At 71.8% G+C, this 40,765-nt stretch carries 38 protein-coding genes; 17 read left to right on the top strand and 21 right to left on the bottom strand.

The features are described from left to right. Positions 1 to 774: 774 nt before the first annotated feature. Positions 775 to 2,373 carry a PASTA domain-containing protein gene (locus RMN98_RS01050; protein ID WP_309646948.1) on the bottom strand — a complete coding sequence of 533 codons (1,599 nt, stop codon included), beginning with the start codon at positions 2,371 to 2,373 and terminating at the stop codon, positions 775 to 777. Then, on the bottom strand, positions 2,363 to 2,854 hold the full coding sequence (locus tag RMN98_RS01045) for a sigma-70 family RNA polymerase sigma factor (protein ID WP_309646947.1): 492 nt from the start codon (positions 2,852 to 2,854) through the stop codon (positions 2,363 to 2,365). The genes RMN98_RS01050 and RMN98_RS01045 overlap by 11 nt, the downstream gene beginning before the upstream one ends. Before the next feature lie 313 nt (positions 2,855 to 3,167). On the opposite strand from RMN98_RS01045, the gene RMN98_RS01040 reads away from it, so the two are divergent. The 3 genes from RMN98_RS01040 to RMN98_RS01030 all read left to right on the top strand — a co-directional run bounded on the left by RMN98_RS01040 (position 3,168) and on the right by RMN98_RS01030 (position 4,582). Then, positions 3,168 to 3,293, top strand: coding sequence for a hypothetical protein (locus RMN98_RS01040; RefSeq protein WP_309646946.1), 126 nt, complete (start codon positions 3,168 to 3,170; stop codon positions 3,291 to 3,293). Between the two features lie 124 nt (positions 3,294 to 3,417). Beyond that, entirely contained in the window at positions 3,418 to 3,879 is a 462-nt protein-coding gene (locus RMN98_RS01035; RefSeq protein ID WP_309646945.1) for a helix-turn-helix domain-containing protein, read from the top strand. A 19-nt stretch (positions 3,880 to 3,898) separates the two neighbouring features. Continuing rightward, a complete protein-coding gene (locus RMN98_RS01030) occupies positions 3,899 to 4,582 on the top strand; it encodes a nucleotidyl transferase AbiEii/AbiGii toxin family protein (RefSeq protein WP_309646944.1) in 684 nt (227 codons plus the stop codon). A 135-nt stretch (positions 4,583 to 4,717) separates the two neighbouring features. On the opposite strand, the gene RMN98_RS01025 is transcribed toward RMN98_RS01030, so the two are convergent. The 4 genes from RMN98_RS01025 to RMN98_RS01010 form a co-directional block, all read right to left on the bottom strand. Next, a complete protein-coding gene (locus RMN98_RS01025; protein WP_309646943.1) occupies positions 4,718 to 7,153 on the bottom strand; it encodes a TIM-barrel domain-containing protein in 2,436 nt (811 codons plus the stop codon). A 5-nt stretch (positions 7,154 to 7,158) separates the two neighbouring features. Then, entirely contained in the window at positions 7,159 to 8,625 is a 1,467-nt protein-coding gene (locus RMN98_RS01020; RefSeq protein WP_309646942.1) for a GDSL-type esterase/lipase family protein, read from the bottom strand. 172 nt (positions 8,626 to 8,797) lie between these two features. Continuing rightward, on the bottom strand, positions 8,798 to 9,979 hold the full coding sequence (locus RMN98_RS01015) for a hypothetical protein (protein WP_309646941.1): 1,182 nt from the start codon (positions 9,977 to 9,979) through the stop codon (positions 8,798 to 8,800). Beyond that, entirely contained in the window at positions 9,976 to 10,455 is a 480-nt protein-coding gene (locus tag RMN98_RS01010; protein ID WP_309646940.1) for a SigE family RNA polymerase sigma factor, read from the bottom strand. Before RMN98_RS01010 ends, RMN98_RS01015 begins: the two co-directional genes overlap by 4 nt. 177 nt (positions 10,456 to 10,632) lie before the next feature. On the opposite strand from RMN98_RS01010, the gene RMN98_RS01005 reads away from it, so the two are divergent. The 4 genes from RMN98_RS01005 (at position 10,633) to RMN98_RS00990 (ending at position 15,599) form a co-directional block, all read left to right on the top strand. Continuing rightward, complete coding sequence (locus RMN98_RS01005) at positions 10,633 to 13,074, top strand: excinuclease ABC subunit UvrA (RefSeq protein ID WP_309646939.1); 2,442 nt, start codon at positions 10,633 to 10,635, stop codon at positions 13,072 to 13,074. A gap of 64 nt (positions 13,075 to 13,138) precedes the next feature. Beyond that, positions 13,139 to 14,317 carry a thiolase family protein gene (locus RMN98_RS01000; protein ID WP_309646938.1) on the top strand — a complete coding sequence of 393 codons (1,179 nt, stop codon included), beginning with the start codon at positions 13,139 to 13,141 and terminating at the stop codon, positions 14,315 to 14,317. Further along, complete coding sequence (locus tag RMN98_RS00995; RefSeq protein WP_309646937.1) at positions 14,314 to 14,970, top strand: 3-oxoacid CoA-transferase subunit A; 657 nt, start codon at positions 14,314 to 14,316, stop codon at positions 14,968 to 14,970. Before RMN98_RS01000 ends, RMN98_RS00995 begins: the two co-directional genes overlap by 4 nt. After that, the gene (locus tag RMN98_RS00990) at positions 14,967 to 15,599 is read left to right on the top strand and encodes a 3-oxoacid CoA-transferase subunit B (RefSeq protein ID WP_309646936.1); all 633 of its coding nucleotides are present in this window, start codon (positions 14,967 to 14,969) and stop codon (positions 15,597 to 15,599) included. The genes RMN98_RS00995 and RMN98_RS00990 overlap by 4 nt, the downstream gene beginning before the upstream one ends. A gap of 19 nt (positions 15,600 to 15,618) precedes the next feature. On the opposite strand, the gene RMN98_RS00985 is transcribed toward RMN98_RS00990, so the two are convergent. The 5 genes from RMN98_RS00985 to RMN98_RS00965 form a co-directional block, all read right to left on the bottom strand. Then, positions 15,619 to 19,035 carry a SpoIIE family protein phosphatase gene (locus RMN98_RS00985; RefSeq protein WP_309646935.1) on the bottom strand — a complete coding sequence of 1,139 codons (3,417 nt, stop codon included), beginning with the start codon at positions 19,033 to 19,035 and terminating at the stop codon, positions 15,619 to 15,621. 45 nt (positions 19,036 to 19,080) lie between these two features. Further along, positions 19,081 to 19,236, bottom strand: a complete 156-nt coding sequence (locus RMN98_RS00980) for a hypothetical protein (RefSeq protein ID WP_309646934.1) — start codon at positions 19,234 to 19,236, stop codon at positions 19,081 to 19,083. An 89-nt stretch (positions 19,237 to 19,325) separates the two neighbouring features. After that, entirely contained in the window at positions 19,326 to 20,039 is a 714-nt protein-coding gene (locus RMN98_RS00975; RefSeq protein ID WP_309646933.1) for a fumarylacetoacetate hydrolase family protein, read from the bottom strand. Positions 20,040 to 20,092: 53 nt separating this feature from the next. Continuing rightward, positions 20,093 to 20,743 (bottom strand): serine esterase, encoded by a 651-nt coding sequence (locus tag RMN98_RS00970; RefSeq protein ID WP_309646932.1) that lies wholly within the window; start codon positions 20,741 to 20,743, stop codon positions 20,093 to 20,095. Beyond that, on the bottom strand, positions 20,740 to 21,249 hold the full coding sequence (locus RMN98_RS00965; protein ID WP_309646931.1) for a VOC family protein: 510 nt from the start codon (positions 21,247 to 21,249) through the stop codon (positions 20,740 to 20,742). The genes RMN98_RS00970 and RMN98_RS00965 overlap by 4 nt, the downstream gene beginning before the upstream one ends. 89 nt (positions 21,250 to 21,338) lie before the next feature. Between RMN98_RS00965 and RMN98_RS00960 the strand changes: the two genes are divergently transcribed. After that, a complete protein-coding gene (locus RMN98_RS00960) occupies positions 21,339 to 21,845 on the top strand; it encodes a MarR family transcriptional regulator (protein ID WP_309646930.1) in 507 nt (168 codons plus the stop codon). A gap of 21 nt (positions 21,846 to 21,866) precedes the next feature. Continuing rightward, positions 21,867 to 22,985: an alpha/beta fold hydrolase gene (locus RMN98_RS00955; protein WP_309646929.1), complete on the top strand. Its 1,119-nt coding sequence runs from the start codon at positions 21,867 to 21,869 to the stop codon at positions 22,983 to 22,985. Positions 22,986 to 23,020: 35 nt separating this feature from the next. Here RMN98_RS00955 and RMN98_RS00950 read toward each other — a convergent pair whose 3' ends face one another. Beyond that, complete coding sequence (locus RMN98_RS00950; RefSeq protein WP_309646928.1) at positions 23,021 to 23,704, bottom strand: PaaI family thioesterase; 684 nt, start codon at positions 23,702 to 23,704, stop codon at positions 23,021 to 23,023. A gap of 69 nt (positions 23,705 to 23,773) precedes the next feature. Between RMN98_RS00950 and RMN98_RS00945 the strand changes: the two genes are divergently transcribed. Further along, positions 23,774 to 25,270 carry an FAD-dependent oxidoreductase gene (locus RMN98_RS00945; RefSeq protein WP_309646927.1) on the top strand — a complete coding sequence of 499 codons (1,497 nt, stop codon included), beginning with the start codon at positions 23,774 to 23,776 and terminating at the stop codon, positions 25,268 to 25,270. 10 nt (positions 25,271 to 25,280) lie between these two features. On the opposite strand, the gene RMN98_RS00940 is transcribed toward RMN98_RS00945, so the two are convergent. Then, positions 25,281 to 25,898, bottom strand: coding sequence for a response regulator transcription factor (locus RMN98_RS00940; protein ID WP_309646926.1), 618 nt, complete (start codon positions 25,896 to 25,898; stop codon positions 25,281 to 25,283). 148 nt (positions 25,899 to 26,046) lie between these two features. Between RMN98_RS00940 and RMN98_RS00935 the strand changes: the two genes are divergently transcribed. Further along, positions 26,047 to 26,337 (top strand): hypothetical protein, encoded by a 291-nt coding sequence (locus tag RMN98_RS00935; RefSeq protein ID WP_309646925.1) that lies wholly within the window; start codon positions 26,047 to 26,049, stop codon positions 26,335 to 26,337. A gap of 7 nt (positions 26,338 to 26,344) precedes the next feature. On the opposite strand, the gene RMN98_RS00930 is transcribed toward RMN98_RS00935, so the two are convergent. Then, a complete protein-coding gene (locus tag RMN98_RS00930; RefSeq protein WP_309646924.1) occupies positions 26,345 to 27,415 on the bottom strand; it encodes an NADH:flavin oxidoreductase in 1,071 nt (356 codons plus the stop codon). A 103-nt stretch (positions 27,416 to 27,518) separates the two neighbouring features. On the opposite strand from RMN98_RS00930, the gene RMN98_RS00925 reads away from it, so the two are divergent. Together RMN98_RS00925 and RMN98_RS00920 are read left to right on the top strand one after the other, a co-directional pair. Continuing rightward, a complete protein-coding gene (locus tag RMN98_RS00925) occupies positions 27,519 to 28,622 on the top strand; it encodes an SPFH domain-containing protein (RefSeq protein WP_309646923.1) in 1,104 nt (367 codons plus the stop codon). Continuing rightward, positions 28,619 to 29,797 carry a hypothetical protein gene (locus tag RMN98_RS00920; protein ID WP_309646922.1) on the top strand — a complete coding sequence of 393 codons (1,179 nt, stop codon included), beginning with the start codon at positions 28,619 to 28,621 and terminating at the stop codon, positions 29,795 to 29,797. Before RMN98_RS00925 ends, RMN98_RS00920 begins: the two co-directional genes overlap by 4 nt. Before the next feature lie 128 nt (positions 29,798 to 29,925). On the opposite strand, the gene RMN98_RS00915 is transcribed toward RMN98_RS00920, so the two are convergent. After that, positions 29,926 to 31,272, bottom strand: coding sequence for a cytochrome P450 (locus RMN98_RS00915; RefSeq protein ID WP_309646921.1), 1,347 nt, complete (start codon positions 31,270 to 31,272; stop codon positions 29,926 to 29,928). 61 nt (positions 31,273 to 31,333) lie between these two features. Between RMN98_RS00915 and RMN98_RS00910 the strand changes: the two genes are divergently transcribed. From RMN98_RS00910 to RMN98_RS00900, 3 genes are read left to right on the top strand one after another with little or no spacing between them, the layout of a single operon-like run. Continuing rightward, positions 31,334 to 32,014, top strand: coding sequence for a helix-turn-helix domain-containing protein (locus RMN98_RS00910; protein WP_309646920.1), 681 nt, complete (start codon positions 31,334 to 31,336; stop codon positions 32,012 to 32,014). Between the two features lie 31 nt (positions 32,015 to 32,045). Continuing rightward, on the top strand, positions 32,046 to 33,509 hold the full coding sequence (locus RMN98_RS00905; protein WP_309646919.1) for a hypothetical protein: 1,464 nt from the start codon (positions 32,046 to 32,048) through the stop codon (positions 33,507 to 33,509). 40 nt (positions 33,510 to 33,549) lie between these two features. Further along, positions 33,550 to 34,923 carry a methyltransferase domain-containing protein gene (locus tag RMN98_RS00900; RefSeq protein WP_309646918.1) on the top strand — a complete coding sequence of 458 codons (1,374 nt, stop codon included), beginning with the start codon at positions 33,550 to 33,552 and terminating at the stop codon, positions 34,921 to 34,923. Between the two features lie 10 nt (positions 34,924 to 34,933). On the opposite strand, the gene RMN98_RS00895 is transcribed toward RMN98_RS00900, so the two are convergent. Both RMN98_RS00895 and RMN98_RS00890 read right to left on the bottom strand, forming a co-directional pair. Further along, the gene (locus RMN98_RS00895; protein WP_309646917.1) at positions 34,934 to 35,143 is read right to left on the bottom strand and encodes a CDGSH iron-sulfur domain-containing protein; all 210 of its coding nucleotides are present in this window, start codon (positions 35,141 to 35,143) and stop codon (positions 34,934 to 34,936) included. Continuing rightward, positions 35,140 to 36,087, bottom strand: a complete 948-nt coding sequence (locus tag RMN98_RS00890; protein WP_309646916.1) for an iron-containing redox enzyme family protein — start codon at positions 36,085 to 36,087, stop codon at positions 35,140 to 35,142. Before RMN98_RS00890 ends, RMN98_RS00895 begins: the two co-directional genes overlap by 4 nt. Before the next feature lie 105 nt (positions 36,088 to 36,192). Between RMN98_RS00890 and RMN98_RS00885 the strand changes: the two genes are divergently transcribed. Continuing rightward, the gene (locus RMN98_RS00885) at positions 36,193 to 36,693 is read left to right on the top strand and encodes a hemerythrin domain-containing protein (RefSeq protein WP_309646915.1); all 501 of its coding nucleotides are present in this window, start codon (positions 36,193 to 36,195) and stop codon (positions 36,691 to 36,693) included. A gap of 15 nt (positions 36,694 to 36,708) precedes the next feature. On the opposite strand, the gene RMN98_RS00880 is transcribed toward RMN98_RS00885, so the two are convergent. From RMN98_RS00880 to RMN98_RS00865, 4 genes are read right to left on the bottom strand one after another with little or no spacing between them, the layout of a single operon-like run. After that, a complete protein-coding gene (locus tag RMN98_RS00880; RefSeq protein ID WP_309646914.1) occupies positions 36,709 to 36,876 on the bottom strand; it encodes a hypothetical protein in 168 nt (55 codons plus the stop codon). A 53-nt stretch (positions 36,877 to 36,929) separates the two neighbouring features. Next, positions 36,930 to 38,522 (bottom strand): NAD(P)/FAD-dependent oxidoreductase, encoded by a 1,593-nt coding sequence (locus RMN98_RS00875; RefSeq protein WP_309646913.1) that lies wholly within the window; start codon positions 38,520 to 38,522, stop codon positions 36,930 to 36,932. After that, positions 38,519 to 38,956 carry an SRPBCC family protein gene (locus RMN98_RS00870; RefSeq protein WP_309646912.1) on the bottom strand — a complete coding sequence of 146 codons (438 nt, stop codon included), beginning with the start codon at positions 38,954 to 38,956 and terminating at the stop codon, positions 38,519 to 38,521. The genes RMN98_RS00875 and RMN98_RS00870 overlap by 4 nt, the downstream gene beginning before the upstream one ends. A 46-nt stretch (positions 38,957 to 39,002) precedes the next feature. Then, the gene (locus RMN98_RS00865) at positions 39,003 to 40,643 is read right to left on the bottom strand and encodes an ABC-F family ATP-binding cassette domain-containing protein (protein ID WP_309646911.1); all 1,641 of its coding nucleotides are present in this window, start codon (positions 40,641 to 40,643) and stop codon (positions 39,003 to 39,005) included. Positions 40,644 to 40,765 lie beyond the last annotated feature (122 nt).

Genomic DNA, 40,765 nt, shown 5'->3' with positions numbered 1-40,765 from the left:
AGGAGCTTGCTGACCCAGCCCGGGCTCACTCCGTACTTGCGGGCGGCTTGGGCCTGGGTGAGGCCTTCGATCTCGACGGCGGTGATGACCAGCCTGGCTTTCGACACGACCGAGCATCAGGCCACCTCCAGGAGCAGACGGTGTTTCCTATGTCCTGAGACATGTGTTGCCTATGTCCTGAGCCAGCACATGACAGGCGGCTCACCAGTTGGCCCCTGACCTGCAGCGATGCAGGGCGGGGGCCTTCGTCATGGGGTCGGGAAGGGCCGAAGTCAACAGAGGGCCAACAGAAACTCCCTGGGCTGCGGACGCCGGTGATTGTCTTAAGGTCGCTCCCGCGAACCTGGCACAGGCGAGATGTTCGAGACGGAGCCTCTCCGTGTGCCGCTCATGCTTTGTCCCGATTGCTCGAACGACGTCTCAACGTCGGCCCTGGCTTGCCCTCACTGTGGCCGCCCGGGTGCGCCGCTCGCACGCTCGCGGCAGCAACTGAGCGCTCGGCAGCAGCTGAGCTCTCGGCAGACGGTCATGGTCTGCCTCGTGGGCGCACTGATCGTCATCGCCCTTTCCGCTGCCGTCGGGGGAGGACTCGGCTTCCTGATGGCGATGGCAGCTGCAGCGCTGATGCGCCGACGGTAACCGCAACTTCCGATCACCGCGTGCCGATGGTCAGGTGGGACGGCGTAGATGCATGAGCATGGCTCAGGGAGCCGCCTGCCCTTTTCGACCTGCCGGACACCAACGCGTTCATGGGCGCGCCGCGTGTTGTCAGGCTCAACGTTCTGGCACGAGCAGGTTGACGGTGGTGATTCGTCCCTCGTCATCGATCCATAACCAGACCGACCAGTCGTCGTCGCAGGACGTCAGCTCGACTGGGTAGAGCACGATCTGCTTCTCGACAGGGAGGCCGTTGGGGAGTCCGCCGAGATCGATGAGTTCGCACGTGTCGCCCTGGGGGAAGCGGGTCACATCGCTGAACTCACCGGTCTCGACTTCACCATCGCGTCCGGCGACGACCAAAGGCGACACCTCACAGTCCTGCGGCGTGACTCCGGAACAGAGCGACCACGAGGCCGGGTCGTTGGCGGCGGCCGCGGTGACCGTGGCCCACGGCGCGTAGCCGAGCAACTGCTGGACCTCGGGTGCCCAGGTCGGAGGCGGTCCGCCGCGGGCGAAACGCAGGAAAGCGCTCGCAGCCGCATCGAGACCGGCGCAATCGCGTGTCGTGTGTGGGACCTCCACAACGAGCGTGACCGGCCCACGCCAGCCTGGGTCGTCCTCGCGGTCCTCCTCAAGGTCCTGCTGGATCGGCGCCTGCTCCACCACTCCGCGGCGCGGGTGACAAGCTTCCTGTTTCTCGATCCGGGCGGGGTAGCCGGCAGCCGTGACTCGGTCCCGCGCCTCAGTCAGAGAGAGGCCGACTACGTCGGGGATCGGTTCCAGCTCGCTTCCGCGGGCACTCTCGGACCAGGCGACCACGGCGTCGATCGCTCCGGCAGTCTCATACAGCGCAACCTTGGCGGGGCAGCGCGGCTGTGCGGTGACGTCCGCGAAGTCGATGGTGAGAGTGAGCGCCTCACGATCTGCAACGTCTCGCGGCCGCCCGATTCCACACCATGTGTCGGGCGGAGTACCCGCGGTGACCTGAAGCTGCGGCATCAGGTAGGAGTCGCCGACGCGTAGCACCTGCTCGCTGCCTCGGCCGAGGATGCTCAGCGCCGAGTTTGCTCCCCAATCACCGCGAGCCGCGTCGGCTCCGGACAGCGTCCCGGTTCGCACACCGTCCACAAACAGCCCCACTTCGTCGGCGAAACGGGGGGATGGGCCGCGGCCGGTAGCGAAGTCGAGGAACCGCCAGGGCTCCCGAAGATCAGCAAAGCAGTCAGTGGTCGCGCCCTGGTACGACAACAGCACCGTGACGGTCTCGCCAGGCGACAACGGGGTCCCCGCGACCGGCTCGGTCCCCACCGGCCGACCCGCGGGGTCACAGTTGATCTCCTTGCCGTAGCGGACGTCGAGCCCGAGCTCCCGGAGCAGGCCGCTGGCCGACTCCCGGGTGTGCCCGAAGACAGACGGCACGGTGCCGTCCGGCGTCCCGGCTAGGACGACGGGAGCGGGCTTGTCGGCCTCGGGTTCGCCACCAGGGAGGATGCCGGTCAGGGCGGTCCCCGCCACGACCAAACCGGCTACGGCCGCAGCGGCCGCCAGGGGCGCCAGGTATCGCCGACGGCGTGATCCGCCCACGCGCGAGGTCCTGGCACGACTCATACCGCCCGTCCGCGCGATGGCGGCTGCCAGGTGCGCATCGGTGTTGACCTCGATGCCGTTCGCGATCCTGTGCAACTCGGCGCGAACTCGGTCCTCACTCAGCATGGTCGACCTCCTCATCCGCCAGCAGTTCGATGAGCCGCGCGCGGGCTCGCAACAAATGGGTGCGCACAGTCGATGCTGAGCAGCCCAGAAGTGCGCCGATCTCCGCGGCCGACTGGTCCTCGTAGTAGTGCAGCGCCACTGCCGCGCGCTGCTGCGCCGGGAGGGCGCGCAGCGCGGCCGCGAGGTCCAGATCGCGCTCCGGTGGTAAGGAGTGCGGCGACTGACCACGGGTCAGTGCGCGGCGGGATCCCTCCCGGCGGGCTACTCGGACCGCCATCCGGATCGAGATGCGTCGCAACCACGCCTGTGGACTGTCGTAGTTCCGGACCTTCGCCCAGTTCCGGTAAAGCTGGCCGAAGGCGTCCTGCGCCACGTCCTCGGCCAACTGCTGGTCATGCAGAATCAAGTACGCCGTCCGCACCGTCCGCCCGAATTCGCAGCGAAAGAAGTCGGAGAACTCTTGGTCATCCGGCTCGGTCATCGACGCACCTCGCCGCGGGCGGAATGAACTTCATGGCTCTATACAGACCCAACAAGGCGACCACGTCCACTGCGACTCGCAGATATTTCCGGGCTCGCGTCCCAGAAGGACTCGTGCCCCTCGGCGGATCGATGACGATGCCCGGGACGGACCCGGTGGGATCGGCCGCCTTCGCGCAGACGAGCGGCGCGCTCTCCGTCGGGGCCTCGTCGGTGGCGACGAAGCGGGTGCCCATGTTGACCGCGACGGCACCCAGCGCCAGGGCGGCCACGGGGCCTCGTTGGTGGCGATGCCGCCGGAGGCGACGACGGGGATGTCGAGGGCCTTGACGGCGGCCCTCGCCCAGGCGACCGTGCAGTGCACCCTCGACGGCTACATCGACAACATCCTCAAGAGCGACGACCAGTTCGACCAGTGCGTCGACGACCGCATCGGTTGATGACAGCAGTCAGCCGTCAATCCTCCACTGAGATCACCGCGAGTCGTGGGTGCGAACCCGACGCTGACACGCAGACCTGTCTCTCATTATTGACGTTTGATGCCAAATGACTAAAATGAGATACATGCCAGCTGCTAGTCCGTATACGAGTCCTCAACAACAGGAAGACCTTGAACGCCTCGGGGCCCGCCTGCGCGAGCGCCGCAAGGCCCTCGGTGTCACGGTAGTCGCCTGCGCTGAAGCTGCTGGCGTCTCGCGCGTGACCATGCACCGGATCGAGGCAGGCAACCCCTCGGTCACGATCGGCGCCTACAGCAATGTCGCGGCCGCACTCGGGCTCCACCTCGTTGTCCCGATCCTCGACACGCCGGCAGCAGAGCCGGTGATGATCGCGGTCGGCGACTATCCCGGCCTGCGCACGCTGGCCTGGCAGACCGACGCCGGCACGACGATCACCGAGACTGAGGCACTCAACCTCTACGAACGCGGCTGGCGACACCTCAACCAGGAGGCGCTCACCGATAACGAGAAGGCGTTCATCCAGCACCTCGCGGACACCTACAGCAACGGGAGGCTCCTTGTTTAGGCGGTTGCACCACCAACGGGTGGCCGAGGTGCTGTCGATGCTCGACGCACCGCTCCTGGCCGAGCACAACTGCTGGTTCGGCGGCGGCACCGCGATCGTCCTCGCCAACGGTGAGTTCCGTGAATCGGTCGATGTCGACTTCCTGGTCTCTGACCAGCAGTCCTACCGAAAGCTGCGCCAGATCGTGAGGGACCATGGGCTCGAAGCTCTGGCCACACGCGAGCTGGACCTCGGTCGGACACCCTCCGTCGACGGTTACGGGATCAGGGCCTCGGTGCTCGTTGCGGGGGTCGCGATCAAGTTCGAGATCATTCACGAAGGCCGCGTCGACCTCGATACTCCCTCCCCGGCGGATGAGATCTGCGGCGTACGGGTCCTGACGCGAACCGACCAGGTCGCAAGCAAGCTGCTTGCCAACGACGACCGCTGGGCAGACACCTCGACCTTCGGCCGCGACCTCATCGACCTGGCCATGATGGATCCCGACACCGCCGCCTTGACGGCCGGCGCGCAGAAGGCAGTCGACGCCTACGGCAAGACGGTCGGAGAGAGCCTCAACAACGCAGTCGCCCACCTCCACGAACGCCCGCACCGTCTTGACGCATACATCCGCGCACTCAAGATGGACGCGCCCCGAGCAGTTGTCTGGCAGAGCATCCGCCACCTGTCCGCGAGATGCGCGAAGGTCGAAGGTCTCGGGTAACCAAGCGGTAGTGCACGTCAAGACAAACAGTCACCTGATCGTGGAGCAGACCCGATCGCAGCGGCGCGGGCGATGCGTTGGGCTATGCGGTAGCCGTCGACTGGGTCGACTGGTTGGCCTGGGCGGCGCCGAGGTTCACCTGAGCCGCACCGTCGCACCGAGGCTGCTGGGCACCCGCTCGAGCAGCACGCGGACCGAGTGGGCCTTGGCGTCGTAGGTCCAGGTGCGGACCTTGCGTCCGTCTACCCGCACACTCGCGGGCCGGTCGACGGCGAGCACGCGGAGCTCCCAGGTGCGCACCCGCAAGGCTCCCGTGAAGCTGCCGCGGGCGCGTCCGATCCGCACGGTCACCGTGCCGTTCTTCCGCTGCTGGTGGAACGAGGTGCGGGTGAAGGCTCCCCGCTCGTAGGCGAAGCCGGCGCCGGCATCGTCGTAGAGCTGACCGCGACCGCGTGGTCCCGGGTAGGCGGTGAGCACCATCCGCCTCGTGGGGGCCAGGCCCGCGCGCGTTCCGACGCGGTGGCTTGGCAGCACCGATCCGGCCCGCACCAGGACCGGGATGCGGTTCAACCCGACCTTGACGGTCGTGACCGCGGGCCCACGCAGGCGCCGGCCCGTCGTGCGCTCGACCCACTGCCCCGGCGGCACCCACAGCCGCACCGAGGCGCGAGTGCCCGGTGTCGTCACGGGCGCGACCACGAGGTCGCGGCCGAAGGTGAACTGGGTGGGGTGCTGGTAGGCGCGCTTCTGGCGGGGCCAGCTCAGGTACAGCGGCCCGGCCATCGGCAGACCGGTGTCCACTGCTCGACGGGCCGCGGTGTAGGTGTAGGGAACGAGCTCGCCGCGCAGCCGCAGGGCCGTCGTCGCGGCCCTGCGGGTCTGGCCGTCGTACTCCCAGGGGAGACGCTTGCCGTGGTTGGAGTGCAGCCGGTCGAGAGGTTGGAAGGTGCCGAGCTGCAGCCAACGGACGTAGAGGTCGTCGGAGAGCGGCGCCCCCGCCTGTGCGGCAGCGACAGCGTTGCACTGTCCCGCCTGGGGCTCGCCGTTGAAGCTGCCGATGTCGTGGGTCACGTAGGGCATGCCGATCGCGGCCTCGGCCGCCGTGTGCTCGGCCTGGAAGGCCAACATCTCCCAGGTGGCGCAGGTGTCACCGGTGAAGTGGATGGCGCTGCGGTGCTCTGCCAGGGCGCCCGTGCCCCCGGCGCCGACGCTGCGGTCGCCGTAGGAGCCGTCGTTGAGGTACTCCCCGCCGATCCGCGAGGGCGCCGGCCACCGGCTGCCCAGCCCCCGGTTGTAGTCGGCGTACTGCGAGTTGATCCAGGTGTCCGGGCTGAGCCCTGGGGCCTCCGCGGCGCCCTCGGCCTCACAGCACCAGTCGAGCCAGAACGCATCGATCCCGGTGGCAGCGAGCTTGTCGTGGAGGTCGAAGTAGGCCTTGAGCTGCCGGGCGTCGGTCCAGTCGAACACGTGGCACTCGCCGGTGGTGTCGGCCTGGATGGGCCGGCAGTCCTGGCTCGACGCGAGTCCGCCCGCGGCCTCGTTCGTGGCCTCGAACTGTGGGTCGTTGCTGCTGATCGAGGGGTGGATGTTGGCGATCAGGGCGATGTCGCGACGCTGCGTCCAGTCGACGAAGGTGTCCGGGTCGGAGAACAGGTCCCTGTTCCAGTCCCACCCGTTCCAGGCGAACGCCCGGCCGGGCTGACCCACCGCGAGGGTGGCCACGGCCGAGCCGACCGGGTCGTTCTGGCGCTTGAAGTCGGTGTCGAGCGAGAGGGTGTCCAGCGGCACCCGCTCCCGCTCGAAGCGCTTCACGAGGGCGCGGAACTCGGCCTCGGTGTAGGCGAAGTACTTCGAGAACCACACGCCGAACGCGTTGCGAGGCAGCAGCGGAGCGGCACCCGTCAGCGTGCGCAGGTCGGCGAGGGCTCGACGGAAGTCGTGTCCGTAGGCGAAGGCGTACCAGTCCCGATAGGTGCCGTCGCGCTGCGGCCGGACCCGGAAGCCGGGCTCCTGGTCGACCAGGAGCACGGTGTCGCTGTCGTCGACGACGTGCCAACCCTCTCGCGTGAGGATGCCGTTGTTGAGCGGCTCCCGCCCGGTGGAGAGGTCCAGTCCGCGTGTCCATCCGCCGAGGTAGGAGTGCTCGGCGCCCGGACGGGGGCGCACGGTCCGCGACCGGTTGCCGTCGCGGAAGGTGAGGACGAGGTTGCCGGCGCTGAAGTCGCGACCCCGCCGCCAGCGAAGCTCGACCTGACGGGTCCGGATCACCCGCCAGGCGCCCTCCACTGCGGTGGTGAACTGCGGCGCCGCGCCCAGGCCGTCGCTCGAGCGGTCCGGCACGGTCATGGTCGGGGTGTTCTCGAAGCGGCCGTTGGCGGCGTACTCCATCCGGATCAGGGTGGGCGTGATGACCTGGAAGCGAGCGCGCCCGTCGGTCACGGCGCGGCCCTGGGACGGCGCTGGGGACTGGGACTGCGCTTGAGACCGGGACTGGGCCTCTGGCATCGCCTCGGCCGACGGGCCGGCGATGAGCAGGGTCGCGGCGAGGGCCAGGGCCATCAGGATGCGCACGGCGTTCACTGTAGGTCCGCCACGGCGTCGCGGGGGCGATCTCGCTGGACGGGACCTCGCCGAGCCTGGGCCGGCTGCGGAGAGCGCGACGTGCTGCCCTCGCCGCAGGTGGCGCGGGTCAGCCTGGACAACGTGACGGCGCTCGCCAGGGCCCGGTTGCCTGCCGGGGAGAAGTGCAGTCGATCGCCACCGTCGTACCGGGGCCTGATCCTGCTGCTGTCGTGAGGATCCCGCACTGCCGCATCGAAGTCGATGACGCCGTCGGAGAGGTTCTGGAAACGGATCCACCGGTTCACCTCGCGCCGCAGGTCGTCGGCCGACTCGTTGCCGTACGTCGGAACGATCATGCCGCCGGAAGGAGCGATGGTGCCCAAGGAGATGCGGACTCCTGCTCGGTGGCTTCGACGGATCAACCAGCGATATCCGTCGATCAGCTGCTCGGCGGTGACACCGCCCTCCAGGCTGTAGGTCACGGGGAGGTCGTTCATCCCGGCGTGTCCTTGGCCGATGTCGTTGATGCCCTCGACCACCACCACCTCGGTCACGCCCGCCTGGGAGAGGGCATCGATGGCGTAGCGTTTCAGGGCACTGGGACCGCCCTGTGACTGCAGGCCGTCGGCGAGGATGCGGTTGCCTCCGATGCCCGCGTTGAGCACGGAGAGCGTGATCCCCCGTCGGTCGAGCCGGCGCTGCAGGAAGTCTGGGTACCGCACGTTCCTGTCCACGGTCGCCAGGTCTTCACTGACGACGTCGGAGTTGCCTTGGAAGCCGTCGGTGATCGAATCGCCGAACGTCACGATGGACCCCGTGCTTCGGGGCGCCCGCACGTCGATGCCGGCCAGGAAGTACCACCCCGTGGAGGCGCCGTTGACCCCCGATGTCTCGGTGAAGGCCCCTCCGTCGGAGTCGGCGGCGTGGTCTCCAGATCCGACCGGCGACAGGTAGCTCGTCTGGCGGGTGATGTAGTGCTCGGTCGGAGAGGTGATGACGTCCGGAACGACCACGGTGACGGCCGTGGGCGAGAAGGACCGGAGTCGGGCCGAGACGGTGTCGCTGAAGACGTCCTCGCCGGCCGGGATCGTGACGGTGGGTCGGCCGTCGAAGGTCACCGGACGCAGTGAGCCTGCCACGACCGACGGGCCGTCCTTCTGCCTGGCGATGGTCACGGGTCCCAGCGTGATGGGGGTCTTGCCGAACCGGTTGGTCAGACGGATCCGAAGGCGGCTGCCCGACAGGTGCGGCGTCACGATCATGCGCAGGCTCTGCTCGGCGAGTGCCGGCCGACTGACGCCGCCGTCGCTCGGTGCTGCTGCCCAGGAGCCGACCCAGTGTCTGCCCGCACAGCCAGCATTCGCGGAGTCCGGGGTCGAGGTCGCCGCGGCCGGCTGCCAGGTGACCGACGCCGCACCCGGAGCCACCAGCGCCACTGCCATGAGCAGCGCCAACGCCGTCGCGCGAGCCCGTCTGGCCATGGCGTGCCCCCTCGGCCGCGACGATGGTGGTCGAGAGCGCGTCAGCCGGTGGGGTCGCATGTGTCATGCAACGGTGCATGTTACTCGGAGTTACGGCTAGTCTGGGCATTGCTCGTGGACGGACTCGCCCGCTCCCCACACGTTCGCTGCGGCGATCCAGACGGGGTGTCCGTCACGGGAAGGCGTTGGGTGCCAGCGCGTAGCGGCGGTCCGGGGAGGCTGCGTCGATCGGGCTGGGCTCGGTCGCGAGCTGGATCGTGCCGTCGAGAGCGACTCGCACGATGGCCTGGGTGTCGCCCTGGGTGGTGTCCAGGAGAAGGTGTTGGTCGTCCTCCCACACGGCAGTCCAGAAGGCGAAGCCCGCGGGGGTCGTGAACTCGTGGAGCTGGCTGCCGGAGGCGGCGTCGAAGACGCCCCACGTCACGGGTGCGTTGGGGGCCCTGTAGCGCACCCCGACGACCGACGACCCGCCCGGGCTGAAGTCGCGCAGCTGCCAGCCCTGCTTCGTCCAGGCCACGGACCCGGTGGTCGGGTCGAGGACCGCGCCGGTGGGCGGTGCGTCCTGGCTGCCGGCGAGGAGCCCGCTGACGAGACCGAGGCGTGCGTTGACGCCCGTGACCCTGGCGAGAGGGTCGAGGGTGGTCGTGGTGCCGTCGAGGGCGAGCAGCACGGGCTGCCCCTCGTTGTAGGGGCTGGCGACGACCGCGTCGCCGAGGATCCCGACCACGGCGGCGTCCCGGAGCGGCATCGGCCGGGTCCGGTCGGCGGCCGAGGAGGGCCCGGTCGGTCCCAGGTGGAGGGTGATCTCGCCACCGCCACGCGTGCAGTCGGCGGTCGCTGGGCTGACCGCGAAGGCGGTGGAGGCCCCGTCCGGGCTGAGGGCCAGGCTGCCGTGACCGCACCACTGCGCCTCGTCCTCGTGGTCGAGCCAGATGACGTGACCGTCTCCGCGGCGCACCACCAGGAGCGAGTCGCGGTAGGGCACGACGCGGACGACGTCGTCGAAGGGCAGCCTGGTCCTGGTGCCGTCAGCGGCGACGTAGTCGCGACCGTCGATCCAGGCGATGGCGGGGGGAGCTCCGAGGGCCACATCAGCCAGCGTCACCGGCGCCGTCGACTCCTGCGAGGGGCCGACCGGCCCGCTGCCGGTGTCGCTGGACCGTGAGGCGTTGACGACGAACGGTGCCGCGAGCACCAGGGCGGCGGCTGCGGTCGCGACACCGACGCGGAGGTTGCGGCGACGACGCAGGTGCCGCGCGGTGGAGACGACGTCACTCAGCGGGGTCGAGGGCGTCTCGAAGTGCTCGATCCGCTCGCGCAGGGCGTCGCTGAGGAGGTCCTCGGGCCGGGTCATGACATCTCCTCGGGAAGGCGGGTGCGCAGTGCGGCGAGTGCCCGGCTCGCCTGGGACTTCACGGTGCCGAGCGAGATGCTGAGGGCGTCGGCGATCTCCGCCTCCGAGAGGTCCTCGTAGTAGCGCAGCACGATCACGGCGCGTTGCCGCGGGGGCAGGGATGCGACGAAGCGCCAGACGGCCTCGCGGCTTCCGTCGTACTCGATCGCCGGCTGGCCGACCTCCGGCGGTTCGTCGGTGACCACCTCGCGGCGTCGCCATGGTCGCCGCCACGCCGTGCGGTGCTCGTTGAGCAGGATACGGCGCGCGTAGGCGTCGAGGCGGTCACGGTCGTCCAGACGGTCCCAGGCGAGGTAGAGCTTGGCCAGCGTGATCTGCACGAGGTCCTGGGCGGCGTGCTCGTCGTTGGTCAGGAGCAGCGCGAGTCGCTGGAGAGCCGGCTCGCGCGCGACCAGCCAGGAGTCGAACGCCACCACCGATGCATCCTTCGTCACTGTGTGCGGCACACCCCTTACACGCAGCGCGTCCGCCGACGGTTGCACGGAATCCAGACGGATCCGCCCCGGCAGCGCGGGCGGGCGCCGACAGCACCCTCTCATGCTCGCTCGCTCCCAGCGGACGGTTCACCGGGAGGGCGGCGGGTAACGGACCCGGTGACTCATGACCCGAACGACCACTTCGTCCACGTGCGTGGTGCCAGCGAGCACAACCTGAGGAACGTCGACGTCGACGTGCCGCGCGACGCCATGGTGGCCTTCACCGGTGTCTCCGGGTCGGGCAAGTCCTCGCTGGCCTTCGGCACCTTGTACGCCGAGGCGCAGCGACGCTACTTCGAGTCCGTGGCGCCCTACGCCCGGCGGTTGCTGCAGCAGGTCGACGCCCCGCACGTGCAGGAGATCACCGGCCTGCCACCTGCCGTGGCGCTCCAGCAGCGCCGCGGGGCGGCGAGCTCGCGCTCGACGGTCGGGACGATCACCACGCTGTCGAACCTGCTGCGGATGCTCTACTCCCGCTCGGGCACCTACCCCGAGGGTGCCCGGCACCTCGCGGCCGAGGCGGTCTCGCCCAACACCGCGGCCGGCGCGTGCCCCCGCTGCCACGGCCTCGGCCAGGTCCACGACGTGACCGAGGACCTGATGGTCCCCGACCCCTCCAGGAGCATCCGCGACGGTGCGATCGCGGCGTGGCCCGGTGCGTGGCAGGGGGCCAACCTGCGCAGCATCGTGACGGGCCTCGGGATCGACGTCGACCGGCCCTTCGAGAAGCTGCGAAAGAAGGACCGCGACTGGCTGCTCTTCACCGACGAGCAGCCCTCGGTGCTGATCAAGCCGGAGCGGGACCGCATCGACCACGGGTACTACGGGAAGTTCTGGAGCGCCCGCAAGCACGTGCTGCACGTGCTGGCCGACTCCAAGAGCGAGCAGATGCGCACCCGCGCGCTCCGCTTCGTGCAGGAGGCTGCCTGCGGCGAGTGCCACGGCACCGGCCTCCAGGCGGAGGCGCTCGCGGTGCACTTCGCCGGCGCCTCGATCGCCACGGTCAACGCCACGTCGCTGGCCGAGGTGGCCGACCTGCTGCGCCCCTTCGCGACCCAGGGGGAGACCGAGGTGACGGTGCGGCTGTGCGCCGACCTGCTCGCGCGCATCGAGGTCCTTCTCGACCTGGGCCTGGGCTACCTCTCGCTGGGCAGGAGCTCGACCACCCTCTCGCCCGGCGAGGCCCAGCGCCTGCGGATCGCGACCCAGCTGCGCTCCGGGCTCTTCGGCGTGGTCTACGTCCTCGACGAGCCCTCAGCCGGGCTGCACCCCGCCGACGCCGAGCCGCTGCTCGCCGTGCTCGACGCGCTGGTCGGCGCCGGCAACTCGCTCTTCGTCGTGGAGCACGACATGGACGTCGTACGACGAGCCGACTGGGTCGTCGACATCGGTCCCGGCGCCGGTGAGGGTGGCGGCCGGGTGCTCTACTCCGGGCCCGTCGCGGGGCTGGAGCAGGTCGCGGAGTCGGTCACGGCGCGACACCTCTTCGACGATGGGCCGGTCGAGGCGCGCGAGCCCCGGGAGCCGCGCGGCTGGCTGCGGCTCAGCGGCGTGACCCGCCACAACCTGACCGACCTCGCGGTCGAGGTCCCGACCGGCGTGCTGACCGCCGTGACCGGGGTGTCGGGGTCGGGCAAGTCGACCCTGGTCACCCAGGTCCTCGCGGAGCTGGTGCGCGAGCACCTCGGGCTGCCCGAGGGAGAGGACGCGGAGACGGTCGGGACCGACGGGGGGCCCGATGGTGTGCCGGTGGCCCGGGCGGACGGGCTCGAGGCCGTCGACCGGATGGTGCGGGTCGACCAGCGCCCGATCGGCCGGACGCCGCGGTCCAACCTGGCGACGTACACCGGGCTCTTCGACGCCGTCCGCAAGCTCTTCGCGGCGACCGACGAGGCGCGCGCCCGTGGCTACACGGCCGGCCGCTTCTCCTTCAACACCGCGGAGGGACGCTGCGAGACCTGCCAGGGGGAGGGGTTCGTGGCGGTCGAGCTGCTCTTCCTGCCCGGCACCTATGCGCCGTGCCCGACGTGCCACGGCGCGCGCTACGACGAGCAGACGTTGGAGGTGACCTACCGCGGGTGCAGCATCGCCGACGTGCTCGCGATGACCGTCGACGACGCGGCCGGCTTCCTCGCGGACAGCCCGGCGGCCTCGCGCAGCCTCGAGACGCTGCGCGAGGTGGGGCTGGGCTACCTGCGGCTCGGTCAGCCTGCGACCGAGCTCAGCGGTGGCGAGGCCCAGCGGATCAAGCTGGCGACCGAGCTGCAGCGCGCCCGCCGTGGCCACACCCTCTACCTCCTCGACGAGCCGACGTCCGGGCTGCACCCCGCCGACGTCGTCGTGCTGCTGCGCCAGCTGCACCGGCTGGTCGACGAGGGCGACACCGTCGTCCTCGTCGAGCACGACCTCGACACCATCGCCGGCGCCGACTGGATGATCGACCTCGGACCGGGCGGAGGCGACCGCGGCGGCCAGGTGGTGGCCGTCGGCAGACCGCGTGCGGTCGCGAGCGCGGGCATCGGGGCGACGGCGCCCTACCTCGCGCGGCGGCTCGGCTGAGCAGTCATCGGGGCGTTGTCGGCGTCACGGGGAGGGCGGTCGCGAGACGGCCTAGGTTGGAGGCATGCCCGCTGCCTTCCTGCACGCCGCCGCCCGCACGCCCTTCGGCCGCTTCGGCGGAGCCCTGGCCGACATCCGACCCGACGACCTGGCCGCGGTGGCGTTGTCCGGGGTGCTGGCCCAGGTGCCCGACCTGGATCCGGCTCGGATCGGCGACGTGGTGTGGGGCAACGCCAACGGTGCGGGGGAGGACAACCGCAACGTGGGCCGGATGGCGGTGCTGCTCGCGGGGTTGCCGACGTCGGTGCCGGCGACGACGGTGAACCGGCTCTGCGGCTCGTCGCTCGACGCCGCCATGATCGCGTCGCGCACGATCGAGTCGGGCGACGCGGACGTCGTCGTCGCCGGGGGCGTGGAGTCGATGACCCGGGCGCCGTGGGTGCTGCCGAAGCCGTCGCGGGCGTTCCCGGCCGGCAACGTCACGGCGGTCTCGACGACGCTGGGGTGGCGGCTGGTCAACGAGCGGATGCCGGCGGAGTGGACGGTCTCGCTGGGCGAGGCCAACGAGATGCTGGCCGAGCGGTTCTCGATCTCGCGCGAGCGGCAGGACGCGTTCGCCGCCCGGTCGCACAACCTGGCCCACGCAGCCTGGGAGGCGGGGTTCTACGACGACCTGGTCGTCGGCGTCCCCGACGTCGACCTGACCCGCGACGAGGGCATCCGGCCCGGCTCGAGCGCGGGGAAGCTCGCCGGGCTGAGGCCGTCGTTCCGCAAGGACGGCACCATCACCCCGGCCAACGCGTCCCCGCTCAACGACGGCGCCGCGGCCGTGCTCCTGGCGGGGGAGGGCGTCGACCTCGGCGTCGCTCCGCTGGCCCGCATCGCCGGTCGTGGGGTCCATGCTCTCGACCCCCAGGACTTCGGCTTCGCCCCCGTCGAGGCGGCCAACCACGCGCTCGCCCGCGCCGGGATCACCTGGGCCGACGTCGGTGCCGTCGAGCTCAACGAGGCCTTCGCGGTGCAGTCGCTGGCCTGTGTCGACGCCTGGAGGATCGACCCGGAGATCGTCAACGCCAAGGGTGGCGCCATCGCCATCGGACACCCGCTCGGGGCCAGCGGCACCCGCATCCTCGGCACGCTCGCCCATCGCCTCCGGGAGAGCGGCGAGCGCTGGGGAGTGGCCGGCATCTGCATCGGTGTCGGCCAGGCGCTGGCCGTCGTGATCGAGAACGTCGACGCATGACCACCGTCTGCGAAACCACTGCCGAGGCGGTCGCCGACATCGCCGACGGCAGCACCGTGCTGATCGGTGGGTTCGGCCTGGCCGGGATGCCGGTCGCGCTGATCGACGCCCTGATCGACCAGGGCGCCACCGACCTGACGGTGGTCTCCAACAACGCCGGCAACGGCGACACCGGGTTGGCCGCCCTGCTCGCGAGGGGGCGGGTGCGCAAGGTGGTCTGCTCCTTCCCCCGACAGGCTGACTCCTGGGTCTTCGACGAGCTCTTCCGCGCCGGGCGCATCGAGCTCGAGCTGGTCCCGCAGGGCAACCTCGCCGAGCGGATGCGCGCTGCGGGCGCGGGGATCGGGGCGTTCTTCTGCCCCACCGGGGTGGGCACCCCGCTGGCCGAGGGCAAGGAGACCCGCGAGATCGACGGGCGCACCTACGTCCTGGAGATGCCGATCCGCGGTGACGTGGCGCTGATCGGTGCGCACCGTGCCGACCGGCTCGGCAACCTCGTCTACCGCAAGACCGCGCGCAACTTCGGGCCGGTCATGGCCACGGCCGCGACGATGGTGGTGGCGCAGGTCGGTGAGGTCGTCGACACCGGTGTGCTGCACCCCGAGAGGGTCGTGACGCCCTCCATCTACGTCGACCGGGTCGTGGTCGCATGAGCTCGGCGCGCACCAAGGACGAGATTGCTGCTGCGATCGCCCGGGACATCCCCGCCGGCTCCTACGTCAACCTCGGGATCGGCCAACCCACCCTCGTCGCCGACCACCTCCCGCTGGGCTCGGGGGTCGTGCTGCACACCGAGAACGGCATGTTGGGCATGGGACCCGCCGCCCACGGCGACGACGTCGATCCCGACCTCACCAACGCCGGCAAGGTCCCCGTGACCGAGCTGGCCGGGGCGTCGTACTTCCACCAGGCCGACTCCTTCGCGATGATGCGGGGCGGTCACCTCGACGTGTGCGTGCTCGGCGCCTTCCAGGTCTCGGAGCACGGTGACCTGGCCAACTGGGACACCGGCGCGCCGGGGTCGATCCCCGCTGTCGGCGGGGCCATGGACCTCGCCATCGGTGCCAAGCAGGTCTTCGTGATGATGACGCTCTTCGCCAAGGACGGCACGTCCAAGCTGGTGCCGTCGTGCACCTATCCGTTGACCGGGCTGGGGTGCGTGAGCCGGGTCTACACCGACGTAGCCACCTTCGAGGTCGGTCTCGAGGGTGTGCGGCTGATCGAGGTCTTCGGCGTCACCCGCGAGGAGCTGACCGGGCGACTGGACGTGACGCTGCGGTAGACGATCGACCGCTGAGGTCTCACGACTCGTCGGGCAGTGCGGTGAACTCGGCGACGAAGAGTCGCCTGCCGTTGGCGAGCGACCGGGAGACCACCGTCAGCTCACGCATCGCCTCCTGGCCGTCGGCGAGCACGACGGGCACCGTGATCGCCTTGCCGAGCAACGGGTCGCGACCGTTGATGACGTGCAGCGTGGTGCCGGCGATGTGGGCCTGCCGGTAGCGCGACGGGACGATGCAGGTGACCGGGCGACCGACCAGGTCGCCCTCCTGGTCGTAGCCGAGCGTCGCGAGCGCCGTGCGGCTGACCGCGACGATCAGGCTGGCCTCGTTGGTGGCGAGCAGGGCCTGCGGTGAGTCGGACACCTCGCAGGAGTCCCAGCCCTCGACCCGGATCTGCGAGGCACCAGGGACGGAGACCTGCTGCGGCTCCGGGGAGCTCCAGGCCTGTGGTGCCCGGCCGGTCCCGGACTGCTGGACCACCTCGCGGCACAACCAGTGCGACATCGCCCGGACCTCCGGCTGCGTCGGGGGGACGAGGAGCTGGAGGGAGGCGGCGAGCTGCAGGGCGTCACGGACGAGCTCGTCGAGCACCGCGAAGTGCGCGACCGACCTGCCCGGCACGCGCAGGGTCATGCTCGCGATGGAGACGTGGGGCTCGAGCGCGCTGCTCATCACGGCGTCCGGGTCGGCCCCCAGGTCGGGGACCGGCACCTGCTCGTGCAGGAGGTTCATCGCGTCGCTGGCCTGGGCGTGACGCTCGAGGATGGTCGGGTCGTCGTCCAGCTGCACCAGCAGGTACTCGCGCAGCAGCGCGGAGGCGTGCTCCTGCCACGCGGCGTGCATGAGGAGCGGCACGTTGCGCAGCTCGACGAGGGCGACGTCCTCGGCGGCGGGCTCGGGCACCGGGAAGGGTGCACGGGCCCCGGCGAACGGCAGTCCACGAGGGTCCTCCATCTCGACCCAGACGACCTTGCCCCGACCGAGCCGGAAGGTGCTCCAGCGCGTCACGAGGCTCTCGATCAGGTGCAGGCCACGACCGGTGCCCGAGGACGTCGAGTAGTCCCGGCGGACGGGCGGGTGGGCGCTGTCGTCGGCGACCTCGACCCGGAGACCGGATCCGTCGAGGGCGAGCGTGAGGTGGATCTCGCCGCCCGCGTGGACCAGGGCGTTGGTGACCAGCTCGCTGACCACCAGCTCGGCGTCGTCGGTCGCCGTCTCCATGGACGTCTCCCGCAGGAGGGAGCGCACCAGGCGGCGGGCGAGACCGACGCTGGCACCGTCGGGTGGAAGGACTCGTGCGATGCGCGACGTCGCGGCCCCCTCGGGCGCGACCCTGTCTGCATCCGGCTGCTGGAACTCGATCGACAGCATCGCCAGGTCGTCGCGCAGGCGCTCGCCGGTCCAGTAGCGCAGCGCGTCGAGCAGTGAGTCGAGCAGGTGGGGGAAGGGCTGGGAGGCCACCATCGCCCAGAGCGGCTCGGGGTCGATGAAGGCGCCGTCGGGCTGGCGAGCCTCCAGCAGGCCGTCGGTGAACAGGATGAGCCGGTCGCCGGGCACCATGCACCCGTGGGACGCCTTCGGTGACGAGCCCAGGCCGAGCGGCACGGTGGGCGTCGCGTCGAGGACGCGCCAGGCGCTGTCGCGGGCGAGGACCGGCGGCGGGTGCCCGCACAGGACCAGGCTGAACCGCCCGTCGTGGTGGATGTCCATCAGCGCCGCCGTGACGAAGTCCTCCTCGTCGTGGAGGTAGACCTGCACGTGCTTGTCGAGCTGGCGCGCGACCTCGTCGACGGGGATGTCGAGCACCGCGACCGAGCGGAACCCACCCAGCACGATGGTCGCCGTGCGCACGGCTCCGAGTCCCTTTCCTCGGACGTCGCCGATCAGCACCCGCACGCGGTCCGGGAGGGCGACGACCTCGTAGAGGTCGCCGCCGATCTGCGCCTCCTCGACCGCGCTCACGTAGCGCGCGGAGAGCGCGAAGGGCCCCACCCGCGGGGGAGGCGGGGCCAGGATCGCCTGCTGCGCGGCTGCCGCCACCTTCATGACCTCGGTCAGGCGCTGGGACTGACGGGTGAAGCTGTCGGCGTTGCTCAGCGCCGAGGCGATGCGTGCGGCGAGGTCGACCAGCAGCTCGGTGTCCTCGGGGCCGTAGTGACGGCCGGACTCCGCGTAGGCCAGGCTCAGCGCGCCGATCACCTTATCGCCGCTGCGCAGGGGAGCCACAGCTGCGCTGACCAGGCCGAGTCGCTTCAGGAGCGTCGCGTGCTCCTCGTTGACCGCCGCGGCCTCGATGAGCTCCTCGGGGATGAAGGCGTAGAGCTCCGGCTGTCCGGTCCGTACGACGGCCGGCGCGCCGGTCGGTGAGGTCATGTCGACCGGGAACACGTCGCGCATGCCCTGGGCCCAGGCACTGGTGTCGGGATCGCTGTGCCACACGGCGGCCGTCTCGAGCACGCCGTTGCGCAGCAGGTGCAGGGAGCACCAGTCGGCCATCCGCGGGACCAGGAGACGATGCACCTCCTCCAGTGTCTCGTCCCAGTCGAGGCTGTGGGAGAGGGTGCGTGACGCCTCGCTCAGGATCGCGGTGCGCTGCACCTCCGCATCGGTCTGCGCGAGCGACCGGGCGCGGGTCAGGGCGGCCGTCAGCGCGCCTGCGAGGGAGACCAGGAGACCCCGCTCCTCCGCCGTCTCGACGACACCCGGCGGGAACGTCAGCGCCAGCAGGCCGATGGAGGCGTCCCCGTCGACCAGCGGGAGCACGTGGAGGCTGCGCTCCTCCTCGTAGTAGCCGGCAAGGGCCGGGAAGGCGTCGAGGATCGCAGCCCGGTCGGAGTAGTGCTGGGGCAGGCCCGACCTGGCGGCAACGGCCCCGGGAAGGTCGGCGGCGAGCGGGATCTCGGTGTAGGCGTCGGCCTGAGGCCCCCCGCGTCCGAGCCAGGAGACGGACCGCAGCACGTCCTCCTCCACCACGAAGATCATCGCCGACGCGGCTCCGAGCCGCCCGGCAGCCTTCCCGAGGAAGCCGTCCGCGACCTCGGTCTCCGTGCGGGCGCCCGTCAGCTCGACGGCGAGGGCATCGAGCAGGTCCTGGGCGAGCCTGGTGGTGTGCTGCATCCGTCGGCGGTACTGGTCGGCCAGGTAGGCGGCGGCCACCGAGGCCACGCTGGCCACCAGGCAGCTGACGAGCCGGATCACCCAGCCGGTGTCACCGAGGGTGTCGTGCCAGGCGCCCGACACGAAAGCCGCGGTGAGGGATAGCCAAGCCACGGCCGCCGTGCGTCCGGGCCGGCAGCTGATGGAGGCGATCACCCCGGCCGTGGCGTAGGCGGCCGTGAGCTGGACGTCCGCGACGAAGTCGATGACCAGGGCCGTCGCCAGGAACGCGACGGCGAGCGCAGGCGCCACGACGCCTCGGGTCGTCCAGCTGGACAACGAGCTCTCCTGACGTCTGGAACCCCTGGATGGATCCCGGGGATGCTAGTGGATCCGAGGGTGCTCGTGATGGTGCTGTCCCGTGCCGGCCACCCGGCGCGATCTGCTGCGCTTGAGACGGCGTCGTACGAGGACGGCGGTGACCGCCGCCAGACCCAGGATGAGCCAGACGAGGGCGAAGGTCAGGGGGATGTCGGGCATGGGAGGTACAACGCCGCCGCTGCCCCGACGCTACTCGCCCCTGCGGGTGAGGCCGGCGTCGTCGGCGCTGGCGGACGGGGGGACAGCCCTCACAGTCGGAGCGTCAGGGCTCCGAGCCTGTCCATGCGGATCACGTAGCTGCTGCCGGCGACCAGCGGGACGGCGTCGGTGAGGGCCCCGGCCAGCACCAGCGAGCCCGCCGGCAGGGTCCGGCCCTGCTGGCCCAGGTGCGTGGCCAGGTGGACGATCGCGTGGAGCGGGTGGCCGAGGATGGCCGCCCCCGTGGCCGCGTGGACGACCTGGCCGTCCACCTCGAGCTCGCACCGGACGTCGACCAGGGCGTCGAGGTCGTCGAGCCGGACCGACCGACCCGCCACCAGCCCGGCGGCGCTGGTGTTGTCGGCGACCACGTCGGGGAGCCGGAAGCGGTAGTCGTCGTACCTCGAGTCGATGATCTCGGCCGCGACGGTCACCGCCTCGACGGCTCGGGCGGCCTCGGCCAGGGTCAGGTGTCCGGAGATGTCGCGCCCGGTCACGAAGGCGATCTCCGGCTCGATCCGCGGTTGGATCCACCGACCCAGGGACGCGGCGACCGAGTGCTCGTCGACCCGCATGACGTCGGTGAGGAACCCGACGATGGGCTCCGCGACGTTCATCCGCTGCTGCTTGGCCTCACTGGTGAGTCCGAGCTTGGTGCCGATGACGCTCTCGCCGGCGGTCAGGCGCTGCTGCCGGTCCAGGTCCTGTACGCCGTAGCCCCAGGCCGCGTCGAGGGCGGGGTCGGCGTCGGTGAAGGGAGTCACGGCGCGGCGCGATCCGCGCGCGGACCGCAGGGTCGCTTCGGCGTCCTCGGGCCTCATCGGTCGTCCGTGGAGCCGAGCCAGCCGGTGGTGATCCACTCGCCCAGTGCATGCACGGTCTCGGCATCGATCCCGTGCCCGCCGGGTCGCCGCAACGTGGCCATCGTCGCTGCGGACTCGGCCAGGAGATAGTCCCAGGTGCGGTCGAGGAGCTCGCGTGGGATGACGTGGTCGCCGTCGCCCTGCGCCACGAGGATCGGCAGGTCGGCCAGGCGACCCGCGTCGGTCGGGACCCCGGCGTCGAAGGGCAGCGTGCCGTAGAGGATCGCCGCGCCCGCGAAGCGAGCGGGGTCGTCCAGGACCAGGCCGCCGGCGAAGGCCGCGCCACCGCTGAACCCGACGAGCACGACCGGCCGTCCTGCGGGGGCGACGTCGTCGAGCCAGGTTCTGAACCACGCCATCGTGCTCTCGAGCGACGCGGCGACCGGCCGGCCGATGCCACGGTTGGCGAACCAGGCGTAGCCACCGCCCTCGGCGATCGGAGCACGCACGGCGGCGTAGGCCGGGCCGACGGGCAGGTGCTGGGCGAGCCCGAGGATCTCGTGCTCCGCCGAGCCGCGGCCGTGCAGCAGGACCACCAGGGGCGCGGCCGGGTCCGTGGAGCCGTACGTCGCGACGACGGGCGCCGGGTAGGTCGCGGTCGTCACGACGCCTCCATCGGGACCAGCTCGGCAGCCGTGCGGACGCCGGCCCACCGGCGTACCTCGCCGGCCAGGTCGAGTCGCTCGACGGGAGCGGCGTCGGCGTAGTCGCCCCAGCTCGCCTGGGGGAGCATCCACATCACCTCGAACTCGTTGCCGTCGGGGTCGTGGGCGTAGACGCTCTTGGTCGCGCCGTGGCTGGACTCGCCGGTCAGGGCGTCGAGGTCGGCGAGGGTGAGGCGGGCCTGCTCGAGCTCCTCGATCGTGTCGACCTGCCACGCCAGGTGGTAGAGGCCGAGCGAACCACGCGGGCGCGGGGCCTGGGCGCCGACGCCGAAGAGGCCGAGGTCGTGGTGGTTGCCCGAGCGGGGCAGGCGCAGGAAGGCGGCGTCGGCGCGGGGCTCGCGCGCCACGACCACCATGTCGAAGGCCTGCTGGTAGAAGGTGATGCTGCGCTCGAGGTCGGAGACGAAGAGCACGGCGTGGTTGAGGCGGACGGCGTTGACGGTCATGGGGGACCTCTCCCTGAGGATAGTTGTTGCTTCAATCAACAGCCTAACCGACATAGTTGTTCCGTCAACTTATGACCTAGGGTGGACGCATGGAGCCGCGATGGTTGAGCCAGGACGAGCGCGAGGCCTGGCTGCGGCTGGTGGCGGTCGTCGAGCTCCTCCCCGGGGTGCTGGACTCCCAGCTGCGCGCGGAATCGGGGCTCACGCACTTCGAGTACTACGTCCTCGCGATGCTCTCCGAGGTGCCCGACCGCGTCCTGCGCATGACGGTGCTCGCGCAGCGCACCAACGCCACGCTGCCGCGGTTGTCGCACGTCGTACGACGGCTCGAGGATCGCGGTCTGGTGCGGCGCTCACCGTGCCCTGAGGACGGCCGCGCCACCAACGCCACGCTCACGGCCGAGGGGGTGGCAGCGGTGGAGGAGGCTGCTCCCGGGCACGTCGACAACGTCCGGCGGCGCGTCCTGGACCAGCTGACCCCCACGCAGGTGAAGGCGTTGCGCGACGTCACGGACGCGCTCCTGGTCGGGCTCGATCCCGAGGGTCGGCTCAGCGGTCTCTACGACCCCGACCGGGAGCGCCGGGACGATGGTTGAGGTGTCCGCGACACTGGACCGGTGAGCCCGACGATCCCCAGCGTCACCGCGGTCCGCCTGACCGGTGCCGCGCACCGCCACGACCTGCCCCTGCTCGTGCTGGGTCCGTCTCTGGGCACCACGGCGGTGACGCTGTGGTCGGCCTGCGCGGCCGGGCTGACCGACCGTTTCGACGTGCTGGCGTGGGACCTCCCCGGCCACGGGCACAACCGGGGCGTGCGTGACGAGGGCTTCACGATGGCCGAGCTGGCGCAGGGCGTCCTGGTGGTCGTCGACGACGTCCTGGCCCAGCGCGACGAGGTCGGCGGGACCTTCGCCTACGCCGGTGACTCCGTGGGCGGCGCCGTCGGTCTCCAGCTGCTTCTCGACGCCCCGGACCGGGTGGACTCCGCGGTGCTGCTGTGCACGGGCGCGAAGATCGGCGACGCGGCCATGTGGGCCGGTCGGGTGGGGCAGGTCGCCGTGTCCGGCACGCAGGTGATGGTGCCGGGCTCGGCGGAGCGCTGGTTCGCCCCCGGCTTCGTGGACCGCGAGCCGGCGGTGGCATCGCGTCTGCTCGGGGCGTTGCGAGACACGGTCGACGACGGCTACGTCCAGGTGTGTGCGGCCCTGGCCGACTTCGACGTGCGTGACAGGTTGGGGGAGGTCTGCGCGCCGGTGCTCGCCGTCGCAGGTGACCGGGACGCCGTCACGCCTGCCGCCCTGCTCCGGGAGGTCGCCGAGGGCGTGCGCGACGGTCGCCTCGAGGTCCTGCCCGACGTGGGCCACCTCGCCCCGGCGGAAGCACCCTCCGCGGTCGCGGCGCTGATCCGTCAGCACGTGCTGGGCGAGGTGCCCGTCGACCCCGCCGACGACCTGGCGCACGAGGTCCAGGAGGTGGTCGCGGAGCACGCTGCCGGCACGCTCTGGACCCGTCCCGGGCTGGACCGCCGCAGTCGCCTGCTCGTCACCCTGACCACCTTGGCCGCGCAGGGGCGCCACGACGATCTCGCCGTGCACCTGCGCGCCACTCGCGAGGACGGCCTCACGGTCGAGGAGGTCCGCGAGTGCCTGCTCCAGGCGGCCGCCTCCGGCGGCGTCCCTGACGTCAACGCCGTGTTCCGCATCGCCCGGGCCGTGGTGGAGGAGGGGCACGCCTGACCGCCGTGCCCGAGGTGGCGGGGCGACCGCGACGCTCAGTCGAGCGAGCCGATGCCCGTCGGGGTCTCGGGCTGCTGCGCCCAGCGAGGGATGATGAAGACTCCGTGCGCCTCCACGGCCGGGGTGGCGTCGTCACGGTCCTCGCGGATGGTGGCGGTGACGGTGATCTTGCGGTCGGACTCGTCGGTGACCACCGCCTCCATGCGCACCGCGCCGAGCGGCAGCGGCTGCACGTAGCGCAACGTGAGGGTGCCGGTCACCGTCACCCGGGTGTGCGCGGCGCTGGCGGTCTCGCCCATCAGGTGGTCCAGCAGCAGGGCGGACACACCGCCGTGGACGCTGCCCGGCGGGCCCTCGTAGGCGGCTCCGAGGTGCACGGCCGAGCTGACGCTGCCGTCGTCGTCCCACGCCAGCCGCACCGGCGGGGCGAAGGCGTTGCGCAGGCCCACCACGGTGTTGCCCCAGTTCCACGAGCGGCCGTGGGCGTTGTAGTGGATCCCGGCCGGTCCTTCGGGCGCGTCCGAGGCGAGGACGTCGGCGGCCTGCTGCAGCAGCGAGCGAGCCCGGGCGACCTGCCCCGCGTCGACGCCGGTACGGATCGTGAGGTCCAGCAGGCGTCGTACGTCATCGGCGAGGCCGCCGTAGAGCGCCTCCGCGGCGTCCACCTCGTCGTTGGTCAGGTCTTCGAAGGAGAAGGAGGACATCGACAGGTCGGCCACCGCACCAGCCTAGTGACCGAGGGCCGGACGTCCGCACCGTTGTCCGGCGGTGAGTGGGTACCGGCGGCCATGGCACTCACCTCCCTCTGGCAGGACCTCAACCCCCGCGATGCCCTGACCAGGACGGAGGTGGGTGGGACCTACGACGTCGTGGTGGTCGGTGCCGGGCTGTCCGGACTGACGACGGCCCTCCTGCTCGCACGGGCCGGCAAGAGCGTCCTGGTCCTGGAGGCGGGGCGCGTCGGGCACGGGACGACGGGACGCAGCACGGCCAAGGTGAGCGTGCTGCAGGGGACCCGCTTCTCCGAGATCGCGCGCAAGCACCCCCTCGGGACGCTTCGTCGCTACGTCTCGGCCAACGAGGCCGCCCAGACCTGGGTGCGCGACTTCTGCCAGGAGCACGGTGTCGACACCCAGGAGCGCAGTGCGGTGACCTACGCCAACGGCGCCTCCGGCCTGCGTGCCGTCCGGCGTGAGCTGGAGCTCGGGATCGAGGCCGGTCTCCCGACGACCTGGCTGGACCGGGCTGACCTCCCGTTCGACAACGCCGGGGCCGTCAGCCTCCCCGGCCAGCTCCAGGTGGACCCCGTGGCGCTGCTCGACGCCCTGGCCCGGCAGCTGCGGACCCAGGGTGGCGAGATCGCCGAGGGGGCGCGGGTCGAGCGGGTGAGCGGCAGCAGCCCGACGACGGTGACCACCGCGGTCGGCACCTGCCAGGGGCGGCACGTCGTGATCGCGACCAACATGCCGATCCTCGACCGTGGCGGCTTCTTCGCCCGGATGAAGGCCCAGCGCTCCTACGGCCTGGCCTTCCGCACCAGCTCGCCGCTCGTCGACGAGATGTACCTCGCGGCCGACGCCCCCTCACGCTCCCTGCGCGACGCCCGGGACGACACCTCCGCGCTCCTGCTCGTCGGCGGCAACGGACACCCGACCGGGCGCGCGAGCTCTCCTCTGGCCCGCCTCGAGGAGCTGCGCGAGTGGACCCGGCGACACTTCCCGGAGGCCGGGGACGAGACCCACGCGTGGTCCGCGCAGGACTACGTGCCCGCTCACTCCCTGCCCTACGCCGGTCCGGTCCTCCCCGGCGCCGACCACCTGCTGGTCTGCGGCGGCTACGCCAAGTGGGGCATGACCAACGGCGTCGCCGCCGCCATGGTCCTGTCCGCGCGGATCCTCGGCGGAGAGTGCGACTGGGCCGACGTCTTCTCCACCGAGCGCCCGGCCGAGCTGCGCGGGCTCCCGACGCTCGCGCTGGCCAACGGCGAGGTGGGGCTGGAGATGACCGCCGGCTGGCTGCGGCCACTGCTGGCGCGTGCGTCCACCCCCGCGGAGGGCGAGGGCCGGGTCGCCTACGACCACCTGGGCGGTCCGGGTGCGGAGTCGACCGTCGACGGCGTCGTACGACGGGTGTCCGGGGTCTGCACGCACCTCGGTGGCGTCGTGCGGTGGAACGACGCCGAGACGAGCTGGGACTGTCCGCTGCACGGCTCGCGCTTCGCGGAGGACGGTGGGGTGCTGGAGGGTCCCGCCACGTGTGGGCTCCGCGCCGTTCGCCGGGAGTGAGCCCCACCCGTCAGGGGTGAAAACCGTTCTGGAGAGCCCATCCGACGGCCTGCGAGCGGCTGCTGACGCCGATCTTGCGGTAGGCCGTGCGGACGTAGGTCTTGACGGTGTTGATGCTGAGGAAGAGGCGCCGCGCGATCTCTTCGTTGGAGATGCCGGTCGCCACCAGGGCGAGGACGTCGGTCTCGCGGGCTGAGAGGACGGCCCGGTCGTCGTCGCGATCGGGGTTGAGGGTGTAGTCGACCGACGCGGAGGTGCCGTCGCCCATCAGGTCACCGAAGGCCGCGACCTGGATGACCTGCCGGATCTCCTCGGTGCTCGCGGACAATGCGATGACCCCGTCGACGCCCATGGCGAGCGCCTGGTCGGCGAGGTCGGGGCGGAGCTCGCGCGCAGCGGCGACCACGGCGGCGTCGGTCTCCTTGACCCACCGCACGAGGTCCTCGCCTGCGCCGTGGTGCAGCTTCATGACGTCGTAGAGGACCACGTCGACGGGGGCGTCAGCGGGCCCCGGTCCCGGCGCCTCCTGCACCTCGACGGTCTCCGCCAGGTCAGCCACCACCGAGACCAGGCCGCGCACGATGACCTCGTCCTCCGAGACGATGGCGAGGCGGAGCTTGTGGTCCACGACCGGAATTCTGGTCACCGCGGACGCGTGGTGCAAGTGCTCTCGACCGTGACCTGCCTCCCCCCGATGGGCGGGAGACCTGGGGGTCCACGCGGCGTAGCGTGCACGTGAGGACAACGAGGTCCCACGAGCGTTGGGAGGACGACACGTGGTCTCCATCTCCTACGAGGACTCGAGCCGACGGGTGCGCATCGAGGGTGCCTGCCGCGGCGAGGACGGAGCGGCGGTGGCCGAGGCGCTGAGGTCGCTCCCCTGCCGGGGCGGGACGCTCAAGGTCGACCTCTCGGCGACCACCGAGCTGGACACCGAGGTGGCCGCCGCGATCGTCGCCCAGCAGCGCGAGGCCGAGCGGCGCGGTCTCAGGGTGAACGTCCTGCGTCGGTGCGGCAGCGAGGTCGATCGGGTCCTCGCCGCTGCCGAGTCGTCGCTGCGTCGGTGACGACGGCTCAGGCCACCAGGCCGTCCCAGCCGTCGGCGAGGTAGTCGATGAACGCGGCGCCGACGCTCTCGTCGCGCAGCACCTCTCGCGGCACGGGCCGCTCGCGCACACGGAAGCCGGGATCGGCCGTGGCCAGCGCGGCGAAGTCGTGGTGCAGGATCGCGCCGGTGCCGACGGTGACGATGTCGGCGCCCTGCTCCAGGCACCAGGTGGCGTCGGCGGCCGACTGCACGAGCCCGGCGACGCCGAGGCGGGTGCCGTGGCGCGGCAGGTCGGTGAAGTGGTCCATCAGCAGTCGCTCGCCGTCCTCGTTCCGCGGGCGCATCCGGACGTCCCACAGCGACAGGTCGAGGTGGTCGAGCAATCCGCTGGCCAGCACCTGCCGGGTCGTCTCGACGCCCTCGTCGACGGTGACGCCGAAGCCCTCCGGCGAGAGCCGCAGCCCGACCTGGAAGTCCGGGCCGGTGGCCGAGCGGATGCCGTCGAGCACCTCCATGGTCGGGCGCAGCCGGTTGGCCAGGCTGCCGCCGTAGCGGTCGGTGCGCTCGTGGCGCGGGTCGAGGAACTGGCCGACGAGGTAGCCGTGGGCGCCGTGCACCTGCGCCCCGTCGAAGCCGGCCTGCTCCGCGCGGACGGCGGCCGCCACGAAGGTCTCGACCATGGCCTCGACGCCAGCGGTGGTGAGCGCGACCGCACCGGTCTTGGGGTCGTCCCAGGGCGCCTGGAGCGGCTGCCCCGTGAGGGCGGAGTCGGCGCGGCGCCCCCCGTGGTGCAGCTGCACGGCGGAGCGCGCGCCGGTCGCGCGCAACGAGTCGGCCAGCCGGGTCAGCCCGGGCAGGTGCACGTCGGAGGCGATGCCGAGCTGGCCCTGCCACGCCTGCCCCGCGGGGTCGACGTACGCAGCACACGTCATGACCAGCCCGAAGCCGCCACGGCCGCGTGCCACGAGCCAGTCGTGCTCGTCGTCGGAGAGCGTGCCGTCGGCGTGGCTCTGGGTGTTGGTGAGCGGCGCGAGGGCGAAGCGGTTGGTCCAGGCGGGGCCGTGAGGCAGGTCGAGGGGGTCAGACAGCGAGGTCACCTCGACGACACTGCCACAAAAGCCTTCACCGCCTGCCGGTGACCTGGGACAGTGGTGGCCGATCCCACGGCCATCGAGGCCGTCGACGAAGGAGAACCACCAGATGGGCTTCATGGACAAGGTGCGCGGCCAGTTCATCGACATCGTCGAGTTCCTCGACGACAGTCGCGACACCCTGGTCTGGCGCTTCCCCCGCCAGGGCAACGAGATCAAGAACGGCGCCCAGCTGGTGGTCCGCGAGGGCCAGACCGCGGTGTTCGTCAACGAGGGCCAGATCGCCGACGTCTTCACGCCCGGCACCTTCGAGCTCACCACCCAGAACCTCCCGATCCTGAGCACCCTCAAGGGCTGGAAGTACGGCTTCAACTCGCCGTTCAAGGCCGAGGTCTACTTCGTCGGGACGCGGCAGTACACCGACATGAAGTGGGGCACGCAGAACCCCTTCACCGTCCGCGACGCGGAGTTCGGCATGGTCCGGCTGCGTGCCTTCGGCACCTACTCGTTGCGGGTGACCGACGCGAGCGTGCTGCTGCGCCAGCTCGTCGGGACCGACCCCGACTTCCGCACCGACGAGGTCTCGGAGTTCCTCCGCCAGACGATCGTGTCCCAGGTGACCTCGGCGCTCGCGACCGCCAACGTCCCGATGCTCGACCTCGCCGCCAACCAGCAGGCGATCTCCCAGCAGCTCGTCGGCTCCCTCAGCGAGAGCCTCGTCGAGTTCGGCATCACGCTGCCCCGCTTCGTCATCGAGAACATCTCGATGCCGCCCGAGGTCGAGGAGGCGCTCGACAAGCGCAGCCAGATGGGCATCCTGGGCAACCTCGACCAGTACACCAAGTTCCAGGCCGCCAACGCCCTCGAGGACGCCGCCAACAACCCCGGCGCCGCCGGTCAGGGCACGGGCATGATCGTCGGCATGGGCCTCGGCCAGGCCGCCGCCGGCGCCATGGCCAGCTCCCAGCAGGCCGCCCCGGCGGGTCCGCCGCCGCTGCCCGGCGCCGCCGCGCAGTGGTACGTCGCGGTCAACGGCGCGCAGGCCGGCCCCTTCGCGCTCTCGGCGCTGCCGGCGCAGGTCGCCGCGGAGAAGCTGAGCCGCGAGACGCTGGTGTGGACCGAGTCGATGTCGGCGTGGAAGCCCGCGGGCGAGGTGCCCGAGCTGGCCTCGCTCTTCGGTGCGACCCCGCCCCCGCTGCCCCCGCAGGCATGACGGCCACCCCGCCGCCGCTCCCGCCCCAGGGCGGGCCCGGCGCTGCCGACGTACCTCCTGCCCCCGACAAGCCGAGGGCGATGTTCGCCTCGTGCCCCACGTGCGGCTCGCAGGTGACCTACGCGCCCGGCACGACCGCGCTCAAGTGCGGCGCGTGCGGGGCGGAGCACGCGATCGAGGCCGGAGACGACGGAGAAGTCGACGAGCACTCCTTCGATGACTGGATGGCCGAGCACGCCCACGTCAAGGTCGCCACGATCGGTGGCCAGGTGCTCAAGTGCCAGGGCTGCGCGGCCGAGATCGAGTCGACCGACCTGGCCGAGACCTGCCAGTTCTGCAGCGGCCACCTGATCGCGCTCACCGCTCCCGCGGGCGTCGTCGCCCCGGAGGCCGTGGTGCCGTTCGGTGTCCCGCGCAAGGGCGCGCAGAAGGCCTTCCAGGAGTGGATCGGCTCGCGCTGGTTCGCCCCCAACGCGCTGAAGAAGGTCGGCTCCACCGAGTCCCTCAAGGGCACCTACGTCCCGCACTGGACCTTCGACGCCAACACCGCGTCGGCCTACCAGGGGGAGCGCGGCGAGCACTACTACGTCACCAAGACCCGCCAGGTCTCCGACGGCAAGGGCGGCACCCGCACCGAGACCTACCAGGAGCGGCACACCCGCTGGCACCCCGCCTCCGGCCACGTCTCCCGCGCCTTCGACGACGTCACCGTCCCCGCCTCCCAGCGCCTGCCCGCCAAGCGCCTCGACGAGATGGGGCCGTGGAAGCTCGAGACCGCGGTGGCCTACCAGCCGGAATACCTCTCCGGCTACTCCGCCCTGCGCTACGACGTCGACCCCCAGGACGGCTCGACCATCGCCCGCAAAGAGATGCGCGACGTCATCGAGGGCGACGTACGCCGCGACATCGGCGGCGACGAGCAGCGCGTGCACCAGGTCAACGTCCAGTACGCCCGGGTGATGTTCAAGCTCGTGCTGCTGCCGCTGTGGCTCGCGACCTACGTCCACGCCGGCAAGCAGTGGCAGGTCATGGTCAACGCCAACACCGGCGAGGTCACCGGCGACCGGCCGTGGTCGGTCATCAAGATCGTGTCCACGGTGCTGGCGGTCCTCGCCGTCATCGCGGCGGTGCTCCTCGTGCTCGCCGTGATCGGTGACGGGAGCTCGTCGCCCTAGGCGTGGCTGTCGGTGGTCGCGAGGGCCGCCAGGCCCGAGTGCGTCGAGACCCGGTGAGGTGGCTGCGGTCTCGACGCCTCGTCGCTCCTCGGGCTCGACCAGCGAGCATGGTCAGTCCACGAGCAGGGTCAGCCCAGCGTCGCCGGGAGCGTCGCGAAGCCGCGCAGGATCCGGGTCTCGCGGCGCTCGGCGCCGGGCTCGAGCCGCAGGTCGGGGTAGCGGTCGAAGAGCCGCCGCAGGCCGACCTCGCCCTCCATGCGAGCGAGGGCGGCGCCGAGGCAGAAGTGGCGGCCGCCCGAGAAGGACACGTGCTCGGCGGCGTTGGCCCGGCTGACGTCAAAGGTGAGCGGGTCCTCGAAGACGTCGGGGTCGAGGTTGGCGCCGGCGAGGAGCGCGGTGACGACAGCCCCTCGCGGCACGGGGACCCCGGCGATCTCGGTGTCGCGCACGACGGTGCGTCCGGTCAGGAGCACCGGCGGGTCGAGGCGCAGCACCTCGTCGACGGCGGTCGACCAGCGCTCGGGCTCGCGGCGCAGCAGCGCCAGCTGCTCGGGGTGGTCGTGCAGCAGGGCGATGCCATTGCCGAGCAGGTTGACCGTGGTCTCGAAGCCCGCTGCGAGCACGAGTCCCGCGGTGGCCTTGAGCTCGGCGTCGGTGAGGGCGAGCCCGTCGTCGTCGCGGGCGGCGACGAGCTTGCTCAGCAGGTCGTCGCCCGGCTCCCGGCGCTTGAGCTCGATGTGGTCGGTGAGCCAGGCCTCGAAGCGCGAGAGGGCGCCCTCCACGTCGCGGAACTGTCGCCAGGTCAGCCCGAGGTCGAGGCTCGGCGCAGCGCCCGTGCCGAACTCGAGCACCTTGCCGCGATCGGCCTCGGGCACCCCGAGGATCTCCGCGATGACGGTGACGGGCAGCAGCGCGCAGTAGGTCGAGACCAGGTCGACGGGGCTGTCGGCGGGGCTGTCGGCCAAGGCGTCCAGCAGGTCGTCGGCGATCTGCTCGGTGCGCTCGCGCAGCCCCTGGACCGCCTTGACGGTGAAGACCCGCGTCACGAGCTTGCGCATGCGGGTGTGGTCGGGCGCCTCGGTGACGAGGAGGGAGGGCGGGGTCAGCGGACCGATCGGTGTGGTCTGCGCCGCCCAGGCGCCCAGCCAGCCCAACGGCCCTGCCCCGCTGCCGATCTCGACGCCGGCCCGCACGTCGGGGCTGCCCAGGATCTCGCGGACCACCGGCAGGTGAGCGGTCACGAACGCGAACTTCGAGCGTTGGAGCGGCCCCTCCGCACGGATCCGCTCGAAGATGTCGAGGGGCACGTCGCTGCTCGTGCTGGTCGCGACGATCAGCTGGGCGTGCAGGTCGCCCTGCCGTGCGGCGCCGCCGATCACGCGCTTGGGCAGCGCGTGGTTGAGCCCCCACCGCAGCAGCGGTCGCAGCCGGTCCGTCGGGCGGGGGAGGGGGCGGTGCGGGGTGCCGATCAGCATGGGAGCTCTCCGCTCAGTCGATACTCAACAGTATCCGATACGTTCGGGTATCGTGCGGGCCGTGTCAACCTCCCGTCCAGACCAAGACCGGCACCAGGACCGGCACCAGGACCGACGCCAGGACCGACGCCGGCGTCCCGCGCGCGACGACGTACGACGGGCCCTGCTCGACGCCGCAGCCCGGGTCTTCGCCCGGCAGGGCATCGAGGGCTCGAGCCTCGACGACGTGGCGAACGCCGCCGGCTTCACCAAGGGGGCGGTCTACTCCAACTTCGGCAGCAAGGAGGGGCTGGTGGCGGCGCTGGCCGAGGACCGCACCTCGGCCTACCTCGACCTCGGCCTCGAGGCGGTCGACGCCCTCGACGACACCCTGGCCGTGCGTGCGCAGGTCCTCGGTGACCGCCTGACCGCCGCCGGCCACGAGCAGCGCGACTGGCACCTGCTCTTCTTCGAGCTCTGGCAGCGCGCGGTGCGCTCCGACGACGTCGACGGCGCCTTCCGCGACAGGCGTGCCGCGCTGCACGCGGCGGTCGCGGCGGCCATGGAGGAGCAGGCCACCCGGGCCGGCGAGACCCTGCCGATGCCCGCCTCCGAGCTCGCGACCTTGCTGATGGCGTTGTCCAACGGCCTGGCGATGGAGCGCATGGTGGCTCCCGAGGACGTCCCCGACGACCTGATGGGCCGCGTCCTGGCCCTCGTCGTCGGAAGCGCTCCGAGAGACGCCTGTCCTGATGCACCATGACGACCTGACCCCCGCCGACCCTGGAGCAACGATGCCCCCGACCGACCGCGCCACCACGCCGACTCCCGCCGTACGACGGCTCCTCGCCGCGCTCGTCGTGGTCACCCTCTCGGCCGCCGGCCTCGCCTGGGTGCAGGCCTCGGCCGAGGCGCCGCGCCTGCCGTCGGCCACGCCCCAGGCCCGGTGCCAGGGACCCGACGACCGGCTCGAGACCGGACGGCAGGGCCGGGTCCCGCTGAGCGACTACACCAGCGGTCGCTACCGCCGCGGCTACCAGTGCAACACCGTCCAGGTCGCCCAGCAGGGCGGCTCCGGGGGCTTCAAGGTCCTGCGCTACCGCGACAGGACCGGCCGGGTCTGCGCCTTCTACGACTCCACGCTGCTCTTCCCGCGCGACGTCCTCTTCAACGCCACCCAGGGCCTCGGGGTCGTCGTGCTCGACATGACCAACCCCACGAGGCCCCGCAAGACCGCCCAGCTCACGAGCCCGGCGATGCTCAGCCCCCACGAGTCGCTGCTCGTCAACCAGCGCCGCGGGATCCTCGCGGCCGTGCTCGGCAACCCGGCGACCAATGTCGGCGTCGTCGACCTCTACGACGTCCGCACCGACTGCCGCAAGCCTCGCCTGCTGTCGTCGTCGCGCAAGGCCGCGTTCGGCCACGAGAGCGGCTTCTCCCCGGACGGTCGCACCTTCTGGGTCGCCGGCGCTGCCGGACAGAACCTCACGGCCGTGGACATCACCAAGCCCCGCGAGCCCCGCACGATCTTCGAGCAGTCGCAGGTCAACTACCACGGCCTGCGCTTCTCCCAGGACGGCCGGACCATGTACGTCGCCAACCTCGGCACCCAGCAGGGACCGGTCGAGACCGTGGGGCTGCGCGTGCTCGACGTCAGCGCCATCCAGGACCGTCGCCGCGACCCGAAGGTCCGTGTCGTCTCCGACCTCACCTGGGGCTCCATCTCGCTGCCGCAGGTCGCCGAGCCGTTCACGCGCAACGGCCGGCCCTACCTCCTCGAGGTCGACGAGTACCAGAACTTCTCCGGCGACCAGGCCGTCGGTGCCGCGCGGATCATCGACATCGCCGACCCGCGTCGCCCCACGGTCGTCTCCGACCTGCGGCTCGCCGTCCACCAGCCGGCCAACCGTCAGAGCCAGCTCCTCGACCCCGGCGCGGCCATCCCGGTGCAGGGCTACGCCGGGCACTACTGCTCGGTGCCCTACCCCACCGACCCCAAGATCGTCGCCTGCTCGATGATCGCCTCCGGCCTGCGGCTCTTCGACATCAGCAACCTCGAGAAGCCGCGCGAGATCGGTTACTTCAACCGCCCGATCCTGCTCGGCAGCAAGACGCTCAACCCGACCGCGCTCGGCGCCTTCGCCATGTCCCAGCCGGCGTGGGACGTGGAGCGTCGCCAGGTCTGGTACTCCGACGGCAACTCCGGCTTCTACGTCGTCGGCCTCCGCGGCGGGATCGGTCGCCTGCTGCGGCGCTGAGGCACTGACTGCCAGGTGCCCCCGAGGGGTACCTGTCCCGGTGAGCACAGACACCGCGATGGATGCCGAGTTCGACACGATGGCCCACTGGGTGGCCGATGCCGTCGCCGAGCTCGGCGAGGACCACGCCCTCCCGGCGGCCTGCCGGGGCAGCGGCAGCCCTGCGGGCCTGGAGTGGCTCGCCCGCACCATGGGCGTACGACGGCACGCGACGCTGCTGGACGTCGGCGCGGGCACCGGTGGTCCGGCGGAGGTCGTGGCTCGGCGCCTCGGCGCGACCCCGATGCTCGCCGAGCCGATGCCGGACGCCTGCGCCGCTGCGCAGCGGATGTTCGGTCGGCCGGTGTCGGTCGCGGACGGGGCGTCGCTGCCCTTCGCCGACGCGTCGTTCGACCACGCCTGGTCGATCGGGGTGCTCTGCACCGTGTCGGACAAGGCGACCCACGTGCGTGAGCTCGCGCGCGTCGTGCCGGTCGGGTCCACGGTGGGCCTGCTGGTCTTCGTCGCCGAGGTCGACGAGCTGCCTGAGGAGCCGGAGGGCAACTACTTCGTGGGGCTGCCCGAGATCGAGACGCTGCTGGCCGATGCCGGTCTCGCGGTGGAGCGCCGGGCACGTCTCGACGACTTCGACACGCCCCAGGACTGGGAGGACCGTGCGGCCCGGGTCGAGGAGGTCGTCGAGCGCGAGCACGGTGACGAGGAGGCCTGGCAGGTCGCCGACCGCCAGCACCGGCAGATGGCTGCACTGATCGGTGACGGCTTCGTGGAGGGCCACCTGCTCGTCTGCCGACGCGTGCAGGAGGTGCGCTCGATCGAGATCGACGGCCTCGCCATCGCCTACGACGCGCGGGTGCTCGAGCCGCGACCCTGGACCGCGATGCAGGGGCAGTGGGCGGGCGAGCTCCTGGCAGACGCAGACGCACCGTCGGGCGTGATCCTGGAGCTGTGCACCGGTGCCGGCCACATCGGCCTGGTCGCTGCGGTGGCCTCGGGCCGCGAGCTGGTCGCGGTGGACCTCGACCCCGTCGCCTGCACCTTCGCCCGCCGCAACGCCGCGGCCGCCGGGGTCGGTGATCGGACCGATGTGCGCGAAGGTGCGATGGGTGCGGTGCTGCGCGACGAGGAGACCTTCGCGATCGTGGTCGCCGACCCACCGTGGGTCACCAGCGCCGAGGTGGGCCGCTTCCCGGAGGACCCGTTGCTCGCGATCGACGGCGGGGACGACGGGCTCGAGGTGGCCATGGAGTGCATGGCCGTGGCGGGGCGGCACCTGGCCCCGGGTGGCAGCCTCCTGCTCCAGCTCGGCACCGAGGCCCAGATGGACGAGGTCGTCTCGCGTGCGGGTGACGGCTGGCACGACGCCGGGCGTCGCACCGGTGCGCGCGGGGTCGTCCTGCGGCTGGTGCGCGACTGACCGGGCGGCGTCAGCCGCGCAGCAGCTTGTGCGTGCCGTCGCACCAGGGCGCCAAGGCGCTGCGGCCGCACCGGCACACGGCAGACACCGGCCGGGTGGTGCGGTGACGCACGCCGTCCTCGTCCTGCACGACGGCCTTGCCGCGCAGCAGCATCGGCCCGTCCGGGCACAGCACGACGTCGGCGTGCTCCTCGGGCTGGCCCGACCGGGCGTCGGTCATGCCGCGTCCCACAGCGTGAGCAGCGCGTCGGCGGTGCGTGCCTCGAGGTCCAGGCACGCCCACGCGCCGAGCAGCACGTCGTCGTAGAGGTCGGGCTCGGCGGTGACCAGGGCGACGCAGATGTCGCGCAGGGCGAGCTGCTCGTGGACCGCGTCGGCCTCGACGTGCTCGTCGTAGTAGCCGGCCATCTCCTCGGGGAAGTCCAGGCGACGCAGGCCCTGGGCCAGCTGGCGCGAGGGCAGGGAGCTGGTGCCCTCGAAGGCGGCGAGGTGGCCGAGGGCGGCGCCCCGCAGCCGTCGTTGGAGGCCGAACATGCTGAGCGCGTTGTTCTGCTCGAGCACCTCCAGGACCGCCTCGTCGACGTACGCCGCATAGCCGGGCAGCAGGCCCGACGCCTCGATGCCGGCCTGGAAGAGCCGGTGGTGGAGCCGTCGGGGGTCGCCGTTGCCGTACTCGTCGAACTGGATCTCCAGCAGGGCCGCCTTGGGGCCGCCGGACAGCCGCGGGATCACCCAGCTCGTCGGGTCGGCCTCCTTGAGGTGGTAGAGCGAGCGCTGCCGCAGGAGCTGCAGGGTCTGCTCGCGGGTGGCCCGACGCTGGACGTGGCGCGCCAGCGAGGGACCGTCGTCGTCGGCCACGACGCGGAGCAGGTCCACGGCGAGGTCGCCGGTGACCACGGGCTCGGGACGTCGGTCGCGCAGCCGGTCCTCGAGGGCGCGCTCGAGCTCGGTGCGCAGGCCGATGGTGGAGGTCTGCCACTCCCACCGTCCGTCGACCCCCGCGAAGCCGCGGTAGTGCAGCTCGTGGAGCACCCACAGGGTCAGCGCGTCGTCCTCCGCCCCGTCTGCGGCGGCGAAGTCACGAGGGCCGTCGTCGGGGGTGCTGATCAGGGCCGCGATCACGGAGGCGCTGCGCGGACCGCGAGGTCGGGGAAGAGGAGTCACGGTCCCATCGTTTCGTGGCCTCCGAGGGTTGCGACACCTCCCCTCGGGTGGGGCTGAGGGGCGTGGTCGCGGGTACCGGACGGGTCAACCCACCCGAGGAGAGACATGTCGACCGACGCCATCGTGCTGCTGAAGAAGGACCACCAGGAGATCCGCAAGGTCTTCACCGCGTTCGAGAAGACCGGTGACAAGGCCTACGTGGAGAAGGGCAAGCTCGTCGACCGGATGATCGAGTTGCTCACCGTGCACACCTACCTCGAGAACGAGGTCATGTATCCCCGGGTGCGTGAGCTCCTGCCCGAGCTCGAGGACGACGTCCTGGAGTCCTACGAGGAGCACCACGTCGCCGACCTGCTGGTGATGGAGCTGGTGGGCATGAAGCCCGAGCACGAGCGCTTCGCCCCCAAGACCACCGTGCTGATCGAGAACGTCCGGCACCACATGGAGGAGGAGGAGCAGGAGTGGTTCCCCCAGGTGCGTGAGGGTCTGGGGCGCAAGGCACTTCAGGAGATCGGTGCGGCGATGGAGGAGGCGAGGAAGAAGGCTCCTCGCAAGCCGTCGCAGCCGGGTGCGCTGAAGAAGACGATCGACGCAGTCCTGGCCTGAGGTCGGCGTCCGGCGTCAGCCGTGGCCGGGGTGCTCCGGGTCGTCCTCCGGGTCGGTGGCGGGGCCCTCGGTCGCGGCGCCCCCCTCACCGGTCCAGTCGCTCGACTCGCCGTCGTCCAGGCTGGGGTCGGACCCGGTGTCGGGGAGTGCGGCGGGCGTGGTCTCGTCCGAGGAGGAGGTCATGCCACGAGCCTGGCAGGTCCGTGCCGCGGCCGCACCACCTCCGCGGGGGAGGATCAGGCCCGGCGGCGGTCGCGCGGCCAGCGCACCCGGTGGTGCAGGAGGGCCGCCCGAGCGGCGTTCCTGCCCGGAGCCCCGTGCACCCCGCCGCCCGGATGGGCCGACGCGGAGCCGAGGTAGAGACCGCCCACGCCGGTCTCGGCGCGCCCCAGGCCCGGCACCGGGCGGAGCACGAGCTGCTGGTGCAGCTGCGCCGTCCCGCCCCCCAGCGCACCGCCCACCAGGTTGGCGTCGCGGGCCTCCAGCTCGTGGGGGCCGAGGACCCTTCGCTCGAGCACCCGGTCGCCGAAGCCGGGTGCCAGCTCCTCGAGCTGCTGCTGCATCCGGTCGGCGTAGCGCTCGCACTCGGCCGTGTCCCAACGGCCGGTGATCGTGCCGTCGCCGGCGTCCGTCCGCACCTGCTGGGGCACGTGGCTGTAGGCCCAGAACGACTCGGTGCCGCTGGGCGAGCGGGTCGGGTCGCTGGTCGTCATCTGACCGGAGAGGAGGAAGGGCGCCGCGGGCACCGTCTGCGAGCTGACCTGGTGGAAGGCCAGCGACATCTGCTCGACGGACCCGCCGAGGTGCACCGTGCCCGGGGCGTACGACGGCGCCCGGCCCCAGGGCACCTCGCCCGAGAGTGCCCAGTCCACCTTGACGGTGCCGGGGTCCAGCTGGAAGGACCGCATGCCCCTCGCGACGCGGGTGGGCACGTCGTCAGGGGCGAGCAGGCGACCGAAGAGCGCGGTGGCCGACACGTCGGCGATGACCGCCCGGCGTACGCCGAAGCGCTCGCCGTCCCCGGTCCGCACGGCGACGGCGCGGGAGCCGTCGACCTCGATCCGGGTCACCTCACGGTCGCAAAGGATCTCACCGCCGAGGGAGGTGATGCGCCGGGCGAGCGCCTGGGTCAGCATCCCGGCGCCACCCTCGGGCACGGGGAATCCGACGGTCTGGCCGAGCATGCTCATCAGCACGCCCATGAGCCCGGAGCCGGGTGAGGTGAGGGGGATGTCCGCGTGGCCGGCGTTGCCGGCCAGCAGCACCCGCGGCGCCTCGCCGCCGAAGCGCAGCCGGGCGACGTCCGCGACCGGGGTCAGCATCTCCTGGACGAAGGCCAGGCCGCCCACGGAGCGGAGCCGCCTCAGCGCCCCCAGCCCGGCGCGCACGGGCGGGAACGGCGCGAGCAGGCTCTGGACGACCTGGTCGCCGATCCGGTCCCACTGCTGGCAGAGCGCGAGCCAGGCGTCCCCGTCCCCGGGGTGCTGCAGCTCCATCAGGTGGGCGGTGACCTCGCGGTCGCGGTGCAGCAGCGCCCACTCCCCGTCGGCGAGGGGATGGCCGAGGACCGCCGGGGCGTGGGACCAGCGCAGGCCGTGGCTCTCCAGGTCGAGGGACTGCAGCGCCGGGCTCGCGGCGCCGAGCGGGTAGAACGAGCTGAAGGTGTCGTGGACGAAGTCGGGGTGGACGTCGCGGGCGCTGCGGACCGCGCCCCCGATCTCGGGCTGGGCCTCGAGCACGAGGACGGACCACCCGGCGTCGAGCAGGTGGTTGGCGGCCACGAGGCCGTTGGGACCGCTCCCCACCACGACGGCGTCGTGGTGGGTCACCTGCGCCGCTCGACGATGAGCGCGAGGCGACGCAGGGTCTCGACGTTGCGCCAGGTAAGCGGCGGCTGGCGTAGCAGCGAGGGCACGAGGGCCCCGGGCCCGGACACGGCGTCCTCCTCGATGACGATCTCGGTGCCACCGTCCGCGGTGGGGGTCAGGTGCAGGGCCACCTCGGCCGCGCCCCCGGGCCAGGCACGGGCGCGCAGCTTCAGGAAGGCCGGCTCGCGACGCTCGAGCACCTCGGTCGTGTCGTCGAGGAGCGCGGGCCAGGCGCCGACAGAGTGGTGCAGCCGGGACCCGGGCGCCGGCCAGGCGTCGTCGACGTCGCGCATCCGCGAGGCACCCACCACCCACAGCGGGTACAGCCAGCCATCGGCGAGGACGTCCCAGACCTGCTGAGGGGGGACGCTGACGGTGCGGGAGTTCCTGCTCATCCCACGGAGGTACCCCTCGGGGTCGGCTCGCAAGAGGCGAGCGCCGTCACACCAGGACGGTCACCTGTCCGTCCTCGACCTGCCAGCGCTGGTCGAGGTGCACGTTGTCGAGCAGCCGGCGGTCGTGGGAGACCAGCAGCAGCGCGCCGGTGTAGGCGTCGAGCGCCTGCTCGAGCTGCTCGATCGCGGGCAGGTCGAGGTGGTTGGTGGGCTCGTCGAGCACCAGCACGTTGACGGCGCGGGCCTGCAGCAGCGCCATCGCGGCGCGGGTGCGCTCGCCGGGGGAGAGGCGCCCGACGAGGTTGCCCACCTGGTCGGCCTTCAGGCCGAACTTCGCGAGCAGCGTGCGCAGCTCCGCGGGTGACTGGTCGGGCACGGCGGCCTCGAAGGCGTCCCCGAGGGTGCGGTCCTCGGCGAGCACGCCGCGGGCCTGGTCGATCTCGCCGATCGCCAGCGACGCGCCCTGCGAGGCGCGTCCGGTGGCCGGGGCGAGCTGCCCGAGCAGCAGCCGCAGCAGCGTGGTCTTGCCGGCGCCGTTGGGACCGGTGATACCGATCCGGTCCCCGGCGTTCACCTGGACCGACACCGGCCCGAAGTCGAAGCCACCGCGCGCCAGCGTCACCTGGTCGAGCGTGGCGACGACGGTGCTCGAGCGCGGCGCGGCCGCGATCGCGAAGCGCAGCTCCCACTCCTTGCGCGGCTCCTCGACCTCGTCGAGACGCGCGATCCGCGACTCCATCTGGCGCACCTTCTGGGCCTGCTTCTCCGACGACTCGCTCTGCGCACGCCGGCGGATCTTGTCGTTGTCGGGGCTCTTCTTCATCGCGTTGCGCACGCCCTGCGAGCTCCACTCGCGCTGCGTCCTGGCGCGTGAGACGAGGTCGGCCTTGGTGTCGGCGAACTGCTCGTAGGCCTCGCGGGCATGACGGCGTACGACGGCGCGCTCCTCGAGGAACGCGTCGTAGCCGCCGTCGTAGACCCGCACCTGCTGCTGCGCGAGGTCGAGCTCGACGACCCGGGTGACGCAGCGGGCGAGGAACTCACGGTCGTGCGAGACCAGCACGATCCCGCTGCGCATCCCGGTCACGAGCGACTCCAGCCGCTCCAGCCCGTCGAGGTCGAGGTCGTTGGTCGGCTCGTCGAGCAGCACCACGTCGAAGCGGCTCAGCAGCAGCGCGGCCAGCCCGACGCGGGCGGCCTGCCCGCCGGAGAGCGAGGTCATCAGCGCGTCGGCGCCGACGTCGAGCCGCAGGTCGCCGAGCACGGCAGGGATCCGGTCCGCCAGGTCGGGTGCACCGCTGGCCAGCCAGTGGTCCAGCGCCACGGCGTAGGCGTCGTCGGCGCCGGGTGCCTCCGAGCCGAGCGCTGCCGCGGTCGCCTCCATGGCCGCCTCCGCCTCCGCCGCGCCCGTACGACGGGCCAGGTAGGCGCCGACGGTCTCACCGGGCACCCGCTCGTGCTCCTGCGGGAGCCAGCCGACGAAGGCGTCGGACGGCGCGGTCGAGACCGTCCCGGCCAACGGGACGTCGTGGGAGGCGAGGAGTCGCAGCAGCGTGGTCTTGCCGGCCCCGTTGGCGCCGACCACCCCGACGACGTCGCCCGGGGCGACCGTCAGGTCGAGGCCCTCGAAGAGCGTGCGGTGGGCGTGTCCCCCGGACAGGCCCTTGGCGACCAGGGTGGCACTCACCCGACGATCGTAGGGGGCGTCGTCATCCCCCAGCCCGCCGAGTCGGCGCAGTGTTGCTGCGCGCACGCCGAGTCGGCGCAATGTTGCAGCGGTCCTGGGCCGTCGCTGTGCAACATTGCGCC

The sequence above is a fragment of the Nocardioides sp. genome, from assembly GCF_031397825.1.
Taxonomy (GTDB): Bacteria; Actinomycetota; Actinomycetes; order Propionibacteriales; family Nocardioidaceae; genus Nocardioides.
The sequence above is the reverse complement of the archived record's forward strand: the minus strand, read 5'-3'. Positions and strand labels throughout refer to the sequence as shown.

Bases quoted from the DNA above. Each gene is read 5' to 3' on its own strand.
- RMN98_RS01050 (WP_309646948.1), bottom strand. From the start codon at position 2,373: ATGCTGAGTGAGGACCGAGTTCGCGCCGAGTTGCACAGGATCGCGAAC.
- RMN98_RS01045 (WP_309646947.1), bottom strand. From the start codon at position 2,854: ATGACCGAGCCGGATGACCAAGAGTTCTCCGACTTCTTTCGCTGCGAA.
- RMN98_RS01040 (WP_309646946.1), top strand. From the start codon at position 3,168: ATGTCGAGGGCCTTGACGGCGGCCCTCGCCCAGGCGACCGTGCAGTGC.
- RMN98_RS01035 (WP_309646945.1), top strand. From the start codon at position 3,418: ATGCCAGCTGCTAGTCCGTATACGAGTCCTCAACAACAGGAAGACCTT.
- RMN98_RS01020 (WP_309646942.1), bottom strand. From the start codon at position 8,625: ATGGCCAGACGGGCTCGCGCGACGGCGTTGGCGCTGCTCATGGCAGTG.
- RMN98_RS01015 (WP_309646941.1), bottom strand. From the start codon at position 9,979: ATGACCCGGCCCGAGGACCTCCTCAGCGACGCCCTGCGCGAGCGGATC.
- RMN98_RS01000 (WP_309646938.1), top strand. From the start codon at position 13,139: ATGCCCGCTGCCTTCCTGCACGCCGCCGCCCGCACGCCCTTCGGCCGC.
- RMN98_RS00995 (WP_309646937.1), top strand. From the start codon at position 14,314: ATGACCACCGTCTGCGAAACCACTGCCGAGGCGGTCGCCGACATCGCC.
- RMN98_RS00990 (WP_309646936.1), top strand. From the start codon at position 14,967: ATGAGCTCGGCGCGCACCAAGGACGAGATTGCTGCTGCGATCGCCCGG.
- RMN98_RS00980 (WP_309646934.1), bottom strand. From the start codon at position 19,236: ATGCCCGACATCCCCCTGACCTTCGCCCTCGTCTGGCTCATCCTGGGT.
- RMN98_RS00965 (WP_309646931.1), bottom strand. From the start codon at position 21,249: ATGACCGTCAACGCCGTCCGCCTCAACCACGCCGTGCTCTTCGTCTCC.
- RMN98_RS00960 (WP_309646930.1), top strand. From the start codon at position 21,339: ATGGAGCCGCGATGGTTGAGCCAGGACGAGCGCGAGGCCTGGCTGCGG.
- RMN98_RS00945 (WP_309646927.1), top strand. From the start codon at position 23,774: ATGGCACTCACCTCCCTCTGGCAGGACCTCAACCCCCGCGATGCCCTG.
- RMN98_RS00925 (WP_309646923.1), top strand. From the start codon at position 27,519: ATGGGCTTCATGGACAAGGTGCGCGGCCAGTTCATCGACATCGTCGAG.
- RMN98_RS00920 (WP_309646922.1), top strand. From the start codon at position 28,619: ATGACGGCCACCCCGCCGCCGCTCCCGCCCCAGGGCGGGCCCGGCGCT.
- RMN98_RS00915 (WP_309646921.1), bottom strand. From the start codon at position 31,272: ATGCTGATCGGCACCCCGCACCGCCCCCTCCCCCGCCCGACGGACCGG.
- RMN98_RS00905 (WP_309646919.1), top strand. From the start codon at position 32,046: ATGCCCCCGACCGACCGCGCCACCACGCCGACTCCCGCCGTACGACGG.
- RMN98_RS00895 (WP_309646917.1), bottom strand. From the start codon at position 35,143: ATGACCGACGCCCGGTCGGGCCAGCCCGAGGAGCACGCCGACGTCGTG.
- RMN98_RS00885 (WP_309646915.1), top strand. From the start codon at position 36,193: ATGTCGACCGACGCCATCGTGCTGCTGAAGAAGGACCACCAGGAGATC.
- RMN98_RS00880 (WP_309646914.1), bottom strand. From the start codon at position 36,876: ATGACCTCCTCCTCGGACGAGACCACGCCCGCCGCACTCCCCGACACC.
- RMN98_RS00870 (WP_309646912.1), bottom strand. From the start codon at position 38,956: ATGAGCAGGAACTCCCGCACCGTCAGCGTCCCCCCTCAGCAGGTCTGG.